We start from the raw sequence: 57,671 nt of genomic DNA on the forward strand, positions 1-57,671 counted from the left end.
TCGATGTCTTCGAACTTGAATGCGGTGATGGAACCAGGGAGTTGATAGTTGCCGAACTGGACGGTGGCGTCTTGTTCTGACTGGAGGGTGATGTTCTGGCAGACGCTGGTGGAAGCGGCCCATCCGGACTGCAGGGTTTCCTTGACGGAGTACTCGCCTGGAGTGAGGTTGTCAAAGAGGGCGTTGCCGCTGGTGTCGGTATTGGCAGGGGATCCGATCTCCTCGCCGCTCTGGCAGTTGGAGCCGGAGTAGAGGGTCATTTCCCAGCCGGAAAGGGGATCCTCGTCGGTGCCCTGGATCTTGTCCTGATCGATGTCTTCGAACTTGAATGCGGTGATGGAACCAGGGACATAGCAATCGGGTCCGGTAATTAAATCAGTTGAAATCACTTCATCAGAGGTAGAAGCTTTTGCATAAACATAAAGTGAATTGCTTTTTACCGGATATAAGTTATCGAGTGTAAAACAAACAGTTCTTATTTCATTATCGTCATAACCTTCATCAAATTTAATGCCATTTTTAACATCCCATTCGGGTTTATCATCAGCTTGGAGAACATTCTTTTCACTAAAGCAATCTGGCAAAATCAAAACCCAATGGCTGAGCGATGGCTTTTCGCCGGATGTAACTTCATAACACCAAGTCGACGTTTTAGATTCATAGTTGTAAGTCACACCAATATACTTAAAAGTATGTGTGCTGGTCCCATTAGATCCCGTGGTGGATATTTCTATTTTATCGTGTGCGTTGGCGATAGAAAAAGAGAGACATACAATAAAAAACAGACCACAACCAAGAAAACGATTTTTCATTGCTTTTCTCCTTAAATGATAACAGATGTAAATTTAATGTCTGTTTTAGGGCCAACTGTGAAATGTCTCATCTAAAATTAAATCTCCAGTTGTAATCCTGGTCAGCGGATGGTGTTTGATGTCAAATTTTGAGAAATAGATGGTTTTCGCGAATTTTGTTCGATATTTCAAACGCTTATGTCATAAAAAATGACAGCCGGACTACCTGAAGGATTCAGGCAGTCCGGCTGTCATTTTCAGACCCGTGACTTTCCGCCCCCTCCTTACGAAGGGTTTGGCCTTTACTGAAATCCAGCGACTACGATTCTTGGACTAGCGATAGACCATCAAGCAAAGATCAAGCTTGATAACTGTTGAATATAAATTAAGGATATTAAAAATACAGGCTGACTTAGCCAACGAAAAAGCCGGATTGCCCCCTAGTAGGCAACCCGGCTGTCTTCGAGAGATCCGTGGCTTTCCGTCCCCATCTCGCGATGGGTTTGGCTTTTCTAGTGATGAGTATTGTACGCCGAACCTTTAAGTTAGAACTTTAGTATATTTATATGGAGCTGTTTCTAGGATGTCAAGTAATAAAATGCAGGAGTTTGAACGGGATGATTTAAGCCCTTATGGGAAGGGCAGGATCCATATGTCAATGTCCGTAAAATTTTGTGCATACATGACAGCAATCAATGATACGGTTGTAGAAATTATTTCTGATAGCTTTCTATTAAAAATAAAATTATGACATCATATTTTGCTTTATTTATAATTTGTTTTTAATGATATGATATTTGTACGATTTCATTTTATAGCAAAATGGATGCTATTTTTTTTATTGAATTAAATTATAGCAGTCATAGAATTTTGAAAATTAGCATTTATATGCAACATATCAGAAAAATTAAATTTTTTAATTGGATTGATATATGTTTTACTGCGTAAAATATTTGTTGAATATAAATAAATATCGCTTCCTTTTATGCAAAAATTCATTTTATTTTGTTGATATTTACAAGTTATAAATCAAAAAATAAGTCATTACTATACGAGTGAATTTTATAGTTTGATTCAAAATTGGACGCTAAATCACGGCATGGCTTTTTTCTTATTCTTTGAATAGAAGAAAATTATGCTAATGTGATAATTATGAAAAGCGAGGTTATATTGCCTCATTTTCATATATGAGGGATCATTCAATTACATGAAAGATATGTGGATTACAATAATGTCACTAAGGTGAAAATAGATGTGGATCATCACTTGCTGATCAACATCTGTGCATAAATGAAAAACTGCCGATTCGGAGTACGCTTGATTTTCCCACCAAGTTTTTGAACCGATAGGCAAACAACAACAGGGCTGGTTTATTTCATTTTCATGATTGCTTGCATGATATGGGATTAGCCGGTAAACGGATTTTTCAGAATGGCCAGGCACGCAAATTGCTCGCTTGCAAGGGTGATGAGTTGGAAGCGCGTTAAGTTTCATTCGCCCTGTTTCTGGCTCTTTAGGCCTGGTGAAAGGGCCGGGAGAAGAAAAGTCAACGGCTGGACAATAGCGGGCAAGGGATATGACAGAAAAATGCCGGATAAAGATCAGTTTGACCGATCTCGACCGCGAGCGGTTAAATCGGTGGTTGCAGTCGAGCAAGGCTTCGAAGCGGGTAGCGGCCCGGGCTCGCATCATACTGGATTTCGACCGGGGCAAACCGGCAGCTGAAGTGGCGGATTCACTCGGTGTAAGTGTCGCTCTGGTCTACCGTTGGGTGAGTCGGTACAGGGAAAAAGGCCTCGATGGTCTGCGGGATTTTCCCAGATCCGGGCGACCCTCCAAATTGAGTGAACAAGAAGTCGAAGGCTTGGTCCGCTCTGCGATGAAAAAATCACCCTCCCATAGAGGCCCGTGGAGCATCCGGTCGGTTGCGCGGGAGGCGGGAGTAAGCAAATGGCAGGTCGAAAAGATTTGGAAAAAAAGCTGGTCGCGCGCGCAGTCCACGAAATCAGTGGGGTCCGGCGCTTCCTGAAACCTCCCGAAATGTCTAGAATCGGCGCAGTTGGAATGCCAGGAGCTTCTTTGCGGCGAAAGAAGAGAGCCGCAAAGAATGGGGTGAAAGCTGTTTGAAATCGTCGGGAAGCCTCTGCAGGAGGATATCCTGCTGAAATGGTTGTTGGACATTGGAGGAGAGAATTTCCCAATGTTTGCCGCCTTCGCTCGGGGCGGACTGGATGAGCCATGAAAGGGCATGAACATTGGACCCCAGGCCGGATTCTGGGGGTATCCGGAGCATACTGGCAGGGCTGTGCGCTTCAGACTGCGGTCAAGCTGAAGGTGTTTTCGTGGCTGGAGGATGAAAGAGCCACCGCAGAAAGTTTGGCCGAACGTCACCGGGTAAACCACAGGGCGCTCACGTATCTCTTGAACGCGCTTGCCGCTATGGGACTGGTCGAGAAAGAGGGCGCGTCTTATCGTTGTACGGATGAGGCCCGGCGGTTCCTTGTCGAGGATTCGTACGAGTATATTGGACACATGGTCATGCACCATCACTTCCTGGTGGAGCCCTGGTCGAGGCTCGATGAGGCCGTCATGACCGGGCGGCCGACCCGGCGGCAGGGCTTGAGGGAAGGGCTCGAGCGCGAGAGCTTCCTCATGGGGATGTTCAACCTCGCGATGGGGATTGCTCCTGATCTGGTCAAGAGGATCGATTTGATGGGGCGCTCCCGGCTGATCGATATCGGCGGGGGGCCCGGGACCTATGCCATTCATTTCTGCCTTCACGATCCGAATCTGCGCGCCGTTGTCTTCGACCTGCCCGACACCCGCCCCTTTGCCGAGCGAACCATCGCCCGGTTCGGGGTTCAGGATCGGGTTCATTTCGCCGCAGGGGATTATCACAGCGATCCGATCCCCGGTTCCTGCGATGCGGCCTGGCTTTCTCACATCCTGCACGCGGAGGGGCCGGAGGGTGCGGCCAGGATCGTGGCCAAGGCCGTAAAGGCCCTGGAGCCGGGAGGGCTTCTTTTTATCCACGAGTTCATCATGGACGACAGCTTCGACGGACCGCTTTTCCCCGCCCTCTTCGCCCTGAATATGCTCGTCAACACCAGCGAGGGGCGGTCCTACGCCCAAACGGAGATTCGGGGCATCATGGCCGATGCGGGCCTTGGAAACATCGAACGGCTCGATTTCAAGGGACCGAACGAATCCGGAATCATGCGTGGAGAGCGGCGCTGATAGGGTGGTTTCCTCTATTTTTATCAACGGGTTATCTGTACGATTTTATCTGCACCCGGTCCTGGCCGGCCCGCCTTCCGCATGCGGCCTCTCCCCACTTTTCCTGCGGTCATTGAGCGCTGCTCGCAGATCGTTCCAGATCCGAGGAAATAGGCCCCAGGATTTTAAGATGAGGCGGAGACAGCCCATTGAGAAGCATTTTACAGGCTGCATTGCATTCGACCCTATCTATGGGATTACGGGTTAATTTTTAAAATATATCAATAAAACGCGATATTTACCGCGTTGTTTTTTCCTTGACAGATAGCCACTTTGTAGCTAGATTGCAGTCATGTAGCCCATAGGCCTCTCCGCCGGATCTCATTGAGCGGCATATGGTAACGCGCAGCGGTTGTTTACCTGTAACAGACTTTTGTCGTCCATGCATGCTGCGACGTTTCGGCAAAGAGGCCGGTCGAGGTTCCGGTACTTTGGAGAATCTGAAACCGGGTGACATTTCGCGCTACAATCTTCTAGACAAGCAGGTTGTTGGGTGTCTCTGAGGGAAGGGTTCGTCCTGTGAGATAAGAACCGGGAGTCCTGAAAGCCTCTTGCAACAGTCATTCGCATCCTGATGCCGGTCAGTGATCCTTTACTCGAAGAAACTACACGATGCCTGACGAGAAAAAGTCTAAAAGTGAAACGGCTTCTGTCGATGACGCCATGGTCAGCGGAAAGGTTAAATTCGAGGTCTATGGTGAAGAGATGGTCGAGAAGTATGTCAAGCTGAGCGGAAACAGTGGCCGGGTTTATCTCCCCCCTGACTGGGTAGGCTGCAGGGTGAAGATTATCAGGATCGATTAGCTAGACGGACAAGCGTTTTTCAGAAGACAGGGCTGAAAGTGGTCGATAGATTGATCATCAGAAAAATTCGGGTTGAAGATGCGGAGGCCATTGGGCGGATCGACTCCGCGATCATCAAGAAGCCTTCACGAATCGATTTCGGCCATATCATCAAGGAGATGGTCCGGAAAGACGAGGACGTGAGCTGCGTCGCCGAAGTTGATGGGGATGTCGCAGGATACATGATCAGCTACATCATCTACAGCGGTTTCGGCCTCGAGAAGAGCGCCTGGATAGCCTCCTTGGGGGTGGATCCAAGATTTATGGGGCAGGGGATCGGAAAGGCCATGGCCGAGGAAATCCTGCGCATTTACCGTGAGAAAGGCATTCACCACATTTATACCGCTGTCCGCTGGGATTCAGTGGATCTTCTCTCTTTTTTCAAGACCCTCGGCTTTGACCGCAGCAGCTTCATCAACCTCCGCAAGGATCTGGAATCCTAGCTTTCTCCCGCCCGGAAAAGATTTCCCGGCAGAACCCGGTTTCCAATCCGGAAATGGAGGTTTTTCTTCACACCCTTCGGGTGCTCAGTCCCACCGCTTCGCGGCGGGTCCCGGTTTGGCCAATATCAAGAAAATCAAGCGCTTGCGTGGAGGCGATCTGCAGGTCGCCGCACAAGCAAACGTGCAGATCGACGCCGAGATTGGCCAAAAAGACCATTTCTGGATGGAAACCAGCTCTTTTCTATGCAGAACGTGTTTCCATCAGATGGTCCGGATCCCCCGGAACCTGATGGGGAAATCATCGTCTTTATGCTCCAAACGACACCCATTCGCTTTTCTGAAAGATGGTGGAACGACGGGCGCGGCTGTTTGCCGTCCGGAATGACGGTCGATTCGGAGCACATCGTCCGCTCATTTTCGAGTGCGCAGGGCTTGATGGATGTTATCGAAGGTGTCGATGAGTTCATCCAAGCCGTCGGCGGGGGTCTGGGGGTGGATGTTGCCTAGAATGCCGTACCCTTCGGCCTTCTCGTCAAGCTCTTCGCTGCTGAACTCCGAGATGAGAATGAGTGAGGTCATGGGCGACTGCATGACGATCTTGCACATCAGCTCCAGGGTAGGAATGCCCTCTTCGGTGCTGCCGGCCAAGGCCAGCGCAACCCCGCCTTTTTTCAGAAGCTGCAGACCTTCCTCCGCCCGGGGTTCCATCGAAACGTCGAAGCCCCGTTTTTCGAGGATGGATTTGAGCGTTTGGGTGATCTCCGCGTTTTTTTCGACAATAAGCACTTTCACCGATTGATGTTCTCCCATGGTAAGAACTCCTTTGAAAGGGGGTTGGATCTTTGCTGGATCGAACGATGCGGGCGATTCTACTCGCAGGAAACACTGCTGACAAGGCCCTTTGTCCTTCGAGAGTTTCCTGGAATGGGCGAACGAAGGATTTTAAGGCTTGACAAGTGTTGGGAGTGGGATATAAATAAGGTTCTTCAAGTGTCCGGGACGTAGCGCAGTCTGGAAGCGCACCTGAATGGGGTTCAGGGGGTCGGAGGTTCAAATCCTCTCGTCCCGACCAGTAAGATTGAAAGGCGGATGGTTCGGCTGCCGAGGCGGGGGTCCATCGGATCGGCAGGAGATTCAATCTGCATGATGCTTTTGAGCGGGTAGCCCTTCGCGGGGCGCCCGCTTTTTTTCGATGATGAGTCGAAGAGCAACCGGATCGGGATCTTTTCCTGCCCGTCGGATCTTTCCGGACGGGAAACGTTGTCTTGCCCGATGTGCTTCTCCGGGTGGGCGCGAATCCGTTTTCCCCAATCGCGGCGTCAAACTGCGCGCTTGTTTGGGTGGTGTACAAACGCACGCTTCCATGCAACCGTCCGATTTCTCTGGCTTTAGCTGAGCCGGAAGCCGCCGCGCAGCGGCGGGACGGAGCACCTGAAGGATGTGAAGAAAAAGCCTCATTTCATGGCGGGCATGAATTAAGGATTGACACTCCGGCCGGCAATGAGTAGAAAATGGGCATGAGGTGCCAAGAAGGCACCCTCCCCTGGAATTCAACCGATTGTTAGGATTAAAGAACGGCCACGAAGGCCTGGATCGCCAAGGGCGGTCCATGTGCGCTTCGTGGCTTTTTTTGTTTCGGCGCCTTTCGAGGGGTCGATGGTTCATACGAGGCATTGGTTTTACCCGATGAGCAATCCCGTGCATGGAACGGCTGAGGGTTGGGCCTCAGCGCGAATCCGGGTTCCAGGATTCATGAAGGAATCCGATGCGGTTCCCGGCTGGAAATGGACCACCCTTTTGGCAGCGGTATGCGCCTTTGTCTGGCTGGTTTTATCTGCAGGGCCTTGGGTCGGTGAAACCTACGGCGCGGAGCGGGTAGTCCGGCAGGATGCGGACGGCGATGGGCGGATCGACCGTGTTGCCCATCTGGATGCATCCGGCAACGTCGTCTTGCTTGAAGTGGACATCGACGGGGACGAATTCTTCGAAACCCGGCAAGTCTATGAAAAGAGCGTTTTGGTGCGTATCGAAAAAGACACGGACCGGAATGGGAAACCCGACGAGACCCACTTTTTCGAGAACGGGAAGCGGGTGCGCCAGGAAAAAACCGGTTCGAAGGGGCGGATAACGGACGTCGTTCTCTTCGACCAGGAGGAGAGGCCTTTGCGCTGGGAGCGCGATACGACCGGCGATGGGCGCATGGATACGATCTCTGAGTACCGGGAAGGCAAGATTCAGCGGATTACGCGGGATACGACCGGTGACGGCCGGGTGAACGTCTGGCAGGACTTTCAGAACGAACAGCCCAAAGAGCAGCGCACGGACCGTGACGGCGATGGCCGCCTGGATCAGGTGGTCACCTATGACAGACAGGGTCAGCCTGAAAAAAGCCTGCATGATTCGGACGGCGACGGGCGGATGGAAACCGTCCGGTTCTACCGCAAGGGCGAACTCGTCCGGCAGGAGGTGGATGCGGACGGCGTCCCTCCGCCTGAGCGGATCGTGGAATACAGCGGCGGTCAACCTGTGCTGGACAGGCAGGATACGAACGGGGACGGCCGCTACGATGCGGAGCTGAAATTCAAGGATGGGAAGCCCGCCTACCGCGAGGAGGATTCCGATCATGACGGGAAGATGGACCGGTTCACCGAATTCGACGCCGCCGGCCGGCCGCTGGTGGTGAGGGAAGAAGGCCGCACCACCCGTTTTCTCAAGGGCGAAATCCTCAGCGTCGAGGAGACCGGAAAGGGACGAACCATCCTCACGGAATACGAGGGCGGTCAACCTGTGCGTCAGACGGTCGACGAGGACGGGAACGGCCACCCCGAGCAGACGATCCACTTCGATCGGGAAGGCCGCATCGCCAGGGCCGAACGGGACACGAACCTGGACGGCCGGCCGGACACGTGGGAAAGGTATCAAGCGGGGGTTTTGATCCGAACGGAGCAGGACCGGAACCATGACGGAAAGATCGATGCAGAGACGGTGTATGTGAAGGGGAACCGGTCCCGGATTTCACTGGATACGGACCATGACGGACGCTTCGAAACCACGCAGCGGTTCGATCATGCTGAATGGTCCATGGTGACGGAGGTGGACCGGGACGGCGATGGTCAACCCGAAGAGCGCTACGCCTACTCGGAGGATGTCCTGCGGCTGAAGACGCTGTTCGAAAAGGGCGCCGACAGCCCGGTCTTCGAGGAGGCCTACGACGAGCAGGGGCGCGTGGTGTGGTCGCGAGAGGCCCTCTCGGGTGGCACGGGTGCAACGCTGACCTGGCGTTTCGATGAAGACGAAAAGGCCGTCGAGGCCGAGAAGGATTCGGATGGGGATGGCCGAACCGATGTCTGGTTCCATTACAGCCCGGAGGGGCGCATCGAACGGGTGGCCGAAGACAGGAACCGGGACGGGAAAGCGGACCTCTGGGAGGAGTACGATGCCTCCGAGGCGGTGGTTTCGCGCAGTGAAGATCTCGATTTCGACGGTGTCGCCGACATCGAGAAGACTTTCTAGGAGAAAGGCCCTTTTTGAAGGGCGAAGGGGGTTGAATGTTCGAGTTTCTTGCAAAGGGCGGTGTGCTCGTGACGCCCATCCTGTTTTGCTCCGTTTTGGCCTTGGCGATTTTTATCGAACGGGTCATTCGGTTCAGTGTCCTGCGCAAAAGGGGGCGCTTTGTCGCCGAGCGGGTGGCGACCCGGATCGAGGGTGGCGATCGGGAAGGGGCCCGGCAGGCAGCGAGTGAAAGCCGTTCGCCCATGGGGCGCATCCTCGCGCAGGGGCTGGATGTGGCCGATCAGGACCGGGAGACCTTCGAGACTGTTCTCGCCCATGCCACCGAAGAAGAGGTGCGCGATCTGTCGCGCTATCTGCAGGCGCTCGCGACCATCGCCAATATTGCGCCGCTCCTCGGGCTTCTCGGCACGGTCATCGGCATGATCAAGGCCTTCATGGTGATTCAGCAGATGGGGGGGAAGGTCAATGCCGCGGTCCTGGCCGGGGGGATCTGGGAGGCGATGCTGACCACGGCCCTCGGGTTGGCGGTGGCCCTGCCGGCCATGGTCGCCCACAGTTGGCTTCTCGTCCAGGTGGACCGGTACGAGGCGCGTCTCCAGACCGGGGTCGTCCGTTTCATCAAGAGCCTCGGACGCTTTCAGGAGAGCTGAGAAATGCTGGTGCATCGAAGAAAAAGGCCGCGCTACGGCATCCAGGCTCCGCTGACCTCCCTGATCGACATCGTCTTCCTGCTGCTGATCTATTTTCTCCTGACCACCAACTTCATGGTCGACGAGGGGATCGACGTCAAACTGCCCCAGGCGCAGGCCTCCCGTCCGCAGACCCGGACCGAGATCACGGTCTATGTGGATGCGGAGGGCCGTGCCTTCCTGGAAAACACCGAAATGAGCCTGGGCGAGCTCTTCAAGCGTCTTCAGGAGTTGATCGGGAACGCTCCGGACCAGATGGTTCTCATCAAGGCCGAGCGCAGCGTGGTGTTGAACAAGGCGGTCCAGGTCATGGACGTCGCGAAGGCCGCCGGCGCCGGGCGGCTTTGCCTCGCGACCGAGAAGGGCTTTTGAGGGGGTTTGGGTGGAAGCGGCAAGCGGCTCGGGAAAGAGATCCAACTGGCTGTTGCGCGGATTGATCGCGGTCTCGATTGCCGTCCACGCGGTCGTCTTTGTCCACGTCGCCGGGATATACGACGCGCGGGATCGTGACTACATCGAGCTCACGCTGCAAAACGAGGTCGAGCCTGCAACCAGGAGCATCCCGCGTCCTCCACAGAGAAACCGTCAGCCTCCGCAGACGGACGTCACGCAGCCCAGCCCTCTGAGACCGCAGCCCGTAAAACCCCCGCCGGCCCCACCTGTCCCGGAGTCGTTCAAAGCCCCGAATCCCTCGCTGGTCGAGCCCATCGCGGTGCCCGAACGTCCTGCGATGTCGAAGCCGGGTGCAGTTGCCTGGTCCGCGCCGAAGTCCGTTCCAGGAGGGGCGGCTGCCTATGGTTCGTCCGAGGACTATTTCGGGATGGTCCGGATGAAAATCGAAGGCAACAAGAAGTACCCGGTCGTTGCCAGGAAGCGACAGGTCGAAGGGCGGGTCAAGGTCCGGTTCGTCATCGAATCAGACGGAACCGTCAGCGACCTGGTCCTTTCCGAGGGTTCCCGCCATGCGATGCTGGACGAGGCCGCCCTCGAGGCGGTAAGGGCTTCTGCGCCTTTTCCGCCGCCTCCAAGGCGTCTGTTCAGCGGGCCGGTTTCGCTCGAAGTGAGCATCCTTTTCGAACTGATGTAAACCAGTTTGCCGTTCGGAAATGGTTTTTTAATGCCCGTCTCGACCTCAATGGACACGTTTGCCGGTGCGGCGACCTACCGGCCGCCTCATGATGATCGCTTGATGGCAGGGATATCGTCAAACAGGGACTTGGTCCGAAGGGGTGGGACTGAGCAGACGGAGCATCTCAAGAAACCGGGATCAGCCCAGAAGGGGCGGGGCGGATCACCCGCCCTTCGGAGGTGGCCCCGGCGGTTGCCCTCAGGCATCCGACCCATGGGCAGGGTGTACGTCCGGTGGACGCCTTCATGACCATCGCCGTGAGCCGCTGGGATGGGCATTTTGGTGGCGACGGGATCGACGGGACGATAGGCGCCGCCGGGCGTACATCGTTTATTTGGCGCAGGCGCCGGCCACGAACAGCCCAAGCCAGTTCTCGTCCATGGCTTTGACGTCTTCCAGGAGAGAGCCCAGGCGTGTCCTGAGGACCGTTTCCTTGCCCGAATAGCCGGCGTAATAGACGATGGCGATCGGAAGGTCGGCCGGATAATAGCGGCTGAGCCTTTCGGCGATCCTGTCCAGGGTCTTGAGTGACATGTAGAGGATCATCGTGGTTTCGTACTTTGCAAGGTCCTTCAAGATTCCGTCATCCTTTTCCCAGGATTCACCGAAGAGAGACTCAGGCGAGGTCAGGAACACAAAGCGTGCGTTCTCGGGGGTGAGGCTGCGTTTCAGGGCGGCGCCCGCCGCGTTGAATGCCCCCATGCCTGGAATGACTTCGAAGCGCGCATCGTCGAACCCCTGCAGCAGATATTGGAGACTCGGGCCGTAGACGCAGGGGTCTCCTCCGTCGAGCAGAGCGACGGTCTTTCCTTCCTTCAGCCTTTCAAGGATAAAACCCTGGACCTCCTCGATCCTTGCATCCCTTTCCTTCGCCCAGAGGGTGGGATCCTTCTTCTTGAGGTCCCGAACCTCGTTACCAAGAATCTTTTCCCACGGGTCGAAGGCGACTTTCCTGGGGTCGATGTGGGTCCCGAAGGCCGCAAACCGCTGGGGCATACGCGGTGAGCAGAGGAGTACATCGGCCTTTTCGATGACCGCGAGTGCCCGTGGCGCCGTGAGATCGGGTCCGGCCGGACCCATGCCCACGACGTACAGCTTACCGGGTTCGGCGGCCCGGAGGGCGGCCTGGGAAGGCAACAGCAGGAGCGTGAAGAGCAGCAAGGTGCATGAGGCCAGGAATCTGCGGGCTGTCATCGGGATCTCCTTCCTTTCCACCACAAGCCAAAGAGAACGATGTTGAGGAGGATGCTCAGACCGGCGGCGATGCCGGCGAGGCGCGAGGGGGCCGGCCCGTCCTGGGAGGCGGCGTTCTGGGGGCCCGTTTGATCTGCAGCGGCTGCTGCAGCAGCGCCGGACGGTGGGACGTCGACGGATGCCTGTGCCAGGTGCCCCATCCCGTCGTCGGCTGTGATGCGCCAGGTGCCGGCCTTGTCCGGGTGGAACGCGAATTGTCCGTGCAGGTCGGTCCGGCCGTTCTGGTATTCGATCTTCGGGTTGTCCGGGCTGAAGATCAGGACCTCGGCGTAGCGCATCGGTTCACCGTCGGCATAGAAAAAAGCGACCGTGATGGCGTTTTTGTCCTCCAGGATGCGATGGCCTGTCCCGTGGGCCAGGAGGGTCGCAGGAAGGAGCACACAGGCCAGGAGGGCCGCTGTCGTCAGAAGAACGCAGCGCGGAGTAAAGGATTTCATTTCACCTCGAATATCAGGAAAGTGGTCAGCAAATGGTAATCCCGGTCAGGGTCGTTCTGGACGGGGATCTTGTGGCGCACAGAAAGCAGACGCCACCCGGTGCCTTCGATCGGGACGGCGGCGTTCCCATTGGCGTCGCTCCGAACCTCCAGGTTCGAATCGGAGAGGAGGGAGGCGCCCGGCAGAGGCTTCCCATCGAGGAGAACCTTGATCTGCAGGCCGCTGCCCGGGGAGGCCTTCGCTGGGGGGGTGAGCGGCACCAGTTCCAGCCTGAGCCCGCTCTCCTTGAGGGCCGCCTCGGAATCATCGAACAGGACCTTGGCGAACTGGGTGGAAAAAAAGGCTTCTATGACCGTGTGTCCGGCTTCGACGGCCTCCCGCCGCGTCATGAACTTCTTCCCCCGTGTCGTGAGGACCCGATAGCCCCAGTCGCAGGTGAGCGTAACGGCAGAGGGGGGTTCCGAAGTCTTGAAAGAAACCGCCTCCGCCCCGTCGATTCGATCTACAGCGATCTGCACGCCCTCTGAATTGTAAGCATGGATGTCCTTCACGCATTCTGGGGCGTATGGGGTTCCCTGGTCCGGCATGTGTCCGCGCATGACGGTATAGACCCCGTCTTTTTCGGCGACCCACAGGTGGTGGGCATAGGTTGGACCGGTGAAGCAAAGAAAGGCTAATAGCAAAAAGAACGGCGTTCTTATGATGTTCATGAGGTCAGGACTCCCGCATTAGAATTCGAGTTTGAAGCCGCCGGTGACAATGGCCCCGGGGGCGATGGTGTTGCCTTCGGAGGCGGACAAAAAGATAGGATACTCCTTATCGAAGAGATTTTCCACGTTCAGGAAGACGGTAAAACGGTTCAGGAATCTGCGGGACACCCCGAGGTCAACCGTCCAGTAATCTTCCGTTTCGAGGGTGTTCTCATTGTCGTAATAGATGTCGGCGTAATAGTTGCCGAGCAGGGTGACCGTTGCGAAGCGGGGGTGGTTGAAGTTCAATCCGATGTGAACGCTGTGCTTCGGATCGTTCGGGAGGTGGTTGCCCTCCAGGCTTTTGTTTTCCTGGTCTTCTTCGATCTGCGATACCGTGTAGCTGTAATTCCCGAACACGGTGAGATTGTCCAGGGGATACCACTGCAGTTCGGTCTCGAACCCGTAGATGTCGACCTTGCTGATGTTGTCGAGCTGGTATTCGTAATAGGTCTTGCCGTTTTTGACATAGGATCCGGTCAAACGGTCTCCGATATAGTCGTTGGCGAAGGATTGATAAAAGGTGGCCTTCGCCCAGACCGTATCCGAAAGGAAGCGCTCCCCGCCGAAGTCATACGACCAGATCTCCTCCGGTTTCAGGTCCGGGTTGGCGGTCCGGTAGTAGGTTCCGCCTCCCCGGACGTGAACCTTGTACAGCTCGAAGAGGCTCGGGGCCCGAAAGCCTTTCCCTCCGGAGGCCCGCAGGGTGGTCTTCGCATCCGGGTGGAAAGCCACGCCGATTTTGGGCGAAAAGTTGCCTTCGTCCTGGGTCGGATAGGCGTTCCGATAAGATTTGATGCCGCCGTCCGGTTTGGTGTCCCAGTTGGCGCCGTCCGAGGTCTCGATCCAGTCGTAGCGCGCGCCCAAGCTCACGAGCAGGCGCTTTTCGATAAGGTGAAGATTCAAATTGCCAAAGGGGGATACGAAGCGCTGGGTACCCTCCGCCCCGGCGTCCCTCGTCATTTCTGGATAGTCTTCGTCGTATTTCCAGGAGGCTTCTTTGTAGGCGGCGCCCAGCGTCAAGTCGGCCCAACCGAGGACCGGCAGAGTGGTTTGAAGATCGGCTCCCCAAGTGTAGGTGGAAGGCATGTTTTCCACCCGGTAAAGGGAGGTGTAGTTATCTTTTGCGGTGTCCTGGTAGGCGGTTTTGTCCGCGTGATTGAGATAGACCAGTCCCTTCAGGCCCAATCCGCCCGTTTGGCGGGAGTAGGTCGCCGAGTACTGATCCAGTTGGAGTTCGTCATAGAAGAATTCCCGCCCCTTCCCCATTTCATGATCGTAGTAGAGGGCGGAAAAGGTCGCCTCCGATTCGGGACTGAGGTCGTAGGTCGCTTTGCCGAAGACTTTCCCTGCCTCGCGATAGCGATCGATGGTGTAGCTTTCCACCCGATCGGTCATGAGAAAGCCGTCACTGTCTTCGTAGCCGCCGGCGAGCATCAGACCGAGATCGTCCCATTTCTGGCTGTGAAAGACCGATCCTGCGTAGGTGTCGGCTGTACCGGCCTGCCCGCTGATCGAGGATTGCCGCTTGGCGGATGGTTTCCGGGTGATGATGTGGATCACGCCGCCCAGACCTTCCGAGCCGTAGAGCGCTGAAGTGGGTCCGCGGACGATCTCGATCCGTTCGATGGTTTCCTTCGGGATATGCCCCCAGGCCACCCAGGCGATGGCATTGTTGAAGTTGTCGTTCTGCGGGACGCCGTCGACCAGCAGCAGGACCCGGTTTTTGCCTACGCCCCGCATGATGAGCGGGCTCACGATCCCGTTGGTTTGAAGTCCGTAATGGCGGAAATTGGAGACGCCCGGGACGCTGCGCACGATGTCCTCGACCCTTTCGAAAGGCGAAGCCATGATCTCTTCGGCGGTGATGACGGAGACGTCCTGCGGTGCGTCGAAGACCGGGATTTCACTCCGGGTCGCCGACACGACGACGGCGTCGAGCTGGTGAAGTTCCTTGCCCTGCCTGACGTCGGCCGCCAGAAGCGGGGCTGCATAGGCCGATATCCCGAAGATCAGGGCGAGCCAGACAAAGGGTGTCGTTTTTGTGCAGAAATCTTTCCGAGGGTGTTTTTCATGCATGGGTATTATCCTTCCTCGAATTGCTGTTATGGGGTGATGGCCTCCCGCCGTGGATTTTCTCATTCGTTTCTTGACAAGCATGCAGCAGATTCCAAAAGGCATGCGGCCGGCCCCAGCAGAGGATGAACTATCCGTGTGCCGCCTCGGGGCCCGGACCCTCCGCCCCGGCTTCGAAACAATCGATCGCTTGGGCCGCTGCAGCGTTGCTGGACGGTTGGCAAAAGGAGCCAAGAGATCCGGCTCCACCGGATCGGATCGATTTGGCCGCCGCTGCCGCCGAAAGAATCAGGATCATCCCCTCTCGATCAAGGCGCAGGTGCCAAAAAAAAACACGAAGGCATTCCACCCCCAGGGGGCGGAAAAGACCTTCGTGGTCAGATTCCGATCGAGATGGACTGCACCTATCCGCAGCCATAAACGCGGACGGGAAGGCGCCTTTCAAGCCACGGACATCCAAGTCCGGGCCGGGAACGAAAGGCCGGCAGCTTCGGCTGCCGCAATGCTACGGATGTGTCATAATGGATCGACCTTCAAACGTCAAGCCATTTTGAGGGTTCATCCGAAGAGAAAAAGGCAGCGTGCATTTTAGAGAGGCTGCCGTTTGGATGAAATCTTCTCCCCTTAAAGGTCGACGAAGAAAGATCGCATGCGGGGGCTGAGAAATCCTGCAGGATGCGGCGAACAGGCGAGGTCTCCATGAACGGAGACCGGGCCGGGCGTGCCGGGACCCCTGAGGACGCCTGCGGTTCAAGGGGTCCAACCTTTGGGTTGAATCTGGGAGGCAGGATCGTGCCGGCGGGGATTTCGCCCGCTGCAGGGCTCACGTCAGATCAGAACGATGCAGAAATAGGGGGAGCAGGGATAAGGATCGCGGCACGGTTCACGCACCCTGCCGGCCGATGTTTGCGTCCTCATCCGGGTTGTGCCACAATGTCCTGCGGACGGATCGGCCGCCGTATTCCGCCGCAACAGGGGCGGTGGACTCGCGCTCGAATGAGAAGCGGCGGGTTGGACGCATTTGGATCTTGGACTTTAGGAGGTCGGACGATGAGGATGTCGACGTGGGCGGGGATGATCCTGGTTCTGGTTCTACTTCTGTCTTATGCAGCGGACCGGTCGCCGGTTCTTGCCGCTGAGCCGCTGAGGGTCTTCGTAAGCGTCATTCCACAGGGCTATTTTGTAAAGAGGATCGGGGGCGAGCGGGTGGAGGTGCATGCCATGGTCAAACCCGGCGCGAATCCGGCCACCTATGAACCTAAGCCGAATCAGATGGTTATGCTCGCCGGGACCCGGGTTTATTTTGCTACGGGGGTCCCGTTCGAGGGTACGTGGCTCGGGCGGTTTGCTTCGATGAACCCCGGGATGCAGATCGTGCGCACCGATCGGGGCATCGAAAAGCGTTCGATGGAAGGTCATCGTCACGCGGATGAAAAGCCCGAGGCCGGCCATTCGTCCGAGGCCGGCAGGGATCCCCACGTCTGGCTTTCACCGCCGCTTGTCATGCTCCAGGCACGCCATATCCTAGAGGCCCTGATCCGGGAAGACCCTTCTGGAAGGACGGATTTTGAAGCGAACTACAAGCGGTTGATCCTCGACCTGATCGATCTCGATGCCGAGATTCGACATCTCTTCGCTGACAAAGGGGAAGGGGGGGCATTCCTGGTGTTTCACCCGGCATGGGGTTACTTCGGGGAGGCTTACGGCCTCCGGCAGATTCCTGTGGAGGTCGAGGGGAAGGAGCCCAAACCTTCCGAGCTCTCGCAATTGATCGACCATGCCCGGGAAGAAAAGATCACCGCCTTGTTTGTCCAGCCCCAGTTCTCTACCCGCAGTGCCCAGGTGATAGCGGAGGCGATCGGCGGGAAGCTGGTCGTCGCCGATCCGCTCGCAGGCGACTGGATGGCGAACCTGCGCCAGGTTGCGGAGAGTGTCCATGCGGCGCTGCCCTGAGGACGGCGCATCGGCCTCCGTCCGACGTTTTTTGCAATCCATAGGAATCACGCTGCAACCCCTTTCCGACACGGGATAGGACGGGGAGCAATCAAGCCGCCGGGTTGAGAAAGAAACCAAACATCCAAGAGATTCCAGGAGTGTGTCGGCTTTCTGCCTGCCTGGGGTTATTCAAATGGATGTTGTTCGGGCCGGCCCCTTGGCCTCGCAGATCAGGACGCTGTGGGTGAGGACCAGGGTCGCCTCAGGGTGAGGCACAGGCTGCTGAAGGTCCTTTTCGGTGATGTCTTCGGGTGGGCGCCGCGAGGTGTCGACGGCCAGGAACCAGGTTTTTCCAGCCAGGGCGGGAAGCGGGACGCGCAGCGAGCGGGCCGACATGTTGCAGATGACGTGCACCGGCTCTTCTTCGGGCGTCATGCCGGCGAGGGTGAAGGCCAGGAAACGGCCCTCGGGATCGTTCCAGGACGGGTCGCTCCCGTCCGGCCCGTGCCAGGTGATGTCGGGGAGATCTTCCGGCCCGGCCGGGGCGCCGGTCAGGAAGCGCCTGCGCATGAGGGCGGGGTGGCGTTTGCGGAAAACGATCATCTCGCGGACGAATCGCAGCATGTCTTCGTTCGTGCGGGTGAGCTGCCAGTCGAGCCAGCCGATGGGGTTGTCCTGGCAATAGGCGTTGTTGTTTCCCTGCTGGGAACGGAGGACCTCGTCGCCGGCAAGGAGCATCGGGACGCCTTGACTCAAAAGGAGGATCGCCGCGAAATTGCGCGTCTGACGTCTGCGGAGGGAGAGGATGGCCAGATCCCTGGTGTCGCCCTCGCAGCCGCAGTTCCAGCTGAGGTTCTCCTCGGTCCCGTCCCGGTTGGCTTCTCCGTTGGCCTCGTTGTGCTTCCAGTTGTAGCTGACCAGGTCCTGGAGGGTGAAACCGTCATGGCAGGTGATGAAATTGATGCTGTTGATGGGAAGCCGGTCCCTCGGTTCGTAGAGGTCGCTGCTGCCGGAGACGCGGGTGGCGACTTCGCCGATGAGGCCGCCGTCCCCCCGTACGAACCGCCGGATGACATCCCGGTAACGGCCGTTCCATTCGGCCATGCGCAGCCCGGGAAAGGCGCCGACTTGATAGAGGCCGCCGGCATCCCATGCCTCGGCGATGATCCTGGTCTGGTTGAGGACCTGGGAGAATTCGACGCCCCAGACGAACGGGGCGTTGCGCATGACCTGTCCGTCCTCCCCCCTGGTGAATACGCTCGCCAGATCGAACCGAAACCCGTCGACGTGCATTTCTTCGACCCAATATTCCAGGCATCGAATCAGAAAGAGCGATACGAGCGGGTGGTTGCAGTTGATGGTGTTGCCGCAGCCCGTGTAGTCTCGGTAGACGCTGCGGTCGCTGCGGTCGAGATGATAGAAGGCGTTGTTCCAGAAGCCCTTGAAGTTGATCATGGGGCCGTCCGCACCGCCCTCGGCGGTGTGGTTGAAGACCACATCCATGATGACGCCGATCTCGGCCTGGTGAAGCGCCTTGACCATGTCCCGGAAGTCCTTCAGATGGGATCCTAGGTGCGGTGCGGTGCAGTACCCGGGGTGGGGCGAATAAAAGGAATGCGGGCTGTATCCCCAGAAGTTGTGGAGACCGCGCTCACGGGGGCCCTCGGGGATGTCCTGTTCGTCGAAGGCCATCACCGGCATCAGTTCTACATCCGTCACTCCAAGCGCTTTGAGATAAGGGATCTGCTCCACGAGGCCCGCAAAGGTACCCGGCTGCTTCACCTCCGATGAGGGGTGGCGGGTGAATCCTCCCACATGAGCTTCATAGATGACCGCCTTTTCAAGGCTGTGGTTCAGGGGTTCGTCACCCTCCCAGTCGTAGTCCGCCACATCGACTACGATGCCGCGCATGGCCGTGGCGGTGTTGTCTCCGGGGGCGGAGGCGCGCTGCCGGTCCCACAGGGCGTCCGATACCGCGACGGCCCAAGGGTCGACAAGGGATTTCCCGCCGTCGAAACGCAGCCCGGTGGCGGACGGGTTGCTCGGGCCGTCCGCGCGCCAGGTGTAGGCGGTGCCTGCCGGTAGGGCCTCGACGAAGACATGCCAGGTGAAATAGGTCCGGTTGATCTGCGGATCGAGTTGAATGACCTGAAAAGGCGCCCGGCTGAGGGCGTTTTCGAAAAGAAGCAGTTCTACGGCGTGAGCATACCGGCAGGGAAACGAGAAGTTCGTGCCCTCCTCCGAATATTGCATTCCAAAAGGGAAGCGTGAACCTGCACGCGTCCTGTATGGTTCCATCGCTCTTACCCCTTTGCGGGCGCTGGTGATTTCAGTCTGCAAGGACAATGGATTCTAAAGGGTCCGCGGCCGGCTGTCAAATGCTGAAGACGGCGGCGTGCGAAGCGGCCATGTCATCGTTCTTTCCAAAGGGGCGGGGCGGTGCTATACTCGTGCCGGGTTCGGATGAACGAGTGAAATTCGGCATCGTTCGAAGAGGGTCTTCAATGCGGGGAGGGCTGGATGACGAACACAGAATTGGACTTCACGATCCAGAAGCTCGGGGAGGGTGCCATGCCTTCCCCGATGGCGAATACCCAGTTCGTCAAAGACGAGCAGCATGTCGCTTTTCACCGGGATGCGCGCGATATCCTGGACTGCGTGGAAGCCGGTTTCGATCCGCCGCAGTTCGAACTGGCTGGGCCGCGTGAGAAGATCTATTTCGACCCGTGGAAGCTCAAGTGCGGGATCGTCACCTGCGGGGGCCTCTGTCCGGGGCTGAATGATGTCATCCGCGCCATCGTCCTTGGTCTCTTCTACCACTACGGCGTGCAGACCGTTTTCGGTTTCCGCTACGGCTTCGAGGGGTTGAGCTATCGCTATCACCATGTGCCGCTCGAACTGACCCCGGAGGGGGTCAAGAACATCCACAAGATGGGAGGGTCGATCCTGGCATCGTCCCGGGGGCCTCAGGACGTTTCCGAGATGGTCGACAATCTCGAGCGCATGAACATCGGGATCCTCTTTACCATCGGCGGGGACGGCACCCTGAGGGGCGGCATGGCCATCGCCGAGGAGATCGAACGAAGAGGGCTGAAGATCGCCGTCATCGGTGTTCCCAAGACCATCGACAATGATATCTCCTATGTCCAGGCCTCCTTCGGTTTCGACACGGCCGTGTCGGAGGCGCGGATCGCGATCGATTCCGCCAACACGGAGGCGACAGGCGCCCGGAACGGGATCGGGCTCGTGAAGCTGATGGGGCGTGAGTCCGGTTTTATCGCTGCCTGGGCGACGATCGCGAGCAGCGACGTCAACTACTGCCTGGTCCCGGAGGTCCCGTTTACGCTGCACGGCTTCCTGCGCTCTCTCGAGGAGCGTATCGAACGGCGGGCGCATGCGGTGATCGTGGTCGGTGAAGGGGCGGGGCAGGAACTCATGCAGGCCACGGGGGAGCGGGATGCATCGGGCAACGTGCGGTTCAACGACATCGGGCTTTTCCTGAAAGAGAAGATCAACGACCACTTCAGGGGCCTAGGCGTCGAGGTGAATCTGAAGTACATCGATCCCAGCTACACCATCCGGAGCCTTCCAGCCAATCCGCGGGATTCCGCCTTCTGTCTTCTGCTGGGCCACCACGCGGTCCATGCGGGGATGTCGGGCCGCACGAACATGCTCGTTGGCACATGGAAAGGCGAGTTTACGCATGTACCGCTCCGGATGGCCACTTCCAGCAGAAAAAAGATCAACCCTGACGGCCGCTTCTGGAGCACGGTCCTGTCCTCCACCGGGCAGCCGAGGGAAATGCTGTAGCCTTCCTGTGCGGGAAATGGCCGCTTTCCGATGAGAACGTCGGTCGTCCAGGCTGATTGCATGCAGACCGTCAGGGATTTTCCCCGCGACCGGGCGGCAACTACTCCCTTCCTCCACATTCTCGTCCGTAACGGCACGTTGTCCCCGAGACCGGGTGGCAACTACGCTATCCAGATGCCCTCCAGATAAGAAGCTGTAAAATCCAGCATGATCCTCGGTTGATTGCTTTTCAGGTTCCAGGAGACGAAAGGCACCAGCTGGTCGGTGATGGCATCCTTTTCGAGCCCCAGATGGTCCGCGATCGCGGCGAGGGCCTGTCTCACCGTGGCGACCAGGACCTGGTCGAGCCGTGAAGCGGCGTTGACGGCCTTGAGCTTCGAGTTGCTCTGCAGCTCCGCCAGTGCCTCATCCCAGTGGATGGCTTCGATCTGACGGCGGAGGACGTAGCCGTTGCCGCGGTCCCGGATGATGAAGAGGATCGGGTTGACCTTCAGCCAGGCGCCCTTGATCTTGACGTCCTTGAAGGATGCTCCGATCCGTTCCAGCAGTTCGTTTTTCTTCTGCAGCCCCTCGATCTGGCGCGCCTGAACCCGTTCGATGATATAGGGTTCATTGTCGATGGCGATTTCTTTCAACCGGGTCGGGTCGAACCCGAGGTCCATGAGATCGCCGAGCGTCAGGGGGTCCGTGTAGGACTTGCCGCGCTCCTCGAGCCAGGCCATGAAGCTCGGCCGCCGGTAGTTCGGCAGGGCCTCGATTGCGCGGGCCGGGTCGTGGGTCAGATCGGACGGGAGGCGCGAGAGCAGGGCGAGCCGGCCCGCGCAGACAGGGCTCTTGTCCGCGAGTTCGCGCGGGGCGTAGCTCTTGATCTGAAGGTTCGCGATCTCCGGTGCCAGGTTGATCTGTCCGGCGGACTCGCCGCCCGTGTAGCCGATGAGTGAACCGATGCGGCGTCTGAAGGCGATGAATTTCGTGACGAAGCGGGTGAACATGAACCGCATGTAAACGGATGACTGCCTCGCATCGATCTCCGCCCCGAAATACGTGCACAGGGTCCGATAAAGAGTTTGGAACTCCTCCAGGGTGCGCCGCACCATGACCTCGTTGTCCCGTGCGTCGATGACGGCGCGCTTCCGGTTGAGGTGATAGAGGAGCTTCAGGAGCGCCGGCTTCAGATCGTGTTCTTTGAAGGCCGGCGGGATGAAGACCATGTAATTCGAGTCCTTTTCCAGGGCCGTCTCCCCGACGATGTCCGTGACGGGTTTCCAGGCTTGCTTCAGATAGATATCGTAGGTCGGGTCCTGATTGGGGATGATGTTGTCGAGGATCCCCAGGGCGGATTTCCCGGTCAGAAAAGCCCCGAAGTGTTCGAGAATGCGATTTCCCAGCCCCTTCCGGCGAAAGGGGGCGGCGACCTCCACGTAGACCAGGTAGTAGCAGGGGGCGGGTTTCTTGAGGTAGAGCATGTTGAGGCGCCCCAGGCTTTCGCCGGTTTCCGCTTTGATCTCGAGTTGATGGAAGCCGTTCTCGGAATCTCCCGGCCGTTGGCGGCTTATCCGGCTGCCGGCGACGGTGGCGTCCACGAGGTCCCAGAGGTCATTGAAGAGATCGGCCACGATCGGGGCGTCCGGAAGCCCGCGGCGCATGCCTTCGTCGATCAACGCCACGAGGCTCAGACGTTCGGAGGCGCTGAGGGTTTTTTCGCCGATAGGCAGGCGAAGGGGGGATATCTGCCGGTGTTCTGCGGGGCTTGAATCCGCATCGCGCCGGGGTTCGGGAATCGCTTCTTCCGCAGCGGCCCCCGGGCGGCAGGGGGAGGGCCCGGAGGCCACTTCCCTGGACCGTATGATCATCAGGCGGGAGAGGTCGTACATCACCTTGAAGGGCTGAATGTCCGTCAGACTACTCACGAAGCGCGCTTTATCGAGGGCGAGCGCCCCTGCACTCTCCCCGGCGGCGAGGCGGTTCACCATCTCCGTGTGGTATTCTTCGGCCGCCGCAATGGCCTTTGCAATGAATCGACCGGCCCCGCCGTTCACAACGCCGTTGTGGCTGAGGATCACCCGTTCGGCCTGCAGGGTCGCGAGCCTCCGGAGGCTTGCGCAGTATTGCCCCAGGGAAACGAAGTAATTGGGCCAGAAGATGTCCTTTTCGGGAAGGTAGAATCCGGCGGCGTCTCCGAGGGCGATCGTTTTTTCTTTTTGTTCGTAAAGCGACATGTGGCAGGGGGAATGACCGGGGGTGGCGATCGCCTGCCAGACGACGCCTTGACCGAGTTCGATGCTGTCTCCGTCGCGGATGATGATGTCCGCCTCGAAGCGGAAGTCGCGGAGCGACGGAGGCATGGCGGCAAGCTCCGCCTTGGCCTTCAGCAGTTGGGCGATGCCGAGGTCCACCAGGATGAATTCCCGCTGCAATTCGGGGGTGCTCAGGATCTCGGCGCCCGGAGCGCTGACGACGAGTTTCAGATGCGGCCAGATCCGTTTGAGATATGGCACGGCCCCGATGTGGTCGGCATGGGTGTGGGTCAAAAAGACATATTCTATGCGGTTCGGATCGATGCCGAGGCTAAGGATCTGTTCTGCGATGAGGGTCGAAGTGGGGCCTGTCCCCCCTTCGATGATCATTCCGGAGTCGCCCAGGGAGAGGTATACCGGAAAGGCCGGTATGCCAAGCTGAAACAGGTGGGGTGTCACGGCGATCGCGGGGTGCTCTTTGGGGTGGTCTTCCATAGTGATGGACCTCGAATAGGACGGTGTAGGGTTTTACGTCGATCTCGAACGGCGGTTCGGGAATTTCCCGGAAGATTCACCGCCGCAACGGCCAAAAAAAAACCGTGGGCACCTGGTGTGCCCACGGTTTTGAAAAACAGACAAGACCTGTCAACCCATGGGCACAGTCCACCTCCTAAAATAAAAAAACAGCCCGGATTGACGATCCAATGTAGTCATCGATAACCTTCTTCTCTTCACGACCGCGGCCCGCAACCTCGAAAGGAACCTTTTGGTGCCGCTCGCCGTCTTGCGATCCATCCCGGATCTTTTTTCGCGTTGCGATGCTTCTGCGCGCTGGCTTACCGCGTCTTCGGCCGGAATCCAATCACCCCATCCCTCGAAGGTTCAAGGAAAGGGAATACCGCCCAGAGTAAACATCATATTTATGATCATCCAAAGGGGTTCGGTTTGTCAAGTTTTTTGAAGGGTCAATCTACCAAGCCGATTTTGAGCGTCGATCCTCCGCCACATGCCGCGTGGCGACAATGTTGCAGGCCGTTCCAGCAGGCGTCCGCAGCAGGACATCCCCGATACGGACGGGCGCGGTTACCCGAAGGGCCCGGATCGCTTGCATGACGCCGGTGATGCGGTCGAGCGGAATCGGGCTGTCCGTCCGCACGCTGACCAGGGGGAAGGCCCCGCTCTCGACCGCGATGCTGCTCGCGATGGTGCGGACGGGGTTGAGGAGTTCCTGCTCCGCCCAGGCAAGACCTTTATCGCAGGTGTGTCCGGAGACCTCCTTCACGACGACAGCCGGTGTCTCTTCATAAGCAATGGTCAGTTCGCAGCCGTTCGGGCAGATGACGCAGGTCAGCTGTTTTGTTTTCATTCCACCGAAACCTCCAACTCTCTTGCGTCTTGGAGTTTTTCCGCCTTGATGTTGACGCGGATCATCTCAGCCGGGTGGAGGCGCATGAGCTTCTTCCGCGCCACCTTCCGTTTCCCGGCCCGCACCCAAACGGCCTGTTCCCTGGCAGGCTCCGTGACCCGCAGGGACAACGTAAAATCCCTCCGCCCGCTCACTGTCTGCGGCAGCACATAGCGGACGCCGGGTCCGGGGCTGATGGCGATCCGCGGCTCCGCAGCGCGGGCCTCACCCTGGACGTAGGCTGCAGCGCACGCGCCCGCGAGGGCGGCTTCCTCCGAGACCCAGTCGACCAGATCGTGGACGTGCAGGACATTGCCGCAGGAGAAGACCCCCGGGATACTGGTCATGAACGTGTCGTCCACGGCCGCCCCGCTGGTCCGGTCTTCCATGATCACCGAGGCGCTCCGCGAAAGCTCGTTTTCGGGGATCAGGCCGACCGAAAGAAGCAGGGTGTCGCACGGGACGAGGCGCTCAGTGCCCGGGACGGGGCGGCGCAATGGATCGATCTCCGCGACGGTCACGCCCGTGAGGCGCTCCTTTCCGTGGACCTCGATCACCGAGGTGCCGAGATAGAGGGGTATGCCGTAATCATTCAGGCACTGCTGGATGTTCCTGGGTAGGCCGCTTGCGTAAGGGAGAACCTCGAAGACCGCTTCGACCTTGGCCCCCTCCAGGGTCAACCGCCGGGCCATGATGAGCCCGATGTCGCCCGAGCCTAAAATGACGGCCCTTTCGCCGACCATGATGTTCTGAAGGTTGATCAGGTTCTGGGCGGCGCCGGCCGTATAGATCCCGGCTGGCCGGGTGCCCGGAAGGGAAATGGCGCCGGCTGTCCTTTCGCGGCAGCCCATGGCCAGGACCACGGCGCCGGCGTCGATCTGCATGAACCCGCCGCGCGAACTGACCTGGAGGGAACGGTTGGCGCCGAGGCCGAGGACGATCGTCCCGAGCATCGCCTCGATGCCGAGCGAATGGAATCGGTCGATGTAGCGCTGCGCGTACTCAGGACCGCTCAGAGCCTCCCCGAAGCGGTGCAGCCCGAAGCCGTCGTGGATGCATTGGTTGAGAATGCCGCCGAGGATCCTGTCCCGTTCGATCAGCAGGACGTCTTTGCACCCGTTGTCCCGTGCGGCAATGGCGGCGGAGAGGCCTGCCGGTCCTCCTCCGATGACGACCAGATCGCGTTTTATCGTTTGCATGGTGGTTCGGTCCCTAACGCACACGCCCTGAAAAGAGGTGCGAGTCTTTGCTGAACAATAGATAATCCTCCGGCCGGTAGCCGAATTCCTTTTCCAGGATCTGCACGATCCGCGGGAGGCAGAACCCCCCCTGGCAGCGCCCCATCATGGCCCTTGAACGATACTTGATCCCGGCGATCGTTTGCGCACCGAGGGGGTTCTGGATGGCCTCCAGGACCTCGCGCTTGGTGATCTGTTCGCAGCGGCAGACGATTTCACCGTAATCCGGGTCCTGCGCAACCAGATCGGCCTTCTCCTCGGCCGGCAGCTCGTGGAACAGCTCCGCACGGCCGGGGCGCTCTGCGATGAACGCGGCCTTTTCCACCAGGGGCAGCCTCTCCGCCACCATCCCCCGCACCATCTCGGCGATGGCCGGAGAGGAGGTCAGTCCGGGGCTTTCGATCCCGACCAGATTGATGAACCCCGGGAAATCGGTGCGGCTTTCGATGACGAAGTCCTTGAAGCCCTTGATCTCCGGCGGGGTCTGTTTGGCCCGGAGGCCGGAAAAGCTGCGGATGAAGTCCGCCGTCGAGATCCCGGGGAGGAGTTCGTGCCCCTCCTTCTTGAGCTGGGCGATGATGTCGGATGTGCAGGCGTAGTCGTCGGGCGCATCTACGTATTCGTTGCTCGGGCCGATGAGGATATTCCCGTCGACGGTGTTCGTGAGGTGGATCCCCAGACCGGCGCCCCCCTTTCGCGGGGCCGGGTAGACGAGTACCGAGAGGCTCCCCTGCAGGCGCTTGTCGAGGATCAGGTATTCACCCCGGCAGGGGTAGATGCGATATTCCGAGATGCCGAGCAGCGCGCAGATCCGGTCGGCGTACAGGCCGGCGGCGTTGATCAGGACGCGGGCCTTGAAGGTATCGCCTCCCGTGGTCGTTACGGTGAATCCATCGGGGCTGTGGCGGACGGCGTCCGCCTCCTGCCCGAGGTGGAAGTCGACGCCGTTCGTTCTGGCATGGTCGGCGAGGGCGATGGTCAGGCCGTAGGGGCAGATGATCCCGGTGGTCGGTGAGTGAAGCGCCCGGATGCCGCCTATGCCCGGTTGGATCGCCTGCATGGCGGCTGCGCCGAGGATCTCGAGCCCCGGAACCCCGTTGGCTTCGCCCTGCTCTTTCAAGGCATGGAGCGTGCGGATGTCTTCTTCGTCCTGGGCGACGGTGAGCTTGCCGATGTACTGGATCTTGACCTTCAGCTCCCGGCACAACCGGCCCATCAGGGCGTTGCCCCGCACGTTCAGGCGGGCGCGCAGGGTGCCGGGTTGGTAGTGAATGCCCGAGTGGAGCACCCCGCTGTTGCGGGAGCTCGTGCCCATGCCCACGTCCAGTTCCTTTTCGAGCACTGCGACGCGCATCTCGTAGCGGGACAGCTCCCGCGCGATGGCGTTGCCCACCACGCCTGCGCCGATGATCAAGACGTCATATGAATGTTCCATGATTTGATAACGATCCGCTTTCTCTGATGTATTGACATGGCGCTCGACATCCCGCCTTCCAGTCGATGCGGTCCCTCGGCAGCCTCGGATTCACTGTGCACGTTCTTTATTCGATGGTGCTCGCAGATCATTTTCCTGTTTGCAAGTGCCGTCCGCCGCTGGCCGCCCTTCCGGGAAATCGCGGGTGCCTCCCCGGCTGTGTATGCTCGATCATCTCGTCGCAGCGGGTCCAGGGTTTTTCACCGGTTGCGCATACCCGGTCCCACCGCTTCGGAGCGGGTCCCGCCTCACGCCCTTCAGGTGCCCAGGTCCAACGCATTGCGGTGAGTCCCGCTCCGGCTGATTTCATTGCTGACACAAGCGGTTATACAAGCCTTCTCCGAAAAAAGAGCGGACCCGGTCGGCCTCGGCCAGCGCATGCATCCCTGGATGGAGAGCCTGCCGGTTCGGGATAGCCATTTTCAAGACCTCCCCCGGTTCCATGCCCGGAAACGCAGGAGCGCGGCCCGTTTTGAACCGAGGGCTGCGCTCACGGCTGAAAATGGATCTGGGTCAGGACTCGATGCCCGCCAGGCGTTTGGCGGCATCTTTTTTCCGATTGGTGTTCGTTTCGCGGAAGATGGTGACCCGATGGGCCTCGGGCGATCCTCCACCGTGGATGTCGGAAATGGTGTCGGCGCTTTCGAGGGCGAGCTTTTCCGCCAGCCGGTACAGCTTGATGCGGTTATCGATCGGCACGCCGTCGGCCCCTTTCATGTATTTTTTCACCAGCGGTCCGATCTCCGGGTTCTCGAAATCGCGATCGGAAGGCATGTCGGCCACGAAGCCGCCGCAGACATCCACCATGAGCCGGATCGCCTCGGCCATCTCCTTGCCTTCGTGGATCTTGGAGGCGTTGGCCAGGACCGTGTCGATGAAATAGGTCCCGGAGGGTTCCTGCTTCCCCTCGTAGGAGCTGGCGAGACAGCAGCCGTATAGGGTCTCGGCACGGTGGATCATGTCGATGACCTTCTGCTTGAGGTGTCCAGCCTTTGATGTGCCATTATATTCCATCATCGTCAAGGCCGTTCCGATCATGCAGTCGATTTTTCCGGACTTGCAGCCGCCGTGGCTCTGACGGTGGAAGGAGGAGAAGCGGACGACCATCTCCACCGCGAACTCCGTCTCCCCGCACATGAAGACCCGTTCCCAGGGGACGAACACATCGTTGAAGATCAGGGTGGGGCAGTACTTGGAGTAGCGGATGTTGCCGATGTCGCAGCCATCGAGTTCCCGCATGTCGAGGCTCGAACGGCCCACCACATGGATGAGTCCCGGTGCGTCCGCCGGCACGGCGAAGGACAGGGCATAGTCCTCATCCCCTTTACGCATGGCGCGGGTGGGCAGCACGATGATCTCGTGCGAGGAAAGGGACCCGGTCTGGTGAGCTTTGGCGCCGCGCACCACGATGCCGTCGTCCCGTTTTTCGACGACGTGAACGTACATATCTTTGTCTTCCTGGTCTTTGGGGCCCTTGGACCGGTCGCCTTTGACGTCCGTCACACCGGCATTGGCGGTCAGGTCGTTTTTCTGCATGTATTTCAGGAATTCGACAAAGTTGTCGTAGTAGTGCGTGCCGTACTTCTGATCGATATCGTAAGTGACGATCGAGAGGGTCGACAGGCAGTCGAGTCCGGTGCAACGCTGGTGGCAGGTGCCGACATAGGCCCCGAGCTTGCGGTTCAGCTTGACCCGGGCGACCAGGTCTTCGATGGAGGACGGTGGCAGGGTGAACCGGTTCACCGGTTCGTTGATCAGCGGGCTCTGCGTGACCGCCAGGTCTTTGAAATCGTCCAGTTCGGCGACTTCATAGGTGGCGGCGGTGGCCTCGATCCCCGCCCGCAGCCGCGGGTTGTCCACCACATTGGTGAGTTTCTGTCCGAACATGTATGCGGTGGGGTTCATCCGGCGCAGAGATTCGATGTATTCTTCCTTCGTTTTCAAACCCATTGTAACTCCTCCTTGGTGGCTTTAGAGAGTATGTAACGCCGGCGATATACAGCCTTTCCGCCTGAGCGTTGTTGCAGTCGTCGAGGTTTTTCATCTGCATTCTTTCCGGCGGGCAGAGCGAAAAACCCATTCCCGAGGCTCGGCAAGAATGACCGGCAGGCTTTTTGTTGAAGCTGGCAAAGCATCGGCCGCTGCCGCGAGCCTCAATAGAAAAGACAGGCGGGTCCGGGGATTTCTTAAAATTCGGGTTCCTCCCGCTTCTCCAGGAATTTGCGAATCCCGGCAAGGACCTTTTCCTTGGCGCTGGTGATGTGCGCCGAGAGGACTTCCTGCGCCCCTTTTGCATCCCGAGCCAGGATGCAGTCGTAGGCTCTCTTGTGGGCCTGATCGGTTAGATCCGCAGGTTCGACAGAGAAATAGTTGCCGCCGTATTTCAGGAAAAGGAGATCGAAGATATTGCCGAGGATGCGGATCTGGGTCGATTTGCGGGAAAGGGAGGCAAGCGTCAGGTGAAACTCTCTGTTCTTGAAAAGCCGCTCCTGAATCAGGTACGCCTCTTTATCCACGGAGCGGTGGGCCTCCAGGGCCGACCGCAGCTTCTCCGCGCCGTTCTCGTCCAGGTGCCTCACGACGGACGGGATCAGCGAAGGTTCGATCAATTCGCGCAATTCGTAAATCTCTTCGATTTCCTCGAGTCTGAAAGGCTCCATGAAGTAGCCGCGATTGGGTTCGTGGCGCACAAAACCCTGGAATTCAAGCCATTTCAAGGCTTGGATGACAGGCGTAGGGCTCATGTGGAGCTGTTCGGCCACATCACCGCAGGCGACCTTCTGACCAGGGACGATTTCCTTATGGTAGAGCATGCGCCGGATGCCCCTGTAGGCAATCTGGGCATGGTCTTTCCGTAGATCGTCCCGTCTTGAGGTCCTGTTGGGTTTCATTTCTTGATTTCCGATTCAATTAAAAACTTGATTAAAAGTTTAATTACAGATATAAGCTTTTTGTCAAGCTTTTTTATTGGGAGTTGCCACAGCCCGTGCGATGCGATCGATCGCGCGGGTTGCAAACACAAACCTCAGAGCATTCAGACAAAGGAAAGAATCATGAGACTTTTCGAATACGAAGCCGCGGAGATCTTTGAGTCGAAAGGCATCCCCGTCCCGCGCAGAGGAGTCGCGGAGTCCACCGAGGAGGCCTTGCGCATCGCCGACGGCATCGGATATCCGGTGATCGTCAAGGCGCAGGTCCTGGTGGGTGGCCGCGGCCTCGCGGGCGGGATTCAGGTCGCAAATTCCCCAGATGAACTGGAAGAGATCGCGGGCAACATCCTGAACATGGATGTCAAAGGTCTGGCCGTTCGCAAGATCATGATCGCTGAAATGGCGGCGGTTGAAAAGGAGCTCTATCTGGGGATTACCATCGATGGATTTTCGGGTCTTCCCGTGATTGTCGCGAGCACGGAAGGTGGTGTCAAAATAGAGGAAGTGGCGCGCAAGTCGCCCCAAAAGGTGGCTTCCGTTAAGGTCGATCCGCAGTTCGGTTTTCATCCCTATCAGGCGAGGACCCTTCTGCGGGGGCTGGGGCTTTCGCAGCGTTTGCTCGTCTCCTGCGCGGATGTGATCGTTCAGCTCTACAAGATTTTTACCCAGCTCGAGGCCGTCATCGTCGAGATCAATCCTCTCGTGGTGCTTGCCAACGGCGGGGTCCTGGCCGTGGATGCCGTTCTCGAGGTCGACAACTCGGCCCTTTCACGCATCCGGCGCTACTCCCTTCCGAACCTGATCGGCCGCATCGAGAATGCGCTGGAGCGCAAAGGCAAGGAAATCGGCGTAACCTACGTCGACCTCGATGGAGATATCGGCCTGATTTCTTCGGGGGCGGGCCTGGGCATGGCCACGATGGATATCATCGGTGAGCGGCTGAGGCCGGCCAATTTTCTCGAAACCGGCGGGGGGATCACCGACAAACTGCTCTATAACTGCATGGAACTGCTGATGATGAAGGACGGTTTGCGCGGTATTCTCATCAATATATACGGCGGGATCAATCCGATCCACGAAGGGGCCAAAGGAGTCGTGCGTTATATCCAGGAAAAGAGGGTTGGCCTTCCGATCGTGGCGAAGGCGCTCGGGAATCATCAGGAGGAGACCTGGGAAATCTTTCGCTCGGCAGGGGTGCACGTGGTGACGGATCCTGCCTCCGAAGCGGCTGTGGAGCGGTTGTACGAACTGGTGGGCTCCGGGAAGTGACCGGTGGGTTTGGTGGTGATATCCGGCAGCGGCCGCGGAAGGGCGCGACCCGTGTTTTTCCGGGTCGTCGATTCGTGAGGACGGCTCCACCGATGTTTTGACGGGTATTTTTAAAGTGGGAAGAGGTAGAATCTCATGAGTATTTTACTTGACGGCGACACCCGGGTGATTGTTCAAGGGATTACAGGCAAGATCGGGCAGGTACAGACCTATTGGATGCTCGAATATGGTACGGCGGTGGTCGGCGGTGTCACCCCGGGAAAAGGCGGGTCCACCGTGGAGGGGCTGCCGGTGTTCGACAGCGTGGCGGAGGCTGTCGAGAAAACCGGAGCCAACGCCTCTGTTTTTTTCGTTCCGGCTGCGTTCGTGCTGGATGCCTTTTATGAGACCGTTGATGCGGGCGTAAAATTTATTGTGGTTGTTCCGGAGCATGTGCCGGTGCACGACGTCATGAGGATGCGGGCCTATGCCAGCGAGAAAGGGGTCTTTGCCCTGGGGCCGACGACGCCGGGCATCCTCGTCCCGGGCAAGGGCAAGATGGGAATTATGCCCGCTTCGCTTTTCTCTCCGGGACGGGTAGGGATCATCTCCCGCAGCGGTACGCTCTCCTATGAGTTTGCCGGCATCCTCTCCCAAAAAGAGGTCGGACAGAGCACGGTGGTCGGGATGGGGGCCGACCCGGTCGCCTTGACGAACCTGCCGGACATTCTGAAGCTTTTCCAGGAAGACAAGGAGACGGACGGGGTCATTATCGTTGGGGAGGTCGGTGGGGAGCAGGAAGAAAGGGCTGCGGAGTATATCGCCGGCCAAATGACCAAACCTGTCGCCGCCTATATCGCCGGCCGGTTTTCTCCGCAGGGCAAACGCATGGGACATGCTGGGGCCATTGTCCGGGGGTCGGCCGGGACTGTCCAGGGAAAGGCGGATGCCTTGAAGGCCGCCGGGGTGACGGTCCTGAAAAGCCCCATCGAAGTGGGTCAGTGGGCGATGGACCACAAACTGAGGTAGTTTCCGTCCGGAAATGGTCTTTTTGCCCGATCTCTGCGTCAATCTGCACGCTGGATGAGTATTTCCGAATCTGCCCGGATGAAGGCCGGGCGTTGGGAAGATTTTCCTTTGAGAGTGCACGTCTCCCTGGAGGGAGGCGCACGGTCTGCCTTGAAGGAAGTTCTCGATGGGCCGGCCTCCGACCGGTCCCTTTCACCTCTTCCCGGGAATGAATCCGTGTTTCCCCTTTTTCCTCGGCGGCCTTCCGGGAGCCCCGTGGATTTGTTCTTCAACGCATTGGAATCATTCATTCCTCTGTTCTCTGCCAGGCAGAAGGATGGCGCGAAAGCAAGCGGTTGAATGAGGGTTCGAGTATGGGCCGGATAACCTCGCCGATGCCTTACGCTTCTGCGGCCGGACGGGGTTCCAAGCGACGCTTGACAAAAACCCCCCGGGTCTTTAATCTCCCAGATATCACTTATCGGGTCATCCATCGACAATATAGGGGCGGTCCTTCATCTTGATAATGTCTGTCTTTCCTGCCCGCCCTTATCTCTGAATAATGAACGATTTTTGAAACAGACCAGCGATGCCCGCAGATCGACCCCCGGACGAGGAGGGCCTTCTTATGGAGAGGACTCTATGCCCAGTTCTTGGCCGGCAGAACGGTTCCTGAGGGCGGAACGTACGAACGAGGGGCTATCGAGTAAACAAAGGAAAAGGAGCGGACAAGATGATTCAAGGGGCTTTGGTCATGCTGGGTTTGGGCACCATGTGCGGCCTTCTCTTGAGCCTGGCATCAAGGGTTTTTCATGTCGAGCAGGACCCCAGGATCGAGTTGGTGGAAGAATGTCTGGCGGGAGCAAACTGCGGGGGCTGCGGGTATGCCGGGTGTACGGCTGCGGCTGTGGCCATCGTAGCGGGACAAGCGCCGGCAAGCGCCTGTATCGTGGGTGGGCCGGAGTCCGCCCGCAAGGTGGCGGCCATCATGGGCCTCGACGCGGGGCTCGCGGAGCCGGCGCGGGCCCTCAATTTCTGCACCGGTGGGGATCGCGCGGACAACAAATTCCTCTATTTGGGGGTCAACACCTGTCACGCGGAGGCGATGTTGTACGGAGGCAAGCGCCTGTGCGAGATCGGGTGCCTGGGGCATGGCGACTGCGTCAGGGCGTGCCAGTTCGGGGCGCTGAGCATGGGGCCGGAAGGCCTGCCCGTTGTAGACCAATCGAAATGCGTGGGGTGCGGTGCCTGCCAGAGGATTTGCCCCAAGGGCATCATCCGGGTCAAGACCATGTCGGAGCGCCTGCTCCATTTCAACCGGTCGGATGAGTGCCTGGCGCCGTGCCGGCAGACCTGCCCGGCGGAGATCAATATCTCGAGATATATCCATCAAATCCGTGAAGGCGACTACGAGGGCGCCGTCCACACCATCCGCGAGCGCAACCCGCTGCTGCTCGCCTGCGGACGGGTCTGTCCACACCCCTGTGAGAATCAGTGCCGGCGGGGCATCGAGGATGAACCGGTCTCGATCAATCAACTGAAGCGTTTTGTGGCCGACTACGAGATGCATTCCGGAAAACGCCTGCCCATCAGCAAGGCGCCGCCCACGAACCGCCGGATCGCGGTGATCGGTGGGGGGCCGGCAGGGTTGAGCTGCGCCTATTTCCTGGCCCGCCTCGGACACGAGGTGACGATTTTCGAAGCGATGCCGAAGCTCGGTGGTATGCTGCGCTATGGCATCCCCGAGTACCGCCTCCCGAAGAAGGTGCTCGATTGGGAGATAGAGGGCATCATCAATCTCGGGATCGAGGTTCGCACCAACGTGACCTTCGGGTTGGATTTCAGCTTGGCTTCCTTGGTCGCCGTCGGTTATGACGCCATATTTATGGGGATCGGGGCATGGAAGGATTCCAGGTTGAGGGTCGAGGGAGAGGATCTCATTGGATGTTACACGGGGATCGATTTCCTGAGCCGCATGGCCGGGGGTGCGCCCGTGGAGATCGGTGAGACGGCGGCGGTCATCGGGGGCGGGAATACCGCCATCGACTGCGCCCGGACCCTGGTGAGGAAAGGGGCCAAGAAAGTCTATCTCGTTTACAGGCGTACACGCAAGGAGATGCCGGCCAACGAAATCGAAATCGAGGCTGCCGATCACGAAGGGATCGAGATGCTTTTTCTATGCGCCCCGGTCAGGGTGGTGGGGGATGAGAACGGTAAAGTAACGCATCTCGAGTACTTGAAGATGGAGCTTGGAGAGCCTGATGCCAGCGGGAGGCGAAGACCCGTCCCCGTCGAAGGGTCTGAGACCCTTCTGAAAACGGATATGGTGATCACGGCCATCGGCCAGGCGCCTGACATCGGGTTCAAGGAGAAAACCGAGGACCGTCTGGCGCAGCTGAAGACTACACGCTGGAGCACGATCGAGGGGAACCCCTACACCACGCAGACGAGCATTCCTTATATCTTCGCAGCGGGAGACGCCGCAACGGGGCCCTCGCTGGTGGTGGAGGCCATCGGGGGCGGGCGGAGGGCCGCGCGTTCGATTCATCAGTATGTCATGGGGGAGGAGGTGCATGCAGGCCAGCAGGAACTGGGTCGAAAAATGATCGACAAAACCATTTTCGAATCGGTGCCGGGTATCGAGCCCAAACCCCGGTGCACAATGGAGGAATTGCCGGTTGACGTGCGCGTTCAATCCTTTGTGGAGGTGGACCAGGTGCTCACAGAGGAAACCGCGCTCGCGGAAAGCCAACGGTGCCTCGACTGCGGTCTGCTTTGCTACAACGTCGATAAAGATTGACCCGGGTGCCCTCTGTCTCCAGTCCCGTAACTGTTTTACTGATCGTCAGATCGAGTGCCGGGACCAGGGCGTTGTCTCATCCCGTTTGAAGCGGGCTGGTTTGTGTCAACCGCTACCGGTCTAGGGGGTGAGGGCTGGCGGAAAAAGATTTCGAATGCGAGGGGTTGACGATGCCGAGTGTCGATTTTCTGGGTAAAGTCGATTTATTGAGGGGCCTCGATGAGCCTCGGCTGCTGCTCATTCAGGAGAGTTGCCAGCCGAAATCCTATGCTTTGGGTGAGAGGCTTTTCAAGGAAGACGAGATCGCAGACAGGATCTGGATCGTGGAACGAGGCGAGGTGGGCCTTTTTTTCAATCTCCCCGGCCGGAAACGCTCAACCGAAAACCTTGTCGTGTCCATTTCGTCCGGTGAGTCGCTGGGCTGGTCCGGTTTCATGCCGCCCTACAGATACAGCCTGTCGGCATACTGCAACTCGGAACGCTGCGACATATTGATGCTCATGAAGGATGACCTGACCAGGCTCTCAGAGCAGGACTACCGGTTGGGTTATACGGTGATGTCGAATCTCGCGGCCGTGGTGAGCAGGCGCTTTGACCAATTGCAGGAGTGGGGGACGGTTTTGCCGCTCCCCTCTGTTTGAGTTTTCCCCATGCGTGTTCGAATCGCTTTAAGCCGGGCTGTGCAGTGCGGAGCGTCACCCCGTGGTCGGGGTGGTTGGTAGCGTTGCACGCCGCCCGCTCTTCAAGCGCTCGGTGCTGCAAAGGATTCAGGAAATTCAGTTTTTACGGGCCGGGGCCTGACAACTGCGGTATTCAAGACAACCGTTTTCCGAGAGCAGGAGGGTCGGATGGTCAGCCTTGATTTTTTGGAGGAGGTGGAGGTCTTCAGGGGATTGGACGATGACCGGCTCGCAGCCTTGCGAGGGTGCTGCGAGGAGTCTGAATTCAAAAGGGGGGATGAACTTTTTGGTATCGGGACGGATGCTAAGCATCTGTGGGCGGTGGAGAAAGGTGAGGTGACCCTGATGGGGGAGCCGTCCAAGACAGCCGGCTCAGCAGCGTTTCCACTTTCTTCGTTGGAGACGAGCATGATCTTCGGCTGGTCGAGTATGGTCCCGCCTTACCGGCATATGCATTCGGCGTTTTGCGCCAGCAGGACCTGCCGGGCGATAAAAATCGAAAGCGCCTGCCTTTCACGGGTGTTCGAGGAGGATCCCGAAATGGGCTACCGGGTCATGATGAGGCTCTTGAGATCCATCGGAAGGCGGTTCCATTCGCTTCAGGAAGAGCTGGTCAGGCGCCGTGGGCAGGATATGCTGAACCAGTGGTGAGTATGGTGTGGAGGTGCAGGGCTTTTGTGAAAATTTTAGAAATCCGTAATACATCCGGATGAATCTATAACACCTACCAATATTCACTTCGGAGAATATGCCAACCGAAATACCATGCATTTGGTGCATTTTTAACTATATCATAAAACGATCTATTCAAAGTATTTTTGGAATGATAGCTTAAATATATTACGCAGCCTTCTTTCTTGGTTACCATCATTTGATGGTCGATAATATAATCATTATTCCAATCAGCGCTTACTACGTCACCCAATTGAATATCACAGGTTGTAGTGACATTGTATGCCCGATTCCTAAAATACATATGCCATGCCAAATTATCGGCTGCACTCCATGTGTAAGTCCATATGTTACCTGCACCGCTTTTTTCAAACCACCATTCTAAAATATTTTTTTTATCCCATCCGGTTGTCATAAACCAACCGCCAGCATAAAGACATTGTGATGCAAAATTGGTGCAATCCTTTTGTAATGGGTGTCCGTAATAGGGGTTACAACTTTCGGCATAAGCTATAGCATAATTCACTGCCGATGCCCTATTGTATGGATAAATTTCCAATTCGTGATTTAACATTTCCTCACTTTTGGCATGGGTTTCACTCATTTGATGATGCAATGGAATTTCCAGGGGAGGTAATACTAGAGGTTCGACAGCATCAGGATTGTTTTCCATATATTCATCTAGCTGTATCTTGGCATCTGGTGTATCCGGTACAATTGGGTAAGTTACATCTTTTTTGTCATTTAAGTTTGAATAGAAGATTTCATCATGTTGTTGATCGTAGATAACATCGTAATTTCTCATTGACTTCTTTATGATCATCACATGATCCATAACAGTTACAGTCAGTGGAGCGTCAAAATTAGGTGAATGAATAAGCCGGCTCTGCATTTTGTTTTTCTCTCGAACTTTGATATATATCATTCTGCCGATTTTTTTCGTTATGATTATATCGATAATTTCCGATTGTGACCATATATATTCAATTTCGTCTTCTTCTTTTATTGTATTATATAAATCTATAAGTGTCGTTTTGTATTCATCGCCTGAAAATTTCCTCCCCATAGCCTCGGTTATCGGAAAATTATATCCCTCATCTACACCTGTTATTAGTAACATATCTCTCATTTCAAACAAATGCAATATTGTAGATCTGATTGAATCTTCTTCATCTTGTTGGATATTGTATTCAGCATTGACAACACTTTCGCCATAAATTAGAACCAAAAAAAATAGACACAATTTGGCGATAATAATACAAAGGCTGCAATTTGCATGTCTCATGTATAGTCTCCTTTCTTCAAAGTATGCTTTTTTTATTGCTGCAATAATGGTACCGTTTGTGTTGAATATTGCCTGTTTTGGGCATTAACATAGCCCTTGGAAGTGAAAGCACAAAATCTTGTTGCTTTTTTTCCGATGCAGAAAAAATTGCTCAGCCTAGGAGGAACAGAGCGGAAGGAGAGACTGCACATGTTATTGTGAACACCGGTCTTCGCCATATACCGGTCTTTGGGATGAGGTCTGGTGGGAAGGGTTTCGAATGCAAGGGATCGACGATGCCGAGTGACGTTTTCCGAGTAAAGTTGCTTTATTGAAGGGTTTTGAGTAGCCCGGTCGCTGATCATCCAGGGGTGTTGCCGGCAGGACTTCCCGGGTGATCAGGATCGACAGCGCCAGTCTTTGCACGTTTCTGTTGGAGGATGATCCCGGAATGGGTTGGCGGGTCATGATGAGGCCCTTGAGATCGATCTGCAGGTCTTTTCATTCAGTCCTGGAAGCGGAGGTGAGGCACCGGGAACAGGATATTCTGAACCGGTGGTGAGTTTCCTTCCGGAAACGGTCTTTTTTCCAACTCGGGCGTCAATCTGTTGTTTTCTGGGGCGGCGATCTATAGGCCGCTTCCGAGCAAGTGCTGGATTTCATCGGTATTGTGAAAACCGCGGCCCACTTGGCAGCGGTAGGACCGATCACCCGAAGGGTGTGAAGAAAATATTCTCATTTCCGGATGGACACGAGTTAAATTTTGAAGACGCACGGCTTTTGTGAAAATTTGAACAAATACCTTCTTGACACGGCTCGAAACTTTTGGTATTCCTCGCACGTTACAATTGGACATGCTGGTCCTGACCCGGCAGGGATTGCGGTAAAGCGCGTCGAGACTGAGCAGGTGGGCGTTTGATCATATCGAAGTGGACGGAGGAAGCCGCCGGCTGGCAGGAAAAGGCCTTGCCGGTTGCATAAACTGGCAGCTCATGCCAAAACCGCTTTGATCCGCCTGCAGCCGGTGCGCACGAGGAGCGGGTTCGCTTGGAGCATCCAAGCTTGCGCCAATGCAAAGGGGTTACAATGACCGGTTTTGGCGGGGAACACCGAGTTTGTAGCGATGCTTTTTTGGCAGGGAATCACCAACTAAACCCAGAGGAGAGGAAACGATGATTAAGCCGCATGGATCCGATAAACTGAATCCGTTGTATGTCATGGACGACGCAAAGCGCGCCCAGTTAACCAAGGAAGCCGAGAGCCTGCCTTCCATCGTGGTCAGTTCGGCCGCAGCCGGCAATGCCGTCATGATGGGGGGCGGTTATTTCAATCCCCTGACGGGATTCATGAACGCCGCAGAGGCGATGAGCGTCGCGAAGGACATGAAGCTGAAGAACGGGCTGTTCTGGCCTGTGCCGATCGTGAATGTCGTGCCGGACGCCTCCGCTGTCAAAGGCGCGAAGAAGATCGCCCTCAGAGACCCGAACGTCGCCGGCAACCCGGTCCTGGCGATCCAGGAAGTGGAAGCCATCGAAGAGTTCACCCCCGAGCAGATGAAGGAAATGACGCTGTCGATCTTCCGGACGGAAGACGAGAACCACCCCGGGGTAAAGGCCTTCAACTCGGTTGGAAGGACGGTCATTTCCGGACCGATTCAAGTGCTGAACTATTCCTATTTCGATAAGGACTTCGGGGATACCTTCAAGACGGCTTATGAGATCCGTGAGATGATGGGCAAACTCGGCTGGGAAAAGGTCGTCGCCTTCCAGACCCGGAACCCGATGCATCTGGCCCACGAGGAACTCTGCCGCATGGCTTACAACGACCTCAAGACCGACGGCATCCTGATCCACATGCTCCTCGGTAAGCTGAAGGCCGGTGATATCCCTGCGGATGTCCGCGATGCCTGCATCCGGAAGATGGTCGAACTGTATTTCCCGCCGAATACGGTGCTTGTTACTGGATATGGGTTCGACATGCTGTATGCCGGTCCGAAGGAAGCCCTGCTGCACGCGGTATTCCGCCAGAACTGCGGCTGTACGCACCTGATCGTCGGGCGTGACCATGCCGGAGTCGGCGACTACTACGGCCCCTTTGACGCTCAGACGATCTTCGACGAGATCCCGAAAGACGCCCTCCTGCTCGACATCTACCGGGCGGACCACACAGCCTGGTCGAAGAAATTGAACAAGATCGTTATGATGCGCGACGTACCGGACCACACCAAGGATGATTTCATTCTCCTTTCCGGCACCAAGGTCCGTGAGATGCTGGGTAATGGGCAGGCACCGCCTCCCGAGTTCTCACGCCCGGAAGTCGCCCAGATCCTGATCAACTACTATCAGTCAATCGACAAGAAGTAGGCAGGATCGTTTTGGGGGTCGAACCGGCCCTTCGACGGTTAGAGAAGCCCGCCCTGTTTTAAGGAGGCGGGCTTTTTTTATAACATTCCGATCATGCGGAATCCTGACCGAACCTGGGAGATGTAAAATGGATGCAGGGCGCAAGGCAGTAGTGCTGTCAAGCGGCGGATTGGACTCGACGACTGTGATGGCGATTGCCCTTGAAGAAGGTTTCGACGTATACAGTTTAACGGTTGACTACGGACAACGACACAAGGTGGAACTGGAGGCTGCACGCAAGGTTGCCTCTGTATTGGGCGCCGAGGAGCACAAGGTCCTGCGTGTCGATTTGGCGGGAATAGGCGGGTCGGCACTGACAGACAACCTCAGGGTCCCGAAGGGCCGTCAGGAAGATCAAATCCCTAATGAGATTCCCATCACCTATGTCCCTGCACGGAATACCGTTTTTCTTTCTCTGGCCTTGGGTTGGGCCGAGGTGCTGGGGGCTGCGCATATCTTCATCGGGGCCAACAGCATCGATTACAGCGGCTATCCGGACTGCAGGCCGGAGTACCTGTCGGCCTTCGAAAGGCTGGCCTTGCTGGCCACCAAGGCTGGAGTGGAAGGGCGGCTGAAGATGCGGATCCACGCGCCTTTATTACATATGACCAAACGGGAAATCATTTTGAAGGGCTTGGAACTGGGTGTGGATTACAGCCTGACCCACAGCTGCTACGATCCACTGCCGGACGGCCGGGCCTGCGGAGAGTGCGACAGCTGCCGGCTGCGAAGGAAGGGGTTCCGGGAGGCCGGCATCCAGGACCCTTCGGAAAGGCAGGATGCCGGCCGGCCGTAAAAGGGGGGCTCAGATCTCTATTTCCTTGGAGGTGACGGGGCCTCTGGGGGATAAAGCTTCTCGATTTCTCCCTGAAATTTTTCTTCCAGGATTTTTCGCTTCAGTTTAAGTGTCGGGGTCATCTCGCCTGTTTCCTGGGTCCATTCGTGGGGCAGCAGGCGGAACTTGCGGATCTGTTCGACCCGGGCGAAGTCAGCCATGAGGCGTTCGATTTCGCGCGTGTAAAGGTCGACCACGGGTTGATTCTGGATGAGATCCTCGTGGTCTGTGAAGGACACTTGATTGGTCCGGGCCCATTTCTTGAGCTCTTCGAAGGCCGGGACGATCAGCGCGGAGAGATATTTCCTTTTTTCTCCGATCACGGCCACCTGCTCGATAAAGGGGGACTCCATCAACCGGCTTTCAATATTTCTGGGGGCGATATTTTTGCCGCCGGCGGTGACGATAATATCCTTGATCCTGCCCGTGATGGAAAGGTAGCCCTCCGCATCCACGGTGCCGAGATCCCCTGTCCGAAAGAACCCGTCCTCCGTAAAAGCCTCACGAGTCGCAGCCTCATCCTTATAATAACCAAGCATAACCTGCGGCCCCTTGATGAGGATCTCCCCCTCGGGTGAAATCTTGACGGTGGTTTCCGGCACTGGCGGGCCCACGGTTCCTGGTTTGATAAGACAGAAGCGGTTCACGTTGGTGATGGGGGTTGTCTCCGTCAGTCCGAAGCCTTCCAGTACCGTGATTCCCATGCCGAGGAAAAACTCCGCGTCGGAGACAGACAGCGCGCCGCCACCGGACACGGCGAATCTCAGGCGATCCATGCCGAGCACGGCCTTCAGCTTCGAAAAGATGATCTTGTCCGCCAAACGGTAACGCAAGGCGAAAAACCCCTTCGGCGGTTTCTGGGTGCATGCGTAAGGCAGGTTCAGCCTGGCGGTTTCAATGGCCCATTTGAAAAGGGCCTGCTTGGTGGCCGGGGCTTCGCCGACCTTGGCGAGGATGCCGGAGTGGATCTTTTCGTAAAACCTCGGTACGCTGATGATGCAGGTGGGTTTGATCTCCACCATGTTCTCCTGAATCTTGGAAAAATCTTCGGCGAAGGCCACTTGGGCGCCCCATGCAATGGGCATGTAATACCCGGCGGTTCTCTCCAGGGAATGGGAGAGCGGCAGGAAGGACAGGAGGACGTCCTGGTCCGACACGAGGTCCCAGAAATCCGCCAGGGCCTGACGCACATTGGATACGAAATTGTCGTGAGAGAGCATCACGCCTTTGGGGGGACCGGTGGTGCCCGAGGTGTAGATGATGGTGGCTACGTCGGAGGGTTTGACCGCGGCCAGCCTTGATTCGAAGACGTCGTTCCGGCCCTTTTTTTCGCCCTCCTGCAGCGCCTGGTCGAAATTGAGCACATCCGGGCCGAACCCTTCTGCGGTGTCATAGGCTACAATGAACTCCAACCCGGGGAGACGGTCCCGGATCTGCATGATCTTCTGCAGGTGTTCTGCCGCACCGACCAGGCATCCTTTGGATTCGGAGTGCTGCAGCACATAATAGGCCTCCTCGGCGGAGTTGGTGGCATAGATCGGGACGTCTACGGCGCCGATGGAGAGGATGGCCAGGTCGCTCACCCACCATTCATACCGATTGGGGGAAAAGATGGCCACCCGATCCCCTGGTTCGATGCCTCTGGAGATCAGGAAGGCGGCGAGGTTCCGGACCATGGTGTTCATCCGGTTCCAGGAGATGTCCACATACCGGCCCCCTGTCTTGTACGAAACGCAGGTGCGGTCGCCGTACTTGCGGACCTGTTGCTGGAAAACGGCTGGCATCGAAGTGTCTTTCAATCGCTCCATTGCGGTACCTCCGGGCGCTCCTGTTCGCGGGCGCAGACAAACATGGTCCTGTCACAAAAAGAGCCTAGAAAAGGCGGTTTGAAACAGAAAAGTGCGTTGCACTCGATCGTTGATCTCTATAGGGATCGCTGGGGCGGTCGCTTCCGAGGCCCCGCTGCCTCAACGGGATGATGCCGGCCTGCCGATGGGTGGGAAGGCCGGCGGAAGGAGGTTGATTATGCTTGTTTTTTGGGCTTTTTCCAAGCGATCAAAGGACAGAGTTTGCAGATATTGAAACCGGGATAGGTTTCTCCCGTGCGGGGGAATGAGGCGCCGCCGTCACGGAGGGTTCTTTGAAGGGTCCATCGGACCGTTCTTTCAAGGTGTGAACCGGGCCAGATCCAGTTGATTTCCCCCTGTTCGGTCTTGCCAGAGGTGTAGCTGCTGCTGCACATCGGGGTGATGTTGGGTTCCTGTGTCACGTAACATCGAACAATTCCGTGGCAGACAGAAGAATTCATGCTCATGGTCATACGAAAAGGATGCGTGTCGAAAGCTGCGCACCAATCATTTCCCAAGTGATAGGACTGGAGGACGTCGGACATGCCATGAATGACGTCCGGTACGAAGGGGCTTTTGTGCAAGGGGGCTGTGGCAAAGGCGAGCAATCCAGGCGGCAGGCGTTTCTTTGTTTTAACAAAGCGCTCGGCCTGTTCCAGGTTTTGGGTATATTTCAGGTGCCCTTTGATCTCGGATTCATCCAGTTCTTTCCATCCAAGAACATATTTCGCATTTGAACATCCGGTTTTTTCCTTGGTGCTGAGAGTGATTTCGCCGCCTTGTCGGGAAGCCGCAACGTAGTGACACAAAGTAAAAGGGTGAAGCGCTTCTTTATAATCGGCCTGCTGTTTATAATCTTCGAGTTCTTCTTCTGAAAAGAAAAATTTGACGGCTACAGGATAATACTTGAATTTCAATAGATTGCGTAGAGTAAAAACAATGTCCGAATGGCTGAGTGTTTCCTTTTCAAGCATTTGCCTTGCAAACTCTACGTCGTTCAAAAGCATTGTCGTGTCTATCATAAGATGCTCTCCAGACTGTAGAAGGTTAAAGATTGTTTGCCTGTTAAAAACTCCCACGCCTCTCGGCCATACCGTTTGGGCTGTGCCGGCATGGTGCGGGTGCTTGGGCGCCGACCACCAGGGCGCCTCCGCGCAAGCGATTGATTTCCTTGATGCTGGCCAAAAATCCTCATTTCCGGGTTGGAAACGGGGTACTAGCCGGAATCATTTCCAGATGGACAGCAATGAGGGATCAACGTCTGAAAACCCTGTGAAAAAGGTTTTCCGGATGGACACAAGTTCATGGAAAGCCTATAAAATCGAGTGAAGGATGTCAACGGGAAACAGCATCACTCCCAGCTTGAGGACGGATCATTTGTCGCGGGGCCGGCCGGCTTAGGGCCATGCCGTTAGGTGTGCCTTCATAAAGAGAGGGGTTTGCGCACGGGCGGGGATGGAATCGTGGAGCCTTGCTTGTGCCGGAGGGGATAAGGGCTTGGCATGGGAATCTCCGCGGGGTTCTTAAGATCTTCCAAAAACCCGATGTCTGTGGCAGACTGGTGGGTGATCGAGGCCAACCGCAGGCATGCTTGACGCTCCGGGAAGTCAGGAGGTCGTGTGCGCCGGATTCCGGCCGACGGAGATGGACGGGTGCGGGTCTGGGGAACTGAAGGCGGTTCGATAGTCGACGGAGCAGCACGTTGCCTGGAAACGCGGGTGCAGGCCGAGTGCCAGCGCCTCCTCGACCGCTTCTTCGGACCAGACCGCCATACGGGTGATGCCGGCGCGAAGGGCGAGACACTCGAGGGATGTGCCCTCGCGATTGCGAGGTCTTTCACACCCGAGGGCGATGGGGACATCCGGCATGAGGAGCCGGGCGGAGGCGATGAGACGCGCGATCGCCAAAGGGGCAGGCGGTTTGACGGTTGACATGGCGGTCCCTTTGAGCGGGCTGAGCACAACGATGACCAACACGGTGGGATGGTAGCGGCGAATGATCTCGAGCGCTCGATGCTCTGAATCGATGCGGCCGAAATAGAGCCCGGCCACGATGTGCGGAATCCAGGCGATGCCACTCTTTTTGACGGCTTCGATGGCCTCGATGACCTTGTGGAGTCCTGGGAGCCGATAAACCTCTGTTGCGGCCTTTTCATCTCCCATGACATCGAGGAGGGCCTGACGGATGCCGGCGGCCTTGAGGTCCTTGGCGGTGCGGAGGTCCGGGAAGCCCGTGTGCGCCGAAAGGTGCAGGGTTGTTTCGCGTCCGAGGGACGAGATGACGTCTAGATAGCGGTTCCAGGGCAGTTCGCCGTTCCGGTTGGATCCACCGGTCAGGAGAATACCGTGGTTCCCGTTCACAGCGAGCAGACGGCCGCGGCGCAACAACTCCTCGGGCTCATCGACCTTGAGCATCGGTTGGAGGAGTGTTCCTGCGCAGTGGAGGCACTGCAACTCGCAGCGGCTGCCTGTGATGGAGAGGGCGGGATATCGGCCGCGGAAGCCGTGGAAGCGTATCATTCCGGGGAGATAGAAGGTGATTTCTCTACCATGGCGGTCTCTGGCGATGTCCCACGCTTCGCGAAAAAGGGCTTCGTCGGCGGGACCGAATTCAGGAGAGGGAGATGCAAGGCTGGTTCCGATGGCTGTCCGGGAATCGGGAAGCGGGGGCTGATTGTTCGATCTTTCGGGCATGGACAGACCACGCGAGCCGCAGAGGCCGACGGCGTTTCAGGTTGAAGAAAAACAGCCTGCGTAAAACGGATTTTTCAACACGCTGCCAAGACCACGTTTTCCGAGGTGGAATCGGGATTGAACATAGGGAGAGTATGCAAATGCTGAAGAGAAATCAAGCCTGGTTTTTTTGGGTGCTGCCGCTCTTGATCTGCTTCGCGGCTTCGGGGTGCAGCACGCTTGCTGAATTGAAAGTGCACTATGAACTTCCCCCTGGCTCCAATGCCCTGTCGGGGCGGAGCATGGCGCTGTTGGTGGAAGATGGGCGCACGGTCCCGGAGATTCTGGGAAAGGGCGCGGCCAAACAGTATGAGCATTTTTCAGGGAAGGTCTCCTTCAGCTATGCCCGCTACGGGGAACCCGGCTTCAAACAGGGGCTTTATGATCTGCGCGAGCTGTTCACTGCGGCCTTCACAAAGAAATTGGAGAATCTCGGGATGGACGTGCGGACGGAGCGTGTACCGGGGGCGCTGGAACTCATCATCCGTGTCGAGGAGTGCTCTCTGGACTTTGTTGACCGGCGGTGGATTGCCAGGGCGGTTTATGAAGCTCGAGTCGAGGAAAACGGGCGCTTTTTGGCATCGCAGCGGATCAGCGGCCACTCCGAAAGGCTGAAGATCATCGGCCGGAAGCAGGCCGATGCAGTCATGAGCGAGCTTTTTACCGATATCGTCAATCAGCTCGATGTCTTAAGACTTCTGGAGCAGGTCGAGCGAGTGCGCTGAGGATGGCCATCGCTATGAAAAATCGGCCACTGGACCATCATGGGGTGTATTGCATCAGCCTCGGCTGTGCAAAAAATCTCGTCGACACCGAGCATATGCTTGGTTTGATGCAGGCAGGCGGCTGCGGGTTGACCGAGACCCTGGGCGAGGCCGAAACGGTGGTGATCAACACCTGCGGTTTTATCCAGGAGGCTGTGCAAGAGGCGATCGGAACCATTCTTGAGGCAGCACGCGAGAAGGCCTTGGGAACCTTCAGAAACCTGATCGTAACCGGGTGTTTTGTGCAACGGTACGGCTACAAGCTGACCCGGGAAATCCCCGAGGTGGACGCTTGGGTGGGTACCGGAGAATTCCACCGAATCGTGGAAGTGCTGAGCGCCCTGGAGGCTCAAAAAGGGCCTCTTTTCCTGATCGGTCCGCCCCGCTACCAGGCGGACCACGGCGTGCCGCGCATCCGGACGACGCCGTTTTTCAGCACCTATCTCAAGATCTCTGAAGGGTGCTCCCATCGCTGCAGCTACTGCTGCATACCCCGCCTGAGGGGGCCTCTTCGCAGCCGCAGCCTGGATTCTCTGGTCCTCGAAGCGGAGCGGATGGTCGCAGACGGCGTCAAGGAGATCAACCTCGTCGGCCAGGATATCACGGCTTACGGGCGCGATCGTTTGGAGCGCGGGGGGTTGGAGCGGCTCCTGAGGCGTCTGGTCAAGGTGGATGGGCTTGCCTGGATCCGGCTGATGTACTGCAATCCCGAAGGGATTACCGATGCATTGTTGGAATTGATCGAAGGGGAGGAAAAAATCTGCCCTTATTTGGATATTCCCCTCCAGCATGTCAGCCCCGCCGTGCTTCGTGCCATGGGGCGAGGGGGCGGCGGAGAAAGTCCGTGGGAATTGATCGGGCGGATCCGCTCCGTCAAGCGCGGTATCGCCATCCGTACGACCTTCATGGTGGGCTTCCCGGGAGAAACGGAGCAGGATTTCGAGAATCTGCTCCGCTTTGTACAGGAGACGAGTTTCGATCATCTCGGTGTATTCTCGTTCAGTCCGGAGAGTGGCACGCGAGCGGCGAGAATCAGGACGGGCATTGTGCCCAAAAAGATCGCCGTCGAGAGGCGCCGCAAGGTAATGCAGCTTCAGTCCCGGATGGCGAAGAAGGCCAAGCAGGGGCTGATCGGATCCGTTTTTCCGGTTCTGATCGAGGGGTATTGCCCCGAAACGGAGCTTCTGCTGAGCGGGCGCACCTCCATGATGGCTCCCGAGGTCGACGGACAGGTCCTGATCACTAAAGGGACGGGAGCTGAAGGCGTGATCCTCCCGGTCAGGATTACCGAAGCCCACCCCTATGATCTAGTCGGCGAGATTGTTTCTTGAAACGATGTAGTCGGATTTGGTTTGACATGACTTCATTGCTTATTTAACCTTACCCATTTATCTCAAAGCAGCTAAAGCGGCTGGATGCGCCATCAGCGGGAGTTTCGGATGAACCCAGACCAGGCTATACTGAACAAGCACAGACTTCACCTCGAAGAAATCGAGGCCGAACTGGCTCTTTCCGTCGGATCCCGCGTAGCGAAAATCGAAGAAATATCCCGGCACACCCTCCTTGGAGGAGGAAAGAGACTCCGCCCACTCCTCTTTGTTCTTTCTTGCGGGCTTCTTGGATCGCGGGTTCAGGAATGCTACCGGTTGGCGGGTATTTTCGAGATCATCCACGCCGCCTCGCTCCTGCACGACGATGTCCTGGACAACGCGGAGACCCGGCGCAGCCGGCCTTCGGCCAACCGTCTCTGGGGCAACCATGCGGCGGTGCTCGTAGGGGACTTCTTGTACTCCAAGGCCTTTGCCGTGGCCTTTGAAACGGGGCATCGCCCCTTTCTCCAGCGCCTGACGGAGACTACCACCCGTATGGCCGAAGGCCAGGTTCTGGAACTCGAACATACCTTCGACTGGGACATCGGGAAAGAAGCTTACCTGGAGATCGTCAAGGCCAAAACAGCGGTGTTGATTTCGGCTGCCTGCGAGTGCGGGGCGATTTTGAGCGGTGCGGGAGAAACGGCCGAATCGGCGCTTGCACAGTTCGGCTTCCATATGGGCGTGGCCTTTCAGTTGATGGACGACCTCCTGGATTACACGGCAGAGGAGAAGGTATTCGGCAAGCCGGTGGTCAAAGACCTGAGGGAGGGGAAGATTACCCTGCCGTTGATTTACGCGCTTGCGGATCTGGAAGAGGCGGACCGGGCTGCCCTTCGGACCCGCCTCACGCCAGAGGGAGCGTTTCCGAGCGAGGCGGATTTCCTGCAGGTTTTGGAGATGGTGCGCACCGGCGGCTGCCTGGAGCGCGTTCGCGAAGAGGCCTCTGAAAGCGTCGAGCGGGCGGCCGGTTGCCTGGCGATTTTCCCTGACTCCCCTGCAAAACGTGATCTGCTCCAAATGAACCGTTACATCCTTGACCGGAGCTATTGACCTGCAACCGGCTTATAGCGGCGCAAAAAGAGAAACGGCCTTCTGTTTTCTCCGGGACACCGCGGTTTCATCGGGCGCTTCGGCCTTTGCAGGAAAGCAGGAGGCTGAGTCGGGGCACGGTCATTTTCCGAAGGGACAGACGGGATAGCGGCATGCCTCACACTGAAGACACATGCCGCCGTGGGCCATTACGGCCAGGTCGCGCCGCGTGATCTCCTCCCCGGCGAGTACCCTCGGGAGAACGAGGTCGAGAACGGTCGCCCTGTAAAAAAGTACGCATGCCGGCAGACCGAGGATCGGGATCTCTCCGATGCGGCCGTAAAGGAACATCGCCCCGGGCAGGACCGGCGTACCGTAAATGACGGGGTCGGCTCCGGCTTCAGCGACCGCCAGCCGGCTGATGTCGTCCGGGTCGACGCTCATGCCGCCGGCGACCATGACGAGCCGGGCGCCGGCCTGAATGACCGAGCGGATCCCGTCCACGATCCGGTCCAGTTTGTCGGGGGAGAAGACGAGTTTGCATATCTCACAGCCATAGGCGGCCAGCTTTTTGCGGAGGATGGGCGCGAATTTATCCTCGATGAGACCGGTGTAGACCTCGTTTCCCGTCACGACCAGACCGGTCGGGGGTTGGGCCAGTGCCGTGACCGTAAAGACGGGTCCATAGGTTCGTATCGCTTCCAGCGCTTCCATGAGGGTCTTTTCTTTCAGGATGAGAGGGATAGCGCGGGTGGCGGCCAGGATGTCGCCAGCTTGGACGACGGTGTTCGTGTGGCGGGACGAGCAGGAGATCTCCGGGGTCATGTTCAATTCCACCAGGGCTTCCACGTTGATCTTCAGCAGTCCAGAGCGCGCCGCCTTGAGGGCGATTTTTCCTTCAGACGGAGACTCTTCGAAGCTCACACCCGGCCCTGCGATGACGTTGGCGATCCTGAGCGCGGCTTCGTCCTCATGAAGTTCGTCCCGTCCCAGCTTCAAGACATACAGATGTTCCTTCCCTAAACGCTTCAAATGCCGTATGTCTTCTTCCCGGATGATATGCCCCTTCTTGAAAGCCGGGCCTTTGAACTGGCCGGGCCTGATCTCCGTGATGTCATGTGCCAGGACGGTGCCGACGGCCTGGTCGACAGATATGATGGTTGCGGATGATTTGTATTTGCCTGTCATGAGATTTCTCCTCAAGCTATCGTCGATGAGCTGGTTTCCATCCGTAAATGGTCTTTTGGGCCGATCTAGGCGTCAATCTGCACGTTTACTTGTGCGGCGACCACCAGGGCGTCTCCGCGCAAGCGCTAGATTTCCTTGATATTGGCCAAAAATCCTCATTTCTGGATTCGAAACTCGGGTTCTATCGGGAAATCATTTCCGGATGAAAACAACCTGGTCTGATCCGGAAATGGTCCTTTTGGCCCGTTTCGGGAGAGGCTGTTCCTGTCCTTTTGGGACTGGAAGCGGGGCGGGATGCGCCGTTCAAAGCCTCAACAGCAGTAGATCCGAGCCAAGCGTAAGCTCTCCACTATACGCCCGCCGGCAATCTCCGGCAATGTCTGTTTTCAGACACTCCGGATAAAAATGGGTCAGCACCAGATGCCGGGCGCCGGATTGTTCGGCAATACGGGCGGCTGAGGAAGGGGTCAGGTGCCCGGGTACAGGCGACTGGTCTGGAAAGGCGCATTCGAGGATGAGAATATCGGCATCCTGCGCAAGGTGGACGATCTCGTCGCAATAATCTGTATCGCCTGAATATACAAGGATCTTCCCGTCCGAGGAGCGTATGCGGTAACTGATTCCCTGCGCAGAGTGGCGGGTGCATGCGGTCGATATCTCCAGCGAACCGATGGCCAAGACTCCATCATTTTCAGGGCGGATCTCCCTGACCGATACGCATTCACTCCATCGTAAGGTAGAGCCCGCGTAGGCTGCTTCGAGGTGAGAGAGCATGTCTGTCAGGCCGGCCGGGCCGGCGAGGACCATTTGAGTTCTGGAGGCGGCAAAAGACGGGTTGCGCAAGGCGAAGAGAAGCGGAACCAGATCGGCGCAGTGGTCCGGGTGAAAATGCGTTAGAAACACCCCTCGCAGAGCGGTCAAGGGCAGGCCGGCTCTGGCCATTTGCCGGAGCGTGCCCGGTCCGAGATCAAGGCAGAAGAGGTGATCTGCCTCGCGGACGGCAATGGCTGGAGATGCGCGATCAGATAGTGGCAGGGCGGTGCCCGTGCCGAGGAGGACAACATCCATCATCGGTTTGCGGTCCAAATGTTTCAGGTTGGTAATGCTACGGCATCTCTACGGACACGGCCTGGGATGCCCTTCGGTTTCGATGCGAGGGCGTGCGGCGCTCCCCTGTCTATATTTCGCAAAGCGGTGCCCCGTCCGGAGAAACAAGATGAGCCGGCCAGAATCCGGACCACTGGAGGTTGCTGAAAAAAGGGGCCGACAGCGGCCGGATGCGTGATCAATGCACACTCTGACCCGAAAAAGAGGCGCGATGATGAAGCCGATTCCCCGGACCGCACGGTGGCATCTTATCCGTGAATCTGTTCCCGGTCAATCCTTGACGAATCCATGAAACATGCCCTGACTGGCGGGCTTGACAAAGTGTAAGAAAACCTGACACCTTTCAACGTCGATCCGGTTCACTAGTTTTCCTGGTGGGACGCAGGGATCGGTAGTGCTCTCGATAGGTTGCCTCTTTTCGCTTTTAATCGCGGGAAGTGGCATGTTTCTTGTTTGAAAATGTCTCGCGGAAGGAGGAGTGGAATGCCCGTTGGAGCCCGGTGAATAAAAACAGGATATTTATCTTGATAAATCAATCCGTTCGGCAAAACCGCCGAATGCGAAGCATCAAGAGTAAGGGTGAGAGGGCCTAGAAACGAGAAGGCACGCCGGCTCCTTTCCCGGCTGGCTCATTTTTACTTGACACCAAAGGGAATTTATATATAAAAGGGTGCTTGTTACAAAAAGCACAAAGTATCGGGGAGAAATCCTGGCACGAGAGGCTTTTTGGGTTGCGGATTGAAAATAGGGGCAGCAGGGTTGCCGATGTCTATAAAACATGAGGCAAACCGGGCTTTTGCCCTCGCGAGTGCGGCGGTGGAGGTGCTCAGCCAGGCCACCGCCGGAGAAGGAGGACCGGGTACCGCCCCTGTGCGGTTTACGACGCTGCTCCCTGCTGGCTCGGTCGCAGGCAAGGCAGAGACTTTCTGCTTGTGCACGAGATGCCCTTGGAAGGGCTGTAGCAAGAGCGGGGAAATCCGGAGTGAATCGGGAAGTGTCGAAGCTGCGTGGGGCGAGGCTTGTCTACCTGAAATCGACACCGGTTCCTGGGCCTTGATTGCTTGAGATCGCAGTCTAGAAAAAGATCGTATTCAAGAGAAAGGAGGTGGCATTCACAACTTTTGTAAACACCCTTGTCTTTGTAGAATCCATTCATTTGTCTATCAGGAGGTGTAGATAATGCCAAGTTATGTGATCACTGAGAAATGTGACGGTTGCAAAGGGCAGGACAAGACCGCTTGCATGTATATTTGCCCGAACGACCTCATGGTGTTGGATAAGGAGAGGATGAAGGCCTACAACCGCGATCCGGCGATGTGCTGGGAATGCCAGTGCTGCGTCAAGATCTGCCCGCAGCAGGCGATGGACGTGCGCGGCTATGCCGACTTCATCCCGATGGGTGCCAGTGTTGTGCCTCTGCGTGGTTCGCAGGATATTATGTGGACGGTCAAATTCCGCGACGGCAGCCTCAAGCGCTTCAAGTTCCCCATCCGGACGACCGAAGAAGGGACCGCGGATCCGTTGGGCGGCTTTGCTGCGCACGATGATCTGAACAGCCCGGCCCTGGCCACCGAACCGGCATCATTGGGACTGAAGGAAGTCCCCACAATAAAGTAGTTTAAGGAGGGTAAGTTATGGCAAATTTTCAGACTGTTGAAGTGAGTACCGACCTCCTGATCGTTGGTGGGGGATTTGCAGCTTGCGGCGCCGCCACCGAGGCGGCCTATTGGGCCAAGAAAAAAGGCTTGAAAGTGACGTTGGTCGACAAGGCTGCTCTGGATCGGTCCGGCGCCGTTGCGATGGGCCTCTCTGCCATCAACCAGTATGTTGGCATCAAAGACGGCGAGAACACCTGTGAAGACTATGTACGTTATGTCCGCCAGGACCTGATGGGAATCTCCCGTGAAGACCTGGTTTTCAATATTGCCCGCCACGTCGACTCCACCGTACACCTTTTCGAGAAGTGGGGCCTCAAGATCTGGACGGACGAGGCTGGCAAGTATGTTCACGAAGGCCGCTGGCAGCTCATGATCAACGGTGAATCTTACAAGATCATCATCGCTGAAGCAGCCAAGAACGCCATGAAGGAAGCGGGCGGCGAGATCTACGAGCGCGTTTTCATCGTCGAGCCGCTGGTGGAAAACAACAAGATCGTGGGAGCCGTCGGCTTCAGCACCCGTGAAGAGAAATTCTACGTCTTCAAGGCGAAGGCGGTCATCTGCGCCATGGGCGGTGCGGTTCACGTGTTCCGTCCACGGTCCGTCGGCGAGGGCTTCGGCCGCTCCTGGTATCCGCCGTTCAACACCGGCTCCAGCGCCTATTTCACCCTGAAGGCCGGTGCCGAGATGACCTGCCAGGAAGTTCGCTTCATCCCCGTTCGTTTCAAGGATGCCTACGGTCCGGTCGGCGCCTGGTTCCTGCTGTTCAAATCCAGGGCCGTCAGCGCTGAAGGCGGCGAGTATATGGCCGTCCGCAAGGACGAGCTCCAGAACTGGGCCCCCTACGGCCTGGCCAAACCCATCCCGGCCAACCTGAGAAACTATCTCGGCATGCTGGATGTGGACGCCGGCCTTGGCCCCCTGTACATGGAGACGGCCGAAGCTATCGGCAAGATTGCAGATGCTTACAAAGACGACCCGAAGGCCTTCAAGAAGAAAATGAAGGAACTCGAGGCGGAAGCCTGGGAAGACTTCCTGGATATGACCATTTCTCAGGCGCATCTCTGGGCATCCCAGAACGTCAAACCCGAAGAGAAGCACTCGGAAATCGCGGCCTGCGAGCCGTACTTCATCGGCTCCCACTCCGGCGCATCCGGTGCCTGGGTCAGTGGTCCCGAGGATATGAACACCCCCTACAAATGGGGTTATCCCAACATGACCACGGTGGAAGGTCTGTTTGCGGCCGGCGACGCCTCCGGGGCCTCCAGCCACAAATTCTCCTCCGGTTCGCATGCTGAAGGCCGGATCGCCGGCAAGGCTGCGATCAAGTACATCGTGGATAAGGGTGCCGAGCCCAAGGTCGATGCCGGCAAGGTGGATGCACTGAAGGCCAAGATTCTGGCCCCGTTGGACACCTATGCAGCGCACTGCAAAGAGACCACGGCCCCCGAGATCAACCCCAATTACATCCTGCCCCTGCAGTTCATGCATCGTCTCCAGAAGATCATGGACGAATACGCAGGTGGTGTGACCGCGGCCTTCAAGACCAGCAAGTCGAACCTGCTGCGGGCCGAGGAACTCTTCGTCTTCCTGAAGGAAGATGCAGAGAAATTGGGTGCTGCGGATATCTATCAGCTCGAAAGATGCTGGGAGAACGTCCACAGAATGTGGCAAGGTGACGCCCACGTCCGGACCATGCTCTTCCGCGAGGAGACCCGGTGGCCGGGCTATTACTTCAGGGCTGACACCCCGAAGATGGATGAAAAGAACTGGCATTGCTTCGCCAACTGCCGCTTCGATCCCGCGAAGGGTGAATGGGAAATGATGAAGCGCGACGTGTGGAACATTCCCGGTGTGTAATGGCTGACCGTTGAGAAAATGCTCCAGGCATTTCAGTTGCCTGGAGCATTTCCGTCATGGAGCTCCTTTGCGTTGTCTCCCGAAGGACTTAATCCGGCCGACTAGGAAAGCAGCGCGCATGCTGGTGGTTGCTCTCCATAAATACAACGAATAGAAGCGTATTTGGTCGATGGGCATTCCGCTGACCGGAAAACGGGGGCATCGGATGCATATGGACGAAGTACGCTTTTTGTATGGATGGGCATACAGCGCGAAGAGATGAAGCAATAATTCAACCCTGGAGGATACAATGGCAGATGTACAAACGACAAACCAGAGCATATTGGTTGTGGGCGGAGGCATGAGCGGGATCACGGCCGCCCTCGAAGCAGCGGAAGCGGGGTATGATGTGGTCTTGGTCGAAAAGAGGCCCTACCTGGGTGGCCGCGTAGCCCAACTGTATGAATATTTCCCGAAGCTGTGCCCCCCGAACTGCGGTTTGGAGATCAATTTCCGGCGCCTGAAGGCGAATCCGCGGGTCCGTTTCTTTACCATGGCCGAGGTGAGCAAGATCAGCGGGAAAGAGGGGGATTATGATGTGACGGTCGCCCTGAAGCCCCGCTATGTCAACGAGAAATGCACCTGCTGCGGGAAGTGCGCGGAGGTCTGTGAAGCGCAGATCGACAATCCGTTCAATTACGGGATGGACAATATGAAAGCGGCGTATCTGCCTCACGATTTCGCTTTTCCGATGCGATACGTCCTCGATCCGTCCATCGTGAAGACCGAAGAGGGGCAAAAATGCAAAGAGGCCTGCGCATATGACGCGATCGATCTGGACATGCAGGAAACCAGCTTCGATCTGAAAGCGGGCGCCATCGTCTGGGCCGGCGGATGGGATCCCTACGATGCCTCAAAGATCGAATATTACGGTTTTGGAACTTACAAGAACGTGATCACGAATGTCATGATGGAGCGGCTGGCCTCCTTGGAAGGGCCGACCGCCGGCCGGATCCTGAGACCGTCGGACGGGAAGCCGGCGAAGAATGTGGCCTTCATCCAGTGCGCCGGTTCGCGGGACGAAAATCACCTCGCATATTGCTCCGGCATCTGCTGTCTCGCCTCCATGAAGCAGGCGAGCTACCTGAGGGAGAAGGACCCCGAATCCGCGGCGACGGTCTTTTTCATCGACATCCGTGCCCTGGATCGTTTGGAGGATTTCTACACACGGGTCAAGCAGGATGAAAAGGTCAGCTTTGTGAAGAGCAAGATCGCCGTGATCACCGAAGATGAAGAGACAGGGGATCTTCTGCTCGAAGGCGAAAACACCCAGACTAGCGAGCAGATCCGTATGCGATTCGATCTGGTGGTTCTTGCTACAGGGATGGTTCCGAACCGGATGAGCACCGATGTGACCGGGGATATTTCCTGGAACGAATATGGTTTCTTTGCCTGTGAGCCCGGAAAACCTGGAATCTACGGTGCCGGGTGTGCTCGAAGACCCACTGATGTCGCTTCCTGTGTGCAGGACGCCACAGCCTCAGCCCTGAAGGCCATTCAATCAATCGCGAGGAGGTAACCCGATGGACAAGAAGACAATCGTATATATATGCACAGGATGCGGCATTGGCGACGCCGTGAATGTGGATCAGTTGAAAGAGGTTGTTGACGAAGACTTCAGCCTGCCGTGCAAGGATCATCCGTTCCTTTGCGGACCGGAAGGCTTGGCGATGCTGAAGCAGGACATGGAGAGCGAAGGGGTCAACACCTTCGTGCTTGCAGCATGTTCAGGGCGTGTGAACTATGATGTGTTTAACCTTGGGCCCGAGGCGATCGTGGAGCGTGTGAACCTGAGGGAGCAGGTGGCCTGGAGTATGCCGCCCCAGGATGAAGATACGCAGATGCTGGCTGAGGACAACCTGCGCATCGCCTGTGCCAAGGTCAAAGACACCAAGTTGCCCGAAGCGTTCAAGGCCGAAGAGGAATATGCAAAGGATATTTTGGTGGTCGGAGGAGGTCTGGCCGGATTGACCGCTGCTCTGGAGACCGCCAAGGCAGGATACAACGCCGTTCTGGTCGAGAAAGAGGCGACCTTGGGGGGATGGCTGGCCCGGAACAAGAAGCGGATCACCATGCCCTACAAGGAACTTACCGACACGGGAATCGAGGACTTGGTGTCCGCTGTGACGGGGAACCCGAAGATCAAGGTGTACACCTCGGCGAGCGTCGAGAAGGTCGAAGGGGGTCCAGGGCTTTTTTCTGTCGCGATCAAAGCTGACGGGAATGCAGTCACGGAGCGGATCGGCGCCATTGTGCAGGCCAATGGCTGGGTCCCGTACGATGCGAACAAGCTGGGCCATCTGGGCTACGGCAAGTTCAAAGACGTCGTGACCAATGTCGAATTCGAGTTGATGGCGGCGGGCGGGAAGATCGCACGGCCTTCCGACGGAAAAGAGGTCAAGAATACGCTGTTCATCCAGTGCGCCGGGTCGCGTGATCCCGAGCATCTGCCCTACTGCTCCTCCGTATGCTGCATGGTGTCGCTCAAGCAGGCGACCTATCTCAAAGAGCAGGACCCCGAAGCCGTCAATTACATCCTTTACAAGGACATGCGGACGGTCGGCCAGGCCGAGGATTTTTACCGCAAAGCCCAGAACGACGGGAATATCTTTATCCGCGGCAGTGTTAAGGAGGTTGGAGAATCGGGCGGCAAGTTGTTCGTAGAGGCCGACGACGAACTGCTGGCGGAGAGGATCAGGATCGAGGAGATTGACCTGGTGGTTCTCGCTGTCGGAATGGTGCCGGCCACCAAGCCGTTGCAGACCCCGCGGATCAAGGCGCCTCAGGATGCACCGGACAAGGATGAAGAAGGGATGATCGAGGTGCAGCCAGATTCCGGTTTCTTCGCCACACCGGCGTTGAGGCTTGCCTATCGTCAGGGTCCCGAGTTGCCGACGCTCAAATACGGCTTCCCGGATTCGCACTTCATCTGTTTC

At 57.3% G+C, this 57,671-nt stretch carries 44 protein-coding genes, 1 tRNA gene and 2 riboswitches (1 of these 47 running past the window's edge); of the genes, 26 read left to right on the top strand and 19 right to left on the bottom strand.

The genetic code is table 11. The annotated features are described in order from the left end of the window. Positions 1 to 812: SdrD B-like domain-containing protein (locus H567_RS27945; RefSeq protein WP_208598387.1), on the bottom strand; the 812-nt coding region annotated here is incomplete at its 3' end. Positions 813 to 1,026: 214 nt separating this feature from the next. Then, a riboswitch (cyclic di-GMP riboswitch) is annotated at positions 1,027 to 1,101 on the bottom strand. A 133-nt stretch (positions 1,102 to 1,234) separates the two neighbouring features. After that, a riboswitch (cyclic di-GMP riboswitch) is annotated at positions 1,235 to 1,309 on the bottom strand. A gap of 1,058 nt (positions 1,310 to 2,367) precedes the next feature. Here H567_RS27945 and H567_RS30115 point away from each other — a divergent pair. The 5 genes from H567_RS30115 (at position 2,368) to H567_RS28620 (ending at position 5,738) form a co-directional block, all read left to right on the top strand. Next, entirely contained in the window at positions 2,368 to 2,820 is a 453-nt protein-coding gene (locus H567_RS30115; protein ID WP_028321911.1) for a helix-turn-helix domain-containing protein, read from the top strand. Positions 2,821 to 3,029: 209 nt separating this feature from the next. Continuing rightward, on the top strand, positions 3,030 to 4,028 hold the full coding sequence (locus H567_RS0114235; protein ID WP_028321912.1) for a methyltransferase: 999 nt from the start codon (positions 3,030 to 3,032) through the stop codon (positions 4,026 to 4,028). Between the two features lie 651 nt (positions 4,029 to 4,679). Continuing rightward, a complete protein-coding gene (locus H567_RS0114240; protein ID WP_028321913.1) occupies positions 4,680 to 4,871 on the top strand; it encodes a DUF2080 family transposase-associated protein in 192 nt (63 codons plus the stop codon). Positions 4,872 to 4,909: 38 nt separating this feature from the next. Beyond that, a complete protein-coding gene (locus H567_RS0114245) occupies positions 4,910 to 5,353 on the top strand; it encodes a GNAT family N-acetyltransferase (RefSeq protein ID WP_208598388.1) in 444 nt (147 codons plus the stop codon). A 115-nt stretch (positions 5,354 to 5,468) separates the two neighbouring features. After that, entirely contained in the window at positions 5,469 to 5,738 is a 270-nt protein-coding gene (locus H567_RS28620) for a hypothetical protein (RefSeq protein ID WP_153306206.1), read from the top strand. 26 nt (positions 5,739 to 5,764) lie between these two features. On the opposite strand, the gene H567_RS0114255 is transcribed toward H567_RS28620, so the two are convergent. Then, entirely contained in the window at positions 5,765 to 6,163 is a 399-nt protein-coding gene (locus H567_RS0114255) for a DNA-binding transcriptional response regulator (protein WP_028321915.1), read from the bottom strand. A gap of 185 nt (positions 6,164 to 6,348) precedes the next feature. On the opposite strand from H567_RS0114255, the gene H567_RS0114260 reads away from it, so the two are divergent. The 5 genes from H567_RS0114260 (at position 6,349) to H567_RS0114280 (ending at position 10,642) form a co-directional block, all read left to right on the top strand. Beyond that, positions 6,349 to 6,425, top strand: a tRNA-Pro gene (locus H567_RS0114260). A gap of 680 nt (positions 6,426 to 7,105) precedes the next feature. Continuing rightward, a complete protein-coding gene (locus H567_RS27335) occupies positions 7,106 to 8,866 on the top strand; it encodes a hypothetical protein (RefSeq protein ID WP_153306207.1) in 1,761 nt (586 codons plus the stop codon). Between the two features lie 35 nt (positions 8,867 to 8,901). Beyond that, a complete protein-coding gene (locus tag H567_RS0114270; RefSeq protein ID WP_028321917.1) occupies positions 8,902 to 9,516 on the top strand; it encodes a MotA/TolQ/ExbB proton channel family protein in 615 nt (204 codons plus the stop codon). A gap of 3 nt (positions 9,517 to 9,519) precedes the next feature. After that, positions 9,520 to 9,927 (top strand): ExbD/TolR family protein, encoded by a 408-nt coding sequence (locus H567_RS0114275; RefSeq protein ID WP_028321918.1) that lies wholly within the window; start codon positions 9,520 to 9,522, stop codon positions 9,925 to 9,927. Positions 9,928 to 9,937: 10 nt separating this feature from the next. Further along, entirely contained in the window at positions 9,938 to 10,642 is a 705-nt protein-coding gene (locus H567_RS0114280; protein WP_028321919.1) for an energy transducer TonB, read from the top strand. A 372-nt stretch (positions 10,643 to 11,014) separates the two neighbouring features. Here H567_RS0114280 and H567_RS0114285 read toward each other — a convergent pair whose 3' ends face one another. Genes H567_RS0114285 through H567_RS25080 form a run of 4 tightly spaced genes read right to left on the bottom strand, consistent with a single transcriptional unit; the run spans position 11,015 to position 15,203 of the window. Further along, a complete protein-coding gene (locus H567_RS0114285; RefSeq protein WP_028321920.1) occupies positions 11,015 to 11,878 on the bottom strand; it encodes an SAM-dependent methyltransferase in 864 nt (287 codons plus the stop codon). After that, positions 11,875 to 12,375, bottom strand: coding sequence for a hypothetical protein (locus tag H567_RS25075; protein ID WP_051184903.1), 501 nt, complete (start codon positions 12,373 to 12,375; stop codon positions 11,875 to 11,877). The genes H567_RS0114285 and H567_RS25075 overlap by 4 nt, the downstream gene beginning before the upstream one ends. After that, positions 12,372 to 13,085 carry a DUF4198 domain-containing protein gene (locus H567_RS0114295; protein ID WP_028321921.1) on the bottom strand — a complete coding sequence of 238 codons (714 nt, stop codon included), beginning with the start codon at positions 13,083 to 13,085 and terminating at the stop codon, positions 12,372 to 12,374. Before H567_RS0114295 ends, H567_RS25075 begins: the two co-directional genes overlap by 4 nt. A gap of 18 nt (positions 13,086 to 13,103) precedes the next feature. Further along, the gene (locus H567_RS25080; RefSeq protein ID WP_035254561.1) at positions 13,104 to 15,203 is read right to left on the bottom strand and encodes a TonB-dependent receptor plug domain-containing protein; all 2,100 of its coding nucleotides are present in this window, start codon (positions 15,201 to 15,203) and stop codon (positions 13,104 to 13,106) included. Between the two features lie 1,047 nt (positions 15,204 to 16,250). Between H567_RS25080 and H567_RS0114310 the strand changes: the two genes are divergently transcribed. Then, positions 16,251 to 17,153: a metal ABC transporter solute-binding protein, Zn/Mn family gene (locus H567_RS0114310; RefSeq protein WP_028321923.1), complete on the top strand. Its 903-nt coding sequence runs from the start codon at positions 16,251 to 16,253 to the stop codon at positions 17,151 to 17,153. Positions 17,154 to 17,324: 171 nt separating this feature from the next. On the opposite strand, the gene glgX is transcribed toward H567_RS0114310, so the two are convergent. After that, on the bottom strand, positions 17,325 to 19,433 hold the full coding sequence (gene glgX, locus H567_RS0114315) for a glycogen debranching protein GlgX (protein WP_028321924.1): 2,109 nt from the start codon (positions 19,431 to 19,433) through the stop codon (positions 17,325 to 17,327). Positions 19,434 to 19,655: 222 nt separating this feature from the next. Here glgX and H567_RS0114320 point away from each other — a divergent pair, with 222 nt between their 5' ends. After that, entirely contained in the window at positions 19,656 to 20,945 is a 1,290-nt protein-coding gene (locus H567_RS0114320) for an ATP-dependent 6-phosphofructokinase (protein WP_028321925.1), read from the top strand. Positions 20,946 to 21,106: 161 nt separating this feature from the next. Here H567_RS0114320 and H567_RS0114325 read toward each other — a convergent pair whose 3' ends face one another. The 6 genes from H567_RS0114325 to H567_RS0114350 all read right to left on the bottom strand — a co-directional run bounded on the left by H567_RS0114325 (position 21,107) and on the right by H567_RS0114350 (position 30,190). After that, positions 21,107 to 23,677: an MBL fold metallo-hydrolase gene (locus tag H567_RS0114325; protein WP_028321926.1), complete on the bottom strand. Its 2,571-nt coding sequence runs from the start codon at positions 23,675 to 23,677 to the stop codon at positions 21,107 to 21,109. Positions 23,678 to 24,152: 475 nt separating this feature from the next. Then, on the bottom strand, positions 24,153 to 24,548 hold the full coding sequence (locus H567_RS0114330) for a DUF1667 domain-containing protein (RefSeq protein WP_028321927.1): 396 nt from the start codon (positions 24,546 to 24,548) through the stop codon (positions 24,153 to 24,155). Next, on the bottom strand, positions 24,545 to 25,786 hold the full coding sequence (locus H567_RS0114335; RefSeq protein ID WP_028321928.1) for an NAD(P)/FAD-dependent oxidoreductase: 1,242 nt from the start codon (positions 25,784 to 25,786) through the stop codon (positions 24,545 to 24,547). Before H567_RS0114335 ends, H567_RS0114330 begins: the two co-directional genes overlap by 4 nt. Before the next feature lie 13 nt (positions 25,787 to 25,799). Then, positions 25,800 to 27,260, bottom strand: coding sequence for an NAD(P)/FAD-dependent oxidoreductase (locus tag H567_RS0114340; protein WP_028321929.1), 1,461 nt, complete (start codon positions 27,258 to 27,260; stop codon positions 25,800 to 25,802). A 552-nt stretch (positions 27,261 to 27,812) separates the two neighbouring features. Further along, positions 27,813 to 29,249 carry a 4-hydroxyphenylacetate 3-hydroxylase N-terminal domain-containing protein gene (locus H567_RS0114345; protein ID WP_028321930.1) on the bottom strand — a complete coding sequence of 479 codons (1,437 nt, stop codon included), beginning with the start codon at positions 29,247 to 29,249 and terminating at the stop codon, positions 27,813 to 27,815. A 236-nt stretch (positions 29,250 to 29,485) separates the two neighbouring features. After that, positions 29,486 to 30,190 (bottom strand): GntR family transcriptional regulator, encoded by a 705-nt coding sequence (locus H567_RS0114350; RefSeq protein WP_028321931.1) that lies wholly within the window; start codon positions 30,188 to 30,190, stop codon positions 29,486 to 29,488. A 162-nt stretch (positions 30,191 to 30,352) separates the two neighbouring features. Between H567_RS0114350 and H567_RS0114355 the strand changes: the two genes are divergently transcribed. The 5 genes from H567_RS0114355 to H567_RS0114380 all read left to right on the top strand — a co-directional run bounded on the left by H567_RS0114355 (position 30,353) and on the right by H567_RS0114380 (position 36,616). Next, on the top strand, positions 30,353 to 31,498 hold the full coding sequence (locus H567_RS0114355; protein ID WP_028321932.1) for a succinate--CoA ligase subunit beta: 1,146 nt from the start codon (positions 30,353 to 30,355) through the stop codon (positions 31,496 to 31,498). 135 nt (positions 31,499 to 31,633) lie between these two features. Beyond that, entirely contained in the window at positions 31,634 to 32,506 is an 873-nt protein-coding gene (gene sucD / locus H567_RS0114360) for a succinate--CoA ligase subunit alpha (protein ID WP_028321933.1), read from the top strand. Between the two features lie 712 nt (positions 32,507 to 33,218). Next, on the top strand, positions 33,219 to 35,285 hold the full coding sequence (locus H567_RS0114370; protein WP_028321935.1) for an FAD-dependent oxidoreductase: 2,067 nt from the start codon (positions 33,219 to 33,221) through the stop codon (positions 35,283 to 35,285). 170 nt (positions 35,286 to 35,455) lie between these two features. Continuing rightward, positions 35,456 to 35,926: a cyclic nucleotide-binding domain-containing protein gene (locus H567_RS27340; RefSeq protein WP_051184906.1), complete on the top strand. Its 471-nt coding sequence runs from the start codon at positions 35,456 to 35,458 to the stop codon at positions 35,924 to 35,926. A 207-nt stretch (positions 35,927 to 36,133) separates the two neighbouring features. Then, entirely contained in the window at positions 36,134 to 36,616 is a 483-nt protein-coding gene (locus H567_RS0114380) for a Crp/Fnr family transcriptional regulator (RefSeq protein WP_028321936.1), read from the top strand. 73 nt (positions 36,617 to 36,689) lie between these two features. Here H567_RS0114380 and H567_RS0114385 read toward each other — a convergent pair whose 3' ends face one another. Continuing rightward, positions 36,690 to 37,922: an amidase domain-containing protein gene (locus H567_RS0114385; protein ID WP_028321937.1), complete on the bottom strand. Its 1,233-nt coding sequence runs from the start codon at positions 37,920 to 37,922 to the stop codon at positions 36,690 to 36,692. A 1,151-nt stretch (positions 37,923 to 39,073) separates the two neighbouring features. Between H567_RS0114385 and sat the strand changes: the two genes are divergently transcribed. Beyond that, positions 39,074 to 40,264, top strand: coding sequence for a sulfate adenylyltransferase (gene sat / locus H567_RS0114395; RefSeq protein WP_028321938.1), 1,191 nt, complete (start codon positions 39,074 to 39,076; stop codon positions 40,262 to 40,264). 127 nt (positions 40,265 to 40,391) lie between these two features. Next, positions 40,392 to 41,099: a 7-cyano-7-deazaguanine synthase QueC gene (queC, locus tag H567_RS0114400; protein WP_028321939.1), complete on the top strand. Its 708-nt coding sequence runs from the start codon at positions 40,392 to 40,394 to the stop codon at positions 41,097 to 41,099. A gap of 17 nt (positions 41,100 to 41,116) precedes the next feature. On the opposite strand, the gene H567_RS0114405 is transcribed toward queC, so the two are convergent. The 3 genes from H567_RS0114405 to H567_RS25095 all read right to left on the bottom strand — a co-directional run bounded on the left by H567_RS0114405 (position 41,117) and on the right by H567_RS25095 (position 45,678). Then, a complete protein-coding gene (locus H567_RS0114405) occupies positions 41,117 to 42,946 on the bottom strand; it encodes an AMP-dependent synthetase/ligase (RefSeq protein ID WP_028321940.1) in 1,830 nt (609 codons plus the stop codon). A gap of 215 nt (positions 42,947 to 43,161) precedes the next feature. Then, the gene (locus H567_RS0114410; RefSeq protein ID WP_051184910.1) at positions 43,162 to 44,007 is read right to left on the bottom strand and encodes a DUF169 domain-containing protein; all 846 of its coding nucleotides are present in this window, start codon (positions 44,005 to 44,007) and stop codon (positions 43,162 to 43,164) included. Positions 44,008 to 44,592: 585 nt separating this feature from the next. Next, positions 44,593 to 45,678 (bottom strand): radical SAM protein, encoded by a 1,086-nt coding sequence (locus H567_RS25095; RefSeq protein ID WP_028321942.1) that lies wholly within the window; start codon positions 45,676 to 45,678, stop codon positions 44,593 to 44,595. Positions 45,679 to 45,818: 140 nt separating this feature from the next. Here H567_RS25095 and H567_RS0114420 point away from each other — a divergent pair, with 140 nt between their 5' ends. The 3 genes from H567_RS0114420 (at position 45,819) to H567_RS0114430 (ending at position 48,904) form a co-directional block, all read left to right on the top strand. Beyond that, positions 45,819 to 46,442 carry a hypothetical protein gene (locus H567_RS0114420; RefSeq protein ID WP_028321943.1) on the top strand — a complete coding sequence of 208 codons (624 nt, stop codon included), beginning with the start codon at positions 45,819 to 45,821 and terminating at the stop codon, positions 46,440 to 46,442. 14 nt (positions 46,443 to 46,456) lie between these two features. Beyond that, positions 46,457 to 47,812 carry a 30S ribosomal protein S12 methylthiotransferase RimO gene (gene rimO, locus H567_RS0114425; protein WP_028321944.1) on the top strand — a complete coding sequence of 452 codons (1,356 nt, stop codon included), beginning with the start codon at positions 46,457 to 46,459 and terminating at the stop codon, positions 47,810 to 47,812. Positions 47,813 to 47,920: 108 nt separating this feature from the next. Beyond that, positions 47,921 to 48,904 carry a polyprenyl synthetase family protein gene (locus H567_RS0114430; protein ID WP_028321945.1) on the top strand — a complete coding sequence of 328 codons (984 nt, stop codon included), beginning with the start codon at positions 47,921 to 47,923 and terminating at the stop codon, positions 48,902 to 48,904. Between the two features lie 120 nt (positions 48,905 to 49,024). Here H567_RS0114430 and H567_RS0114435 read toward each other — a convergent pair whose 3' ends face one another. Both H567_RS0114435 and H567_RS25105 read right to left on the bottom strand, forming a co-directional pair. Continuing rightward, on the bottom strand, positions 49,025 to 50,071 hold the full coding sequence (locus tag H567_RS0114435) for a molybdopterin-binding protein (protein ID WP_028321946.1): 1,047 nt from the start codon (positions 50,069 to 50,071) through the stop codon (positions 49,025 to 49,027). A 303-nt stretch (positions 50,072 to 50,374) separates the two neighbouring features. Continuing rightward, positions 50,375 to 51,142: an MBL fold metallo-hydrolase gene (locus H567_RS25105; RefSeq protein ID WP_035254570.1), complete on the bottom strand. Its 768-nt coding sequence runs from the start codon at positions 51,140 to 51,142 to the stop codon at positions 50,375 to 50,377. A gap of 1,215 nt (positions 51,143 to 52,357) precedes the next feature. Here H567_RS25105 and aprB point away from each other — a divergent pair. From aprB to H567_RS0114470, 4 genes are all read left to right on the top strand, one after another. Continuing rightward, positions 52,358 to 52,795 carry an adenylyl-sulfate reductase subunit beta gene (aprB, locus tag H567_RS0114455; protein ID WP_028321948.1) on the top strand — a complete coding sequence of 146 codons (438 nt, stop codon included), beginning with the start codon at positions 52,358 to 52,360 and terminating at the stop codon, positions 52,793 to 52,795. A 17-nt stretch (positions 52,796 to 52,812) separates the two neighbouring features. After that, positions 52,813 to 54,696: an adenylyl-sulfate reductase subunit alpha gene (gene aprA / locus H567_RS0114460; RefSeq protein ID WP_028321949.1), complete on the top strand. Its 1,884-nt coding sequence runs from the start codon at positions 52,813 to 52,815 to the stop codon at positions 54,694 to 54,696. A gap of 289 nt (positions 54,697 to 54,985) precedes the next feature. Beyond that, positions 54,986 to 56,254 carry a CoB--CoM heterodisulfide reductase iron-sulfur subunit A family protein gene (locus tag H567_RS0114465; protein WP_028321950.1) on the top strand — a complete coding sequence of 423 codons (1,269 nt, stop codon included), beginning with the start codon at positions 54,986 to 54,988 and terminating at the stop codon, positions 56,252 to 56,254. Between the two features lie 4 nt (positions 56,255 to 56,258). Beyond that, a protein-coding gene (locus H567_RS0114470; protein ID WP_028321951.1) for an FAD-dependent oxidoreductase crosses the window boundary here: on the top strand, positions 56,259 to 57,671 show its 5' portion. 816 nt of this gene lie beyond the right edge of the window; 1,413 of the gene's 2,229 nt are visible here — the first part of the coding sequence; the start codon lies at positions 56,259 to 56,261; its stop codon lies off the right edge, out of view.

Origin of the sequence: Desulfatiglans anilini DSM 4660, from assembly GCF_000422285.1 — a bacterium.
GTDB classification, from domain to species: Bacteria; Desulfobacterota; DSM-4660; order Desulfatiglandales; family Desulfatiglandaceae; genus Desulfatiglans; species Desulfatiglans anilini.

What these genes read in the sequence shown, in the direction of transcription:
- H567_RS30115 (WP_028321911.1), top strand. Translation starts at nt 2,368, where the DNA reads ATGACAGAAAAATGCCGGATAAAGATCAGTTTGACCGATCTCGACCGC.
- H567_RS0114235 (WP_028321912.1), top strand. Translation starts at nt 3,030, where the DNA reads ATGAAAGGGCATGAACATTGGACCCCAGGCCGGATTCTGGGGGTATCC.
- H567_RS0114240 (WP_028321913.1), top strand. Translation starts at nt 4,680, where the DNA reads ATGCCTGACGAGAAAAAGTCTAAAAGTGAAACGGCTTCTGTCGATGAC.
- H567_RS0114255 (WP_028321915.1), bottom strand. Translation starts at nt 6,163, where the DNA reads ATGGGAGAACATCAATCGGTGAAAGTGCTTATTGTCGAAAAAAACGCG.
- H567_RS27335 (WP_153306207.1), top strand. Translation starts at nt 7,106, where the DNA reads ATGAAGGAATCCGATGCGGTTCCCGGCTGGAAATGGACCACCCTTTTG.
- H567_RS0114270 (WP_028321917.1), top strand. Translation starts at nt 8,902, where the DNA reads ATGTTCGAGTTTCTTGCAAAGGGCGGTGTGCTCGTGACGCCCATCCTG.
- H567_RS0114275 (WP_028321918.1), top strand. Translation starts at nt 9,520, where the DNA reads ATGCTGGTGCATCGAAGAAAAAGGCCGCGCTACGGCATCCAGGCTCCG.
- H567_RS0114285 (WP_028321920.1), bottom strand. Translation starts at nt 11,878, where the DNA reads ATGACAGCCCGCAGATTCCTGGCCTCATGCACCTTGCTGCTCTTCACG.
- H567_RS25075 (WP_051184903.1), bottom strand. Translation starts at nt 12,375, where the DNA reads ATGAAATCCTTTACTCCGCGCTGCGTTCTTCTGACGACAGCGGCCCTC.
- H567_RS0114295 (WP_028321921.1), bottom strand. Translation starts at nt 13,085, where the DNA reads ATGAACATCATAAGAACGCCGTTCTTTTTGCTATTAGCCTTTCTTTGC.
- H567_RS25080 (WP_035254561.1), bottom strand. Translation starts at nt 15,203, where the DNA reads ATGCATGAAAAACACCCTCGGAAAGATTTCTGCACAAAAACGACACCC.
- H567_RS0114310 (WP_028321923.1), top strand. Translation starts at nt 16,251, where the DNA reads ATGAGGATGTCGACGTGGGCGGGGATGATCCTGGTTCTGGTTCTACTT.
- glgX (WP_028321924.1), bottom strand. Translation starts at nt 19,433, where the DNA reads ATGGAACCATACAGGACGCGTGCAGGTTCACGCTTCCCTTTTGGAATG.
- H567_RS0114320 (WP_028321925.1), top strand. Translation starts at nt 19,656, where the DNA reads ATGACGAACACAGAATTGGACTTCACGATCCAGAAGCTCGGGGAGGGT.
- H567_RS0114325 (WP_028321926.1), bottom strand. Translation starts at nt 23,677, where the DNA reads ATGGAAGACCACCCCAAAGAGCACCCCGCGATCGCCGTGACACCCCAC.
- H567_RS0114330 (WP_028321927.1), bottom strand. Translation starts at nt 24,548, where the DNA reads ATGAAAACAAAACAGCTGACCTGCGTCATCTGCCCGAACGGCTGCGAA.
- H567_RS0114335 (WP_028321928.1), bottom strand. Translation starts at nt 25,786, where the DNA reads ATGCAAACGATAAAACGCGATCTGGTCGTCATCGGAGGAGGACCGGCA.
- H567_RS0114340 (WP_028321929.1), bottom strand. Translation starts at nt 27,260, where the DNA reads ATGGAACATTCATATGACGTCTTGATCATCGGCGCAGGCGTGGTGGGC.
- H567_RS0114345 (WP_028321930.1), bottom strand. Translation starts at nt 29,249, where the DNA reads ATGGGTTTGAAAACGAAGGAAGAATACATCGAATCTCTGCGCCGGATG.
- H567_RS0114350 (WP_028321931.1), bottom strand. Translation starts at nt 30,190, where the DNA reads ATGAAACCCAACAGGACCTCAAGACGGGACGATCTACGGAAAGACCAT.
- H567_RS0114355 (WP_028321932.1), top strand. Translation starts at nt 30,353, where the DNA reads ATGAGACTTTTCGAATACGAAGCCGCGGAGATCTTTGAGTCGAAAGGC.
- sucD (WP_028321933.1), top strand. Translation starts at nt 31,634, where the DNA reads ATGAGTATTTTACTTGACGGCGACACCCGGGTGATTGTTCAAGGGATT.
- H567_RS0114370 (WP_028321935.1), top strand. Translation starts at nt 33,219, where the DNA reads ATGATTCAAGGGGCTTTGGTCATGCTGGGTTTGGGCACCATGTGCGGC.
- H567_RS27340 (WP_051184906.1), top strand. Translation starts at nt 35,456, where the DNA reads ATGCCGAGTGTCGATTTTCTGGGTAAAGTCGATTTATTGAGGGGCCTC.
- H567_RS0114380 (WP_028321936.1), top strand. Translation starts at nt 36,134, where the DNA reads ATGGTCAGCCTTGATTTTTTGGAGGAGGTGGAGGTCTTCAGGGGATTG.
- H567_RS0114385 (WP_028321937.1), bottom strand. Translation starts at nt 37,922, where the DNA reads ATGAGACATGCAAATTGCAGCCTTTGTATTATTATCGCCAAATTGTGT.
- sat (WP_028321938.1), top strand. Translation starts at nt 39,074, where the DNA reads ATGATTAAGCCGCATGGATCCGATAAACTGAATCCGTTGTATGTCATG.
- queC (WP_028321939.1), top strand. Translation starts at nt 40,392, where the DNA reads ATGGATGCAGGGCGCAAGGCAGTAGTGCTGTCAAGCGGCGGATTGGAC.
- H567_RS0114405 (WP_028321940.1), bottom strand. Translation starts at nt 42,946, where the DNA reads ATGGAGCGATTGAAAGACACTTCGATGCCAGCCGTTTTCCAGCAACAG.
- H567_RS0114410 (WP_051184910.1), bottom strand. Translation starts at nt 44,007, where the DNA reads ATGATAGACACGACAATGCTTTTGAACGACGTAGAGTTTGCAAGGCAA.
- H567_RS25095 (WP_028321942.1), bottom strand. Translation starts at nt 45,678, where the DNA reads ATGCCCGAAAGATCGAACAATCAGCCCCCGCTTCCCGATTCCCGGACA.
- H567_RS0114420 (WP_028321943.1), top strand. Translation starts at nt 45,819, where the DNA reads ATGCTGAAGAGAAATCAAGCCTGGTTTTTTTGGGTGCTGCCGCTCTTG.
- rimO (WP_028321944.1), top strand. Translation starts at nt 46,457, where the DNA reads ATGAAAAATCGGCCACTGGACCATCATGGGGTGTATTGCATCAGCCTC.
- H567_RS0114430 (WP_028321945.1), top strand. Translation starts at nt 47,921, where the DNA reads ATGAACCCAGACCAGGCTATACTGAACAAGCACAGACTTCACCTCGAA.
- H567_RS0114435 (WP_028321946.1), bottom strand. Translation starts at nt 50,071, where the DNA reads ATGACAGGCAAATACAAATCATCCGCAACCATCATATCTGTCGACCAG.
- H567_RS25105 (WP_035254570.1), bottom strand. Translation starts at nt 51,142, where the DNA reads ATGATGGATGTTGTCCTCCTCGGCACGGGCACCGCCCTGCCACTATCT.
- aprB (WP_028321948.1), top strand. Translation starts at nt 52,358, where the DNA reads ATGCCAAGTTATGTGATCACTGAGAAATGTGACGGTTGCAAAGGGCAG.
- aprA (WP_028321949.1), top strand. Translation starts at nt 52,813, where the DNA reads ATGGCAAATTTTCAGACTGTTGAAGTGAGTACCGACCTCCTGATCGTT.
- H567_RS0114465 (WP_028321950.1), top strand. Translation starts at nt 54,986, where the DNA reads ATGGCAGATGTACAAACGACAAACCAGAGCATATTGGTTGTGGGCGGA.